Source organism: Flavobacterium sp. NLM (genome assembly GCF_002210235.1).
Taxonomy (GTDB): Bacteria; Bacteroidota; Bacteroidia; order Flavobacteriales; family Flavobacteriaceae; genus Flavobacterium; species Flavobacterium panici.
On sequence record NZ_LIAC01000020.1, the window covers coordinates 1 to 57671 of the forward strand.

General features: G+C 35.2%; 34 protein-coding genes (1 of these 34 running past the window's edge). 4 read left to right on the forward strand and 30 right to left on the reverse strand.

All coding sequences use genetic code 11. The annotated features are described in order from the left end of the window. Positions 1 to 345: transposase (locus APR43_RS21500; RefSeq protein ID WP_133063771.1), on the forward strand; the 345-nt coding region annotated here is incomplete at its 5' end. A gap of 298 nt (positions 346 to 643) precedes the next feature. On the opposite strand, the gene nagB is transcribed toward APR43_RS21500, so the two are convergent. Then, positions 644 to 2557 carry a glucosamine-6-phosphate deaminase gene (nagB, locus tag APR43_RS21505; RefSeq protein WP_053473060.1) on the reverse strand — a complete coding sequence of 638 codons (1914 nt, stop codon included), beginning with the start codon at positions 2555 to 2557 and terminating at the stop codon, positions 644 to 646. A 140-nt stretch (positions 2558 to 2697) separates the two neighbouring features. After that, complete coding sequence (locus APR43_RS21510; protein WP_082356457.1) at positions 2698 to 4797, reverse strand: alpha-L-fucosidase; 2100 nt, start codon at positions 4795 to 4797, stop codon at positions 2698 to 2700. Positions 4798 to 5505: 708 nt separating this feature from the next. Here APR43_RS21510 and hmpA point away from each other — a divergent pair. Continuing rightward, positions 5506 to 6717 carry an NO-inducible flavohemoprotein gene (gene hmpA, locus APR43_RS21520; protein WP_053473058.1) on the forward strand — a complete coding sequence of 404 codons (1212 nt, stop codon included), beginning with the start codon at positions 5506 to 5508 and terminating at the stop codon, positions 6715 to 6717. 574 nt (positions 6718 to 7291) lie between these two features. On the opposite strand, the gene APR43_RS21525 is transcribed toward hmpA, so the two are convergent. The 8 genes from APR43_RS21525 to APR43_RS21560 all read right to left on the reverse strand — a co-directional run bounded on the left by APR43_RS21525 (position 7292) and on the right by APR43_RS21560 (position 20064). Beyond that, a complete protein-coding gene (locus APR43_RS21525) occupies positions 7292 to 8281 on the reverse strand; it encodes a glycoside hydrolase family 43 protein (RefSeq protein ID WP_053473057.1) in 990 nt (329 codons plus the stop codon). Positions 8282 to 8476: 195 nt separating this feature from the next. Further along, positions 8477 to 9655, reverse strand: a complete 1179-nt coding sequence (locus APR43_RS21530) for an aldose epimerase family protein (RefSeq protein ID WP_053473056.1) — start codon at positions 9653 to 9655, stop codon at positions 8477 to 8479. Between the two features lie 55 nt (positions 9656 to 9710). After that, complete coding sequence (locus APR43_RS21535; protein WP_053473055.1) at positions 9711 to 10733, reverse strand: family 43 glycosylhydrolase; 1023 nt, start codon at positions 10731 to 10733, stop codon at positions 9711 to 9713. Between the two features lie 193 nt (positions 10734 to 10926). Then, the gene (locus APR43_RS21540) at positions 10927 to 12738 is read right to left on the reverse strand and encodes a glycoside hydrolase family 2 protein (RefSeq protein WP_053473054.1); all 1812 of its coding nucleotides are present in this window, start codon (positions 12736 to 12738) and stop codon (positions 10927 to 10929) included. 268 nt (positions 12739 to 13006) lie between these two features. Then, entirely contained in the window at positions 13007 to 14047 is a 1041-nt protein-coding gene (locus APR43_RS21545; protein WP_053473053.1) for a glycoside hydrolase family 43 protein, read from the reverse strand. A gap of 216 nt (positions 14048 to 14263) precedes the next feature. Beyond that, positions 14264 to 15436 (reverse strand): cellulase family glycosylhydrolase, encoded by a 1173-nt coding sequence (locus APR43_RS21550; RefSeq protein WP_053473052.1) that lies wholly within the window; start codon positions 15434 to 15436, stop codon positions 14264 to 14266. A gap of 84 nt (positions 15437 to 15520) precedes the next feature. Then, on the reverse strand, positions 15521 to 17044 hold the full coding sequence (locus APR43_RS21555) for a RagB/SusD family nutrient uptake outer membrane protein (RefSeq protein ID WP_053473051.1): 1524 nt from the start codon (positions 17042 to 17044) through the stop codon (positions 15521 to 15523). A gap of 17 nt (positions 17045 to 17061) precedes the next feature. Then, positions 17062 to 20064, reverse strand: coding sequence for a SusC/RagA family TonB-linked outer membrane protein (locus APR43_RS21560; protein ID WP_053473050.1), 3003 nt, complete (start codon positions 20062 to 20064; stop codon positions 17062 to 17064). A 390-nt stretch (positions 20065 to 20454) separates the two neighbouring features. Between APR43_RS21560 and APR43_RS21565 the strand changes: the two genes are divergently transcribed. Next, on the forward strand, positions 20455 to 24405 hold the full coding sequence (locus APR43_RS21565; protein WP_053473049.1) for a two-component regulator propeller domain-containing protein: 3951 nt from the start codon (positions 20455 to 20457) through the stop codon (positions 24403 to 24405). Positions 24406 to 24728: 323 nt separating this feature from the next. Here APR43_RS21565 and APR43_RS21570 read toward each other — a convergent pair whose 3' ends face one another. From APR43_RS21570 to APR43_RS21665, 20 genes are all read right to left on the reverse strand, one after another. Next, the gene (locus APR43_RS21570; RefSeq protein ID WP_053473048.1) at positions 24729 to 25340 is read right to left on the reverse strand and encodes an LpxA family transferase; all 612 of its coding nucleotides are present in this window, start codon (positions 25338 to 25340) and stop codon (positions 24729 to 24731) included. Between the two features lie 378 nt (positions 25341 to 25718). After that, positions 25719 to 27629, reverse strand: coding sequence for a sialate O-acetylesterase (locus tag APR43_RS21575; protein WP_053473047.1), 1911 nt, complete (start codon positions 27627 to 27629; stop codon positions 25719 to 25721). A 273-nt stretch (positions 27630 to 27902) separates the two neighbouring features. Then, positions 27903 to 29531, reverse strand: a complete 1629-nt coding sequence (locus APR43_RS21580) for a DUF5597 domain-containing protein (RefSeq protein WP_053473046.1) — start codon at positions 29529 to 29531, stop codon at positions 27903 to 27905. An 82-nt stretch (positions 29532 to 29613) separates the two neighbouring features. Then, positions 29614 to 31812 (reverse strand): endo-1,4-beta-xylanase, encoded by a 2199-nt coding sequence (locus APR43_RS21585; protein WP_053473045.1) that lies wholly within the window; start codon positions 31810 to 31812, stop codon positions 29614 to 29616. A 12-nt stretch (positions 31813 to 31824) separates the two neighbouring features. Continuing rightward, positions 31825 to 33192 carry a glycan-binding surface protein gene (locus APR43_RS21590; RefSeq protein WP_053473044.1) on the reverse strand — a complete coding sequence of 456 codons (1368 nt, stop codon included), beginning with the start codon at positions 33190 to 33192 and terminating at the stop codon, positions 31825 to 31827. A gap of 34 nt (positions 33193 to 33226) precedes the next feature. Continuing rightward, positions 33227 to 34858 (reverse strand): RagB/SusD family nutrient uptake outer membrane protein, encoded by a 1632-nt coding sequence (locus APR43_RS21595; RefSeq protein ID WP_053473043.1) that lies wholly within the window; start codon positions 34856 to 34858, stop codon positions 33227 to 33229. A gap of 12 nt (positions 34859 to 34870) precedes the next feature. Next, positions 34871 to 38038: a SusC/RagA family TonB-linked outer membrane protein gene (locus APR43_RS21600; RefSeq protein ID WP_088636436.1), complete on the reverse strand. Its 3168-nt coding sequence runs from the start codon at positions 38036 to 38038 to the stop codon at positions 34871 to 34873. 533 nt (positions 38039 to 38571) lie between these two features. Beyond that, positions 38572 to 39228: a fructose-6-phosphate aldolase gene (gene fsa / locus APR43_RS21605; RefSeq protein WP_053473042.1), complete on the reverse strand. Its 657-nt coding sequence runs from the start codon at positions 39226 to 39228 to the stop codon at positions 38572 to 38574. A 703-nt stretch (positions 39229 to 39931) separates the two neighbouring features. Continuing rightward, entirely contained in the window at positions 39932 to 41257 is a 1326-nt protein-coding gene (gene xylA / locus APR43_RS21610) for a xylose isomerase (RefSeq protein WP_053473041.1), read from the reverse strand. 8 nt (positions 41258 to 41265) lie between these two features. Further along, positions 41266 to 42747 (reverse strand): xylulokinase, encoded by a 1482-nt coding sequence (locus APR43_RS21615; protein ID WP_053473040.1) that lies wholly within the window; start codon positions 42745 to 42747, stop codon positions 41266 to 41268. A 2-nt stretch (positions 42748 to 42749) separates the two neighbouring features. Beyond that, entirely contained in the window at positions 42750 to 43757 is a 1008-nt protein-coding gene (locus APR43_RS21620; RefSeq protein WP_053473039.1) for a GntR family transcriptional regulator, read from the reverse strand. A 258-nt stretch (positions 43758 to 44015) separates the two neighbouring features. Continuing rightward, positions 44016 to 45050 carry a glycoside hydrolase family 43 protein gene (locus tag APR43_RS21625; RefSeq protein ID WP_053473038.1) on the reverse strand — a complete coding sequence of 345 codons (1035 nt, stop codon included), beginning with the start codon at positions 45048 to 45050 and terminating at the stop codon, positions 44016 to 44018. A 23-nt stretch (positions 45051 to 45073) separates the two neighbouring features. Next, complete coding sequence (locus APR43_RS21630; protein WP_053473037.1) at positions 45074 to 46507, reverse strand: MFS transporter; 1434 nt, start codon at positions 46505 to 46507, stop codon at positions 45074 to 45076. Positions 46508 to 46767: 260 nt separating this feature from the next. After that, a complete protein-coding gene (locus APR43_RS21635; RefSeq protein ID WP_053474476.1) occupies positions 46768 to 47877 on the reverse strand; it encodes an endo-1,4-beta-xylanase in 1110 nt (369 codons plus the stop codon). A gap of 169 nt (positions 47878 to 48046) precedes the next feature. Then, positions 48047 to 50917 (reverse strand): glycosyl hydrolase 115 family protein, encoded by a 2871-nt coding sequence (locus APR43_RS21640; RefSeq protein WP_053474475.1) that lies wholly within the window; start codon positions 50915 to 50917, stop codon positions 48047 to 48049. Positions 50918 to 51100: 183 nt separating this feature from the next. Further along, positions 51101 to 52264, reverse strand: a complete 1164-nt coding sequence (gene uxuA / locus APR43_RS21645) for a mannonate dehydratase (protein WP_082356495.1) — start codon at positions 52262 to 52264, stop codon at positions 51101 to 51103. A gap of 113 nt (positions 52265 to 52377) precedes the next feature. After that, a complete protein-coding gene (locus APR43_RS21650) occupies positions 52378 to 53115 on the reverse strand; it encodes an SDR family NAD(P)-dependent oxidoreductase (RefSeq protein ID WP_053474477.1) in 738 nt (245 codons plus the stop codon). 183 nt (positions 53116 to 53298) lie between these two features. Then, entirely contained in the window at positions 53299 to 55452 is a 2154-nt protein-coding gene (locus tag APR43_RS21655) for an alpha-glucuronidase family glycosyl hydrolase (RefSeq protein ID WP_053474473.1), read from the reverse strand. A gap of 280 nt (positions 55453 to 55732) precedes the next feature. After that, positions 55733 to 56761, reverse strand: a complete 1029-nt coding sequence (locus APR43_RS21660) for a LacI family DNA-binding transcriptional regulator (protein ID WP_053474472.1) — start codon at positions 56759 to 56761, stop codon at positions 55733 to 55735. Positions 56762 to 56895: 134 nt separating this feature from the next. Continuing rightward, positions 56896 to 57333: a PepSY-like domain-containing protein gene (locus APR43_RS21665; RefSeq protein WP_053474471.1), complete on the reverse strand. Its 438-nt coding sequence runs from the start codon at positions 57331 to 57333 to the stop codon at positions 56896 to 56898. 304 nt (positions 57334 to 57637) lie between these two features. Here APR43_RS21665 and APR43_RS21670 point away from each other — a divergent pair, with 304 nt between their 5' ends. After that, a protein-coding gene (locus APR43_RS21670) for a sensor histidine kinase (protein WP_053474470.1) crosses the window boundary here: on the forward strand, positions 57638 to 57671 show its 5' portion. It continues 2159 nt past the right edge of the window; only the first 34 of its 2193 coding nucleotides appear in the window; its start codon is at positions 57638 to 57640; the stop codon falls past the right edge of the window.

Consider the following 57671-nt stretch of genomic DNA (forward strand, 5'->3'; position numbering starts at 1 on the left):
TGGACATTATTATCAAAAACAGAAGGATTTACAATTATAACCGATCCAAGAAAAATGGCATGCTATAGTGGAGTTGTACCTTTTGATTTTCAATCCGGAACATCATTAAAAAGAAGGCCTGGAGTATCAATGCTTGCTGATAAAAATTTAAAAACTATTCTGCATCTGGCCGCAATGAGTGCAATTAGATTAGATAATGATCTGAGAAGATATTACATTAGAAAAATTGATGAGGGAAAAAATAAAATGAGTGTTTTAAATGCTGTGAGAAACAAAATAATCCATCGGGTTTTTGCAGTAATAAAAAACCAAACCTTTTATGAAAAAGATTTGGTTTTATCATAGAAATCGAAATGACAAGATTGTGTTTGATGTTTATTGAGGATATACTTTGTGGAGCTTCTTTGTGCCCTTCGACTTCGCTCAGGGTGACAAAAAATGACGAACAGCTTTGTGTCCTTCAGCTTCTTTTAATGATAAAGCTAAAAAAAAACTTTGCGAACTTTGCGGTAAAAAAAAAACTTTGTGGTTAAATCTCAAAAACAAGCATAAAAAAAATGCAGCCAACCACGGCTGCATTTCAAAACTTGGTAACTAACCAAATAAACCACATGAAATAGTCTATTTTATTTTAAATATTTTCTTAGAAGAAATATCTCTTAAAGGCTTCAATTGCAGAATAATCTGCTAAACCTAAAGCGTGATATTTTTCTGCAGTTAATCTGTTTCTGTCTTCTGCTCTAATCCAAAATTCTCGGCTGTCATCTCCCTGAAACATTACACCATCTTTTTGAGACTGGTGATAGAAAATCGCGTGACGTTTTTTCAGCACCTGATCCGGACTCATTGGAACCGCCATTTCAATTTGGTACGTTTCCCATTCGTGCCAAGCACCTCGGTACAACCAAACCCAGCAGTCATCCATATAACTTTTGTGTTTCAAACGTTTCAAAGCTTCAAATAAACTATCCAGACAAACTTTGTGCGTTCCGTGCGGATCTGCTAAATCTCCAGCTGCGTAAATTTGATGAGGTTTTATTCTTTCAATGATATCGCACATAATTTCGATATCCGCTTCACCAAGATTATTTTTCTTTACCGTTCCCGTTTCATAAAAAGGAAGATCAAGGAAGTTTACATTAGAATCCGGCAAACCTAAATAACGTGTTGCTGCCAGAGATTCACTTCTTCTAATCAACCCTTTTAATTTTCTAACTTCTAACGAATCGATATCATTACTTTTTTTGTTTTTCAAAAAGTCAATAATCTTTTCCGCTTCACCAGAATTAGCATTTAATGCCTTAGAAATTTCAGCAAACTTTAAAGCTTCCTGATTCGAAACTGCAATATTTCCAGAAGTCTGGTATGCAATATGAACATCATGACCCTGCTCTACCAATCTGTCAAAAGTTCCTCCCATCGAAATAACATCATCATCAGGATGCGGACTAAAAATGATAATTCTTTTTCTTTCCGGAGTGGCACGTTCTGGTCTGTAGGTATCATCAGCATTTGGTTTTCCGCCCGGCCAGCCCGTAATAGTCTGCTGCATTTTGTTGAACATTTTGATATTCAAATTATATGCAGTTCCTTCTTCGCTTAAAACGCTTGACATTCCGTTATCGTTATAATCTTTGTCAGTCAGTTTCAAGAAAGGTTTTTTAGTTAATTCGCTTAACCAAGCCACCGCTTTCAATTTCAATTCGTCTGTCCAGATTACAGATTTTACCAACCAAGGCGTTTTCACTCTCGTTAATTCTGATGAAGCTTCGGTATCTAAAACAAAAGTTGTGTTGTTGTGCTGTTGTAAATACGTCGCCGGAACCCGAGATGAAATTTCACCTTCGATTGTTTTCTTTATAATTTCTGCTTTGCTGATTCCCCATCCAAGAAGTACAATTCTTTTGGCATTTTTTACTGTACCAATTCCCATTGTAATCGCTTTTTTAGGCACATTATCAATTCCTAAAAATGATGATGCCGCATCAACACGCGTTAAGTGATCTAATGTAATGCTTCTCGTTCCTGAATTTACGTGAGATCCCGGCTCGTTGAACCCGATATGTCCCGTTCGTCCAATTCCTAAAAGCTGAAAATCCAACCCGCCGTAAGCTTTAATTTTCATTTCATAATCGATGCAATATTGCTGAAGGTCTTCATTGCTGATACTTCCGTCAGGAATATTTATATTTTGAGGCAAAATATTAACGTGATTAAAAAGATGCTCGTGCATGAAATACCAGTAACTCTGAATATCTTTTTTATCCATTGGATAATATTCATCCAAATTGAAAGTCACTACGTTTTCAAAACTTAAACCTTCTTCTTTGTGAAGACGAACTAATTCCTCGTATACTTTTATAGGTGAAGATCCTGTTGCCAAACCTAAAACACAAGGTTCGTTTAACTCTTCTTTTCTTTGAATTATATTGGCGATTTCCTGAGCAACTAAAATCGAAGCTTCTTTAGACGAATCGAAAATTACATTGTGTATCTTTTCAAAACGCGTTTCTTCGAACTTTCCAGCCTCTTTGAAATTTATACTTTCTTTAATCATTTGCCTGTTGTTGTAATTATTTAGTATAAAATTAAATATTACATAATGTAAATAATCAAAAATTCGACTAATAACCTGTAAGCTTCGCTAAAAAACAAAATTGGAAACTTTAAGCAAAAAGATTACAAATTAAAAAGGAATTATAATGTTTCGATCACGTTTATTTCTGCAATAGAAACTGTTGAACCCTTCCCTACCGCTGACTTGGCAACAAAACGAATATATCTGGCTTTAGCTTTTTTGAAAGTCTTAACCTGCTCAATTGGATTGTGCTTTATATTCGAAAATTCACCTTCAGACTGCAATGTCCAGTTTACATTATCGGTACTTGTGTAGAATTCGTAATTGGAAATTAAATTAAGATTATTACCCACTTGCTGCGGTACATAAGTAAAACCGTTCATGTTTAAAAGGCTTCCCATATCAATGGTTATTTCCTGCGGAAGTTTATTCGCATCGCCTCCAAAACTCCAATCCGTATTTGGATTTCCATCAATAATTCGGTCAGCCGATTTTAAATCTCCGCTTGAAGCCGAAACTATTTTCCAGTTTTCTTTTGATGCACCATATTTTGCCGTTTTTACAGCACTGCTGATATTTTCTGCAGCATCAATAGCAACGGCTTTTATAGTAACCGCTTTATTAACCCGAAATACTCCTTTATATAAAGCACTTTTTTTCGTTGGATTTTTTCCGTCAAGCGAATAATAAACAGGATTTCCATCTTCAGATTTAATGGTTACATTACCATTTTTATCACGCTGAATTTCCGGCATACGCACAAAAGTCGGCGCGTTGTAAGCCTGAATATTTGAAATAACAATATTGGCTTTTGAGTCTGTAATATTGATTCTTAAAGCCGATACTTTAACTCTGTCGATTCTTAAAATTCTTTTGTAACCAATTGTAGTTTCGTTTGCAACCGTTTTCCAGTTTCCATCAACTTTTGCTTCAACATTAAATGCCTTTACACGTTGTCCAAGCGTAATATATTCCTGAAGTAAAATTCGGTTTATAGCTGTAGGTTTCTCAAAATCAAAAGTTATCAAAGCAGTTTTTACATTATCGTCTGTAGCCCAATAGGTATTTTTATTTCCGTCAGAAACATTTTTTGCAGAAAATTCTAAACTATTTCCTCTAACATTATCAGCCGTAATTTTTGTTTTGGATAATAATTCCGTTTTAAAATCGGCTTTAATTGTTGCAACTAATTCCTTTAATCTCGCTTCATCATTTTCGTGAACCAAACCTCTTTTATCAACCGGAAGATTCAATAATAAAGTAGCATTTCTCCCAACTGATTCATAATAAATATCAACCATTTCATCCAGCGGACGTACTTTATCATCTTCAACCGAATGATAAAACCATCCCGGTCTTATTGAAACATCGGCTTCGCCCGGAACCCATTTTTCACCATCTTCATGTCCCGACATAAATTCGGTATAATGCACTTTTCCTGCCAATTCATCTTTCTGACGTAAAAGCGACCAGTTTGTTTTTCCGGCACGACCATCTTCATTTCCAATCCATCGCGCTTCCGAAGGGCCAACTCCCCAAACCAAAGTTTTAGGTGCCGTTTTGTAAATTAATTTATAGGTTTCATCCCAATTATAATATTCAAGTGTATTGATTTTTCGGGTTTCATTGGCTCCGCCATAATAGCCGTCACCGCCGTTTGCACCGTCAAACCACATTTCAAAAACATCTCCGTAATTTGTCAATAATTCTTTCAGCTGATTTCTGAAATACGTTACATATTCTGGTTTGCCATAATCGGCGCGGTTTCTGTCCCAAGGCGAAAGATATAATCCTAATTTTAAATTGTATTCTTTACAGGCTGCGGCCAATTCTTTAACCAAATCGCCTTTTCCATTTTTCCACGGAGAATTTTTCACAGAACGTTCCGTATATGCCGACGGCCATAAACAGAATCCGTCGTGATGTTTCGCAACCAAAATAATTCCTTTCATTCCAGCCGCTTTCACAATGCGCGCCCACTGGCGAACATCTAAATTTGTTGGATTAAACAATTCAGGAGATTCATCGCCGTAACCCCATTCTTTGTTGGTAAATGTATTTAATGAAAAATGCACAAAAGCATAAAATTCCATTTCCTGCCAGTCGATTTGTTTTTGCGTAGGAAGCGGTCCAAAAGGTTTTGGAGCATTTGCCAATTCCTGACTAAAACCGCTGGAAATTATACCAAAAAGACATATGGAAAGAAAGATATTTTTCATTGCTGATTTACTTAAAATAATCTGTAAACATAAATGTACTATAAATTGAAATTTCGCAATGCAGAATTTCGACCAACAACGGATTTGAATTGTTGATTGTTGATTATTAATTGTAAAAAAATAAAAATCAACACAAAGCATATTGTAGAGACGCACAGCAGTCTTGCGCAACGTAACCACAATGTTTGATATTCGAGACGTAGACGCACTGCTGTGCGTCTCTACGGAATAAAACGAGAATATTCAATTCTTTACAAAAATGAATTGCCTCCAGCTTTAGCTGGAGGTTTAAAATATGAAAACATGAAAGGCTTTAGCCAAACTTTGAAGTTTTGGCTAAAGCCCTTTCTTAATAACCTTTTTTACCTCCAGCTAAAGCTGGAGGCAATTCAAAAAAAACAAAAATCAACACAACGTATATCGTAGAGACGCACAGCAGTGCGTCTTGCGCAACGTAACCACAATGTTTGATATTCGAGACGTAGACGCACTGCTGTGCGTCTCTACGGAATAAAATGAGAATATATATTTTGTGAAAAAATAATTTTATCCCAACCTGAAACTTGAAACCTGAAACAAAAAAACTTCTTCCATTATGATTTGAATCATAAAATGGAGCAATACTGTGGGATTAAATTTGCGAATATAAGTTCTAAGGCCTTTTATTTCTTAGAATTTCAATTTTAAATCCTAATCAAATTATTCAAAATGAATCCACAACAAAAAGAGCTTATAAAAGCTACGATTCCAATTTTACGAGCGAGCGGCGAAGACCTTACCAATTATTTTTATGCCAGAATGTTTAAGCATCATCCTGAATTGCGAAATATGTTTAATATGGGAAATCAGGCAAACGGAAGACAAAAATCGGCGCTGGCAAATGCAGTTTTGGCTTACGCCGAAAATATTGAAGATCCGTCAGTTTTAATTGGCGTATTAAAAAGAATTGGAACCAAACACCGAAGCCTAAATATTCAGCCGGAACAATATAAAATCGTAGGAACACATCTTATTGCTTCTATTGGAGAAGTTGTTGGGGAAGCTGCTACACTGCCAATTCTGGAAGCCTGGACAGTTGCCTTTTACGAACTTGCCGATATTATGATTAATCTTGAAAAAGGTTTATACGAAGAAAATGTGGCAAAACCGGGAAGCTGGAATGGCTGGAGAAAATTCGTTATTAAAAAAATTGTTGAAGAATCGGCCGAAATCAAATCATTTTATCTTTATCCAGAAGACGGAAAAGAAATTGCCGATTTCCATCCCGGACAGTTTATCAGCGTTCAGGTTTTTGTACCTGAATTGAATCTTTTACAGCCAAGACAATATAGTTTGTCAAGCACTTTTAATCCTGAATATTACAGAATTTCGGTAAAAAAAGAAAGCGGAATTGCGCCAAATCCAAACGGTTGGGTTTCGAATACAATGCATTCAAAATCTGAAGGTGATATTATTTCTATTTCTTCTCCTGCAGGATTATTTCATTTAGAAAAAGATTCTCAAAATCCTTTAGTACTAATAAGCGGAGGAGTTGGACTTACGCCGATGTTAAGTATGCTGGAAACAAATTTGAATTCGATTCAGAATAAAAAAACAATCTGGATTCACGGCTGCAGAAATGAATCTGTTCACGCTTTTAAAGATCAGATTTCAGCCTTAAAAGAAGAAGCAAATCATTTAGAAACCTTTACTTTTTATGATGCTGTAACGCCGGAAAATGTAATTTCAAATGAAGTAATTCATGGTCGTGTTGACCTTCATAAATGTAAAGATTCTATTTTATTAGAAGAAGCCCGATATTACATCTGCGGGCCAGAAATGTTTATCAAAACGCAATATGAAGCGCTTATTAATTTAAATGTAAGTCAGGAAAATATTTTCTACGAAGAATTTGGACCTCAACTTATTAATTTGAATTAAGATGAACATTGTCCGGTTTTATAATAGGAAATTATTAATTCAAATACTTCAAAATCTGACAACAACGTTTTTTATAACTTTAACTCTTGCCAGTATTAACTGCTCTAATAAATCTATTTTTTTATTTTTTTGGATGCGTTCCTGGCTGGTTGCTGCTTTGATTTCAAACTTGTTTTCATTTTTTATATTTTCCAATAAAAAAGATTCCTAATATAGGTTTCAACTCCTGCAAGGTTTTTAAAACCTTGCAGGCTTAAATTTTACGTCAAATAATTTATTGCTTTAACTTAAAATACAGAATACCTACAAGGTTTTGGAAACCTTGCAGGAAAACAAAAAAGGGCTGTCTCAAAAATCGAGACCAGCCTCTTTTTATTTTATATCTTTTTTGTTCCGTAGGAACATTTCATTGGTAGAAAGTTATATTGTCATCATTGTTTACGTTCCATAGGAACGTTTGAAATCATTTTTTAATAATCTGGCATATCAAACGTTCCTACGGAACGTAAATGTCACTGACCTTTATTTTTTTTCTACCGACGAAACATTCCTACGGAATGATAACTGGATGTTATTAATTAACTTTTAGAAACTGAAAACTTGCAGGATCAGCTACTATTTTTCCATCTTTAAATTCAATTGAAATAATTCCGGCTTTTCTTGGCGAAACGGCACTTTCACTATAATGAGTGTGCAAGACATAATGCATTTTATTGTTTTTATCCCAAAATACATCGCCGTGGCCAATTCCGTTTTGTTTGGTATTTTTTCTGCTAATTATCGGACTGTCCGTCGCTTTTTCCCAAGGCCCAAGCGGACTTTTACTGGTTGCATAACCTACAGCATAATCAATATTTCTGAAATCATTTGCCGAATAAATCATGTAATATAAGCCGTTGTGTTTTAAAACCGTTGGTCCTTCTGTAACCGGCCAGTTTACGTTTTGTGTATTTTCCCAAAGCATAGTTCCAGAAATGCATTCCGTTAAAGTTTCTGGTTTTATGCTTTTAAAATCGTCGTTTATTTCTGCCACGAAAATTCTGTTTCCATTTATTAAACGAACATGATACAAATATTTTTTTCCATCTTCATCAATAAAAATAAACGGATCGATTTGATTTCCCGTTTTGATAATTGGTTCTTTTGAATCGTTTTTAAATGGCCCAAGCGGACTGTCACTTGTAGCAACAGCAATATTTTCATTCGCAGTATAAATCATATAAAATTTATTTTGATACGAAAGAATCTGCGGTGCCCAAAATCCTTTGTCGCCAAAAGCATCTCCTTTTTTAAAAGCCAAACCATTCTGCGCTCCAACCGGACCTTTCCAGTCTTTTAAATCCGAAGATGTATAAACCTGAAATCCTTCTCCATTTGGAATATCTCCGCTTGTAGTTCCGTATAAATAATAGGTTTCATTATTATAAAAAATAGTTGGGTCGGCCAGTAAAATTGAACTGGATTTTACTTCTGTTGGTTTTGGTGTTGATTTGTCGGCATCTTTTTCCTGCGAGCAGGCTGCGAAAACACAAAGTGATGTTATTAAGGATAGTATTTTTTTCATTTTTTATTGGTTTTAGTTGGTGTATTTTAACCGCAAAGAGCTCAAAGAATTACGCAAAGCACGCAAAGAGTTAAAAAAATGAGGAATAACTTTGCGCCCTTCGACTTCGCTCAGGGTGACAAAAGTGACAAAAAAACTTTGTGACCTTTGCGAAACCTTAGCGCTCTTTGCGGTAAAAAAAACTTTGCGGTTAAACTACTTTTTCACAGAAAACTGATAATAAGAAACCGTATGATATTTTTCTCCCACTTTCAAAACAATTGAAGCAAATTTTGGCTGATTTGGTGCATCTGGAAAATGCTGTGTTTCTAATGCAAAAGCTGTTCTGAAGTCATCTTTTGAACCAGATTTAAATGTGTTTTTCGACTGCATGAAATTACCGCTGTAAAACTGTAATCCAGGTTCTTCTGTAAAAATATCCATTGTAATTCCAGATTTATCTCCGGAAATTGTTGCAGCATGATTCAGTCCATTTTTCTTTGTTTCGTTTAAAACATAATTATGATCGTATCCTTTTCCAAATTTCAACTGCTCATCTTTCGCTTCGATTCTTTCGCCAATTGTATGTTTTGAAGTAAAATCAAAAACAGTATTTTTTACTGATTTTAATTCACCACTCGGAATCAAGCCTTCATCAACGGGAGTAAATTCATTAGCATAAATCTGTAATTCATGATTTAAGATTGTACCGCTTCCTTCTCCGTTTAAATTAAAAAAGGCGTGGTTTGTTAAATTAACTAAAGTTGTTTTGTCTGTTGTCGCTTCGTATTCCATTTTTACCGAATTATCATCCGTAATCGTATACGTTACTTTTACGGTTAAATTCCCAGGAAAACCTTGTTCTCCATCTGGAGAAACGTAAGTAAAAACCAAAGTGTTTTCGTTTGCTTTTTCGGCATTCCAAACTACATCCTGAAAACCTTTTATACCACCGTGTAAAGCATTTTTTCCATTATTTAGCGGAACTTGATATTGTTTTCCTTCTAAAGTAAATTTTCCTTTTCCAATTCGGTTTCCAACTCTTCCAATTGTGGCTCCAAAATAAGGTTCTGTTGAGCTTTTAAATCCTTTTGCGCTGTTCATTCCAACAACAACATCGGTTGGTTTTCCATTTTTATCGTTAACCCAAAGTCCGATTAATCTTCCACCGTAATTGGTAAAAGCGGCTTTGATTCCTTTGTTTTCTATCCAGTATAAATTGACTTTTTTACCTTCGATTATTGTATCAAAATTTTTAGTTTCTAAAACGGTTTTAACTGAATCTGTTTTTATTTCGGCAGTTTCAATTGAAGTTGTATTTTCTTTTTTATTGTCTTTGCAATTGAATTGAAAAAGTGCCAGTAAAACAACCGCAGCGATTTGAATATTTTTCATTTTTATGTCATTGCGAGGAAAAAGTAATATTATCCTCTGGTTAGTTTTTATAGTTTTATTTTGATGGAATTGCTAATCTAGTTTGTTCACTTACAGGTTCGCCCAAAACCGGAAATCCGTTTGCATCCCAATCTATTTTCTGCATTCTTGGTGATCTTTTATTTCCGCAGCCTTCTCCAGGATTTGAATTCGCGTGGTACAAAATCCAGTCTTCTTTTCCGTCAGGAGATTTGAAAAATGAATTATGTCCCGGTGCGTAAACCTTATTTTTATCTGATTGTTTAAAAATTGGTTCCGGAGATTTTTTCCATACCGATGGATCTAATAAATTATCGCCTCCGTTAAAGGTCAATAATCCCAAAGAATAGAAATCGGTCCAGCATCCACTTGCTGAAAACACGATGAAAATTTTACCGTTTCTTTCTAAAAACTGCGGGCCTTCGTTTACATTTACCTGCGCAGGATTTACATCATCATGCAATGCGCCGTGTGTTTCCCAGTCATTTGTTGGCGATGAAATCATCACACGGTCGCCCTCAATTTCAAGCGGGTTTTTCATCTTAGCGATGTAGATGTTTTGCTGTCCGTTGGTGTCGCCTTCCCAGCCAGCCCAAATCATGTATAGTTGTTTTTTATGTTCGAAGACATTTCCGTCAATCGCCCATTTATCTGTTTTGGCAGCAATTTTACCTTTAAATTCAAAATTCCCTTTAAATGGATCTGATGCTTTATTTTCTAAAACATACATTCTGTGGTTATTGTTATCACCATTATCTGCGGCGAAATAACAATACCATTTTCCTTTGATAATATGAAATTCTGGTGCCCATATTTCTGCTGAATAATTCGTGTTTTTAGGCGGTGTCCAAATCACTTTGCTTTCAGCATTTTTGATATCGGATAAATCTTTTGTTTTCCACAAAACCAAACGATTTCCAAGTGTATTGGTATAGTAATAATAACCTTTGTAATACGTGCTGTACGGGTCTGCACCTGCTGGCAAAATGGGATTTGTGAATGTTTTTTGCTGGGCAAAACTTATGATTGTGAACAGAAAAAGGATTACGTATTTTTTCATTTTAGTTTTTTTATTATTGGGCGTGGTTTTTAAATATATATTTTCTTCTGCCTCAATCTTGTCATCTCGACGAAGGAGAGATCTCCGCAAGTAGCTCCGCATAGAGAATCGCCAATCTTTGTAGAGTTTCTTGTGGAGATCTCTCCTTCGTCGAGATGACAAACTATGAGAACTATATGTCAAAAATCACTATTTAATGATTCAAAGCATCAATAACTTCAGTATTAATTTGATTTATTGCTTTGAAATCCATTTTGTCTACTTTTCTGTCGTAGGTCATAAAACCGTTTACTTCGCCTTCAACATCGGTTGTCTGCGTATAAACTGCTGCCGAAAATCCTGTTTTTACTAAGCTTTTAAGGATTTGAGCGTACTTTACATATTCGGCAGTAACTTCTGCTTCGTTTTTAAATTTAACGTAACCCCAATTGTCATTTGCTCTCCATAAATGACCTTCTAACGGAAGACCAATTCCACCGTATTCACCTAAAACAGTAACTCTTCTGGCATCATACAAATACAATTCTGGAGCTGGATATTTGTGTAAATCTAAAATATCGCCCGTTTGAAAATGATTTCCTCCGCTTGAAGAATTTATTAAACGACTTGGATCGTGATTTTTAGTCCATTCTGTAATTTCTACCGTTTTGAATTGTCCCCAGGCTTCATTAAAAGGAACCCAAACTACAATACTTGGATACGAATACAAATGATCCATTATCTCCTTCCATTCTTTTTTGTAGATTTCTTGTGATTTTGGAGTACGCTGTAATTCTGTGCCTTCAAAATACTTTTTATCTTGCCAAATCGGTTGTTCATCACCGCTTGGCATATCCTGCCAAACCAAAATTCCTAATTGATCACAATGTGTGTACCAGCGTTCTGGCTCTACTTTCACATGTTTACGAATCATATTAAAACCTAATTCTTTCGTTTTAATAATATCGTATTTTAAAGCTTCGTCAGTTGGTGCAGTATATAATCCTTCTGGCCACCAACCTTGATCTAAAGGCCCAAATTGAAAATAATCTTTATTATTTAACTGCATTCTCATGATTCCGTTTTCATCTCGTTTTGATGAAATTTTTCGCATCGCAAAATAGCTTTTCACTTCATCAACAACTTTATTTTTGCTGATTAAACGGACTTTTGTCTGATACAAAAATGGATTTTCCGGCGACCATAATTTTGGAGAATTTAAAACAATATCATTGCTTTCGCCTACAACAGCTTTTTCTTTTGCAATTTCTTTTCCTCCTTCAAAAACAGAAATTTCAATTAAATCTCCTTTTTCTGCTCCGTTTACGTCGGCTTTAATACTGATTGTATTTTGATCGATGTTTGGTGTTGTTTTTAATTCTGAAATGTTTTTAGCATTTACAGGTTCAATCCAAACCGTCTGCCAGATTCCGGTAACAGGTGTGTACCAAATTCCCTCCGGATTTTTAACTTGTTTTCCTCTTGGCTGTGGGCCGTCGTTTGATGGATCCCAAACTTTTACAACCAGTTTTTGAGTTTTCCCTTTTTGGATAAAATGTGTAATATCAAATGAAAATGGTGTATAACCTCCTGTATGTGAACCTACTTTTATGTCGTTTATAAAAACTTCTGTTTTCCAGTCTACAGCTCCAAAATGCAGCAGAATATTTTTTCCGCTCCAGTTTGATTCAATTGAAAAATTGGTTTCGTACCAAAGTTCATTTTTTGCTCCAACTTCTTTCATCACGCCAGATAAGCTTGATTCAGCCGCAAACGGAACCAAAATTTGCCCGTCATATTTTGAAGGCGCTGTTTTGCCAAATTCCTGAATGGCATAATTCCATAAACCATTCAGATTTTTCCATTGGCCGCGCTCCATAATCGGACGGGGATATTCTGGTAAAGTTTTGTTCGGATCAACCTGCGCTGCCCATTTTGTTTTGATTTTATCGCCTTGCGGTTTCCATTGTGCATGAACCAGACAGCTTAAAAAAAGCGCCACCAGAACTGTAGTTTTCTTATTCATTTTATATCGTTTTATGCAATAATTTCCTCGATTATTGCTATTTCTTCTTTACTAAATAAATTACCAGACCATATCCACATAGTCTGGTAATTTCAAACACTAACTTTACTAACCAATTTTTATAATTGTGAATTATTAATTATGAATTATGAGTTGGTTTAAGTGTGATTATAATTTATTTCCGATAAAATAATCTCTGTTTCGTATTAACTCAAAAAACACTAACAAACGCCTAATTCCAAACTCATAATTCATAACTTATAACTCATCATTTATTTTTAGTGATTCCAAATTTCTTCACTAAACTGTCGTATTCATTTTTAGAGATTGTAACCATGCAGCCGTGGCGTACTTTTTCAGGGAAGCTGTATTTATCCCAATCTGAGAAAAAAGTATAACCTGAGGCTTGAAACCAAGGTCCGTTTAAATTATCTGCAATTGATAATCCGTAGGAAACACCTGGGTATTGTTCGTAATACATGTACCATATTTTATCATCTGGAGAAGGAATTAACATTGGTGCTTCTCTAAAGTTTGGACTGATCGATTGCTGGGGTAAAGAATAAGGTCCTAAAAGGGATTTTGATTTCGCAATTCGGATGGTTTTTCCGGTTGTCCAGTACAAAGTCGGATACGTTTCATCTTTAATTACGGCGTAATAAGAATCGCCGACTTTACGGATGAAAACATCAATCGTTCCCATATCCCAATCGAATAAACGTTTTGGTGTTCCTTCAAAAGTTTTTAAATCTTTTGATAAAACATATAGTGTTCTTTGACTTGCCCAATAACGTTCAGGATCTTCTTTTGTTCCATCAAGATGAGGCGTGTGCCAAGTCATGATAAACTTTTCTGAGTCTTTGTCGTAGTATAATTTTGGCGCTCCAATTCGCTGTAAAGCATTTGAATAATCAGGCGTGCTTTTTAAATCCGGCGTATAATCGGAGTGTTTTTTCCAGGTAATTAAATCATCTGAAACCCAAATATTGATACTTTTTGCATCATCGCCTGTATTGCCTGCGATGTAATATTTTCCGTCCGGGCCTTTGCAGATATCGGGATGTCCTTTGTATTCTTCAAAAACTCGTTTTCCGTTGTTGAGGTTTTCCCAATGCAAACCGTCTAAACTTACAGAATAGTATAATCTGCCGTAATCGTTGTGCGTCATGTGCGCAAAAAGATAGGCTTCGTTTTTGGGTTTTTCATTTCCTTTTACTTGCCCCGGCGGGTCTGGTTGTTGTGCTTTCGCAGAAATTCCAGTCAGAATTACCAGCAGAAAAAAGAGCTGTTTTATTGTGTATTTTTTCATGTTGCTAAAAGATTAAAATGTTTTTTTGCCACGAATTCCACTAATTTTCACTAATTATTTTTTTGCCACAGATTAAAAGGATTAAAATGATTTATTTTTATTGCCCTCGGATTAATCGGATCAAACAGGTTTTCACTGATTTAATTTTTTAAGTTGATTTTAATAAAATTGACCAGTAAAAATCCGTTTAATCTGTGAAATCTGTGGCCAATAATTCTACTTCTTGTTCGCCTCAGATGTCATCTTTTTGATTAAATCTGTTTCGGCTTTTATATATGGTGTTCCGTCTGTGTGTAATACTTCGTGAAACCATACTTTTGGTTCTGCAGTATATGTTTTTGTCCAGCTGTCCCAAGCGTATTTCGTTTGTGTTTTTCCGTCTACAAATCCCCAGTTGATCATTCCAACATTGTATTTTTTTGCGATTGGTAAAAAGCCTTCGAATGTGCTTCCGTTTGGTCTTGCCATATATTCTGTACATAATAAAGGTTTTCCGTAACGCTGTAATTGTTTGATAACTTTTTCGAAATCCTGAGGTGTGTTATAATTATGGAAAGAAACAATATCCGATTGTTCGATCTGCATTTTGTGCATTGGTTTCATTTTGGCTTCGTCACTCCAGTCTCCAACCCAAACTCCAGAAGTTAATGGCTGTGAAGGATTGCTTTCTCTTGCCCAAACGAAAACATTTTTTAAAAGAGGAAGGATTAAATCGACTTTGTTTTTGATTTCTATTTTTTCGTAAGATGGACCTGTCATGTTATCTGGTTCGTTCCAAACATCCCAGCCTAAAATACGTTTATCATCTTTAAAATGAGCAACGGTTTGTTTTACATATTTCTCTAAACGAGGATATTGTGTTTTATCCTGCAATACTTTTTGCCCCGGACTCTGTACCCAGCCTGAGTTGTGCGTGTGCGGCTTTGGAGCACGTTGTTTTCCTAAAGCAGGAAAGGGATCCCAGCATGAATCAAATAGAACAAAAAGGATTTTGATATGATGTTTATCTGCAATTTCTAAAAATTGATCCATGCGTTTGTAAAATCCTTCTGCATCTTGCTGGTGCAATAAATCATGCAGGTAAACACGCATTACATTCATGCCTAAATTTTCTGCCCAGCCTAGTTCCTGATCAATTCTTTTTGGATCAAAAGTATCTTCCTGCCACATCTCTAATTGGTTTATAGCTGTGCTAGGATAATAATTTGAACCTACTAACCAAGGCTGTTCTGCATACCATTTATTGGCTTGATCTTTTGTCCAGATTTCTCTTTTTTCAACTGCAGCAGTTTCGTTTTTATTTTCTTCAGTAGTATTCTTTTTGTTGTTGCAGCTTAGCAATACTAATCCTGCCAACATAAATGTCAGACACAATTTTACTTTTCTCATTATAAATTTTGTTATTATGAACAATCGTTCTTTATGATAAGGGAATCAGACCAATACATCTGATTCCCTTAAAAAAATTAGTTTTTAATATCCTGAGTTTTGTTCCAGATTTGGATTATTATCTACATCACTTTGTGGAATTGGCATTCTATGATTTTTACCCACTTTGAAGTTTTTAAAATCCGGGTCACGAAGCGCAATTTTATCAACAGAAGCCTGAGTATCTAAATCTCCCCAGCGTTTTAAATCTTCCCAACGCACACTTTCTCCGGCTAATTCTAAAACTCTTTCTGTTTTTAAACGCTCTAAGAATTTATCATGATCGTTTCCTATTTCAGGATGAGCAGCTGCTAAAGTGTTCATGTTTACACGAGCTCTTACTAAATCAACATACTGATAAGCTTGTGCCGTATTTCCTGTTTCGTTCAAAACTTCGGCATAGCGCAGTAAAATATCAGCATAACGAACTAATCTGTAATTTACCTGGCTGTAATAATCTTCATTATTTCTGTAATAATCACGGCTTCCTTTTCTAAACCAGGCTTCATTATTGTTCCATTCCCAGTTTCTTCCGTAGGTTTTATCTCCAAAGTCAGCCAATAATTCCGGATAGTATAAAGTCCATCTTAAACGGGTATCAAGATTACCATCTTTATTTTTTTCTTCTTTGAAAGCATTTACAAGCCATAAACGTGCTTGTCCGTCAGACCAGCCAATTCCTCTTGGTGCAAAAAACTGACCACGGTTACTGGAAACGGCTGCATTTGGATCTTCACCAGTTCCTCCTTTTCTTTGATCTCCAAACTGAATTTCAAAAACAGATTCGCTGTTGTTTTCGTTTACATCTGTAAAATTATCTCTGTAATTAGTAACCAGACCATATCTTGCACCTGGCCCTGTAATCAAATATTCTAGTGCCGTTTTGGCTTCTGGCCATTTGTGCTGCTGCATGTATAATTTTGCTAAAAATGCTTTGGCAGCTCCTTTATCAGGTCTTCCGGTTTGATCAGATGGCCATTGCGATGGTAAATCCACAAAAGCTTCGTTTAAATCTTTCTCAATCTGAGCCCAAATTTCAGTTACCTTTTTTTGTTGTGGTAAATCTGCTGGTGTAGATGGATCTAAAACTAACGGAATATCTTCCCAGATTACGGCTGCATAGTAATAATGTAATGCTCTGAAAAATTTAGCCTGAGCAATGATTTTCTTTTTATCATCTTCATTTTGAAATGTGATATTCGGAACATTTGCTAAAACCTGATTACATCTAAAAATGGCTTTGTAGGTATCTCTCCATGTTACCGCATTTCCTTCCCAAAAATTATAATTGATATAATTGAATCGCGTCCAGTCTGCTAATTCTGTCCACGGGCTTACACTATACCCTTCATCAGAAGTCAAATCTAAACGAAAATACATCCATCTTGCCCAAAGACCGTCTTTGTAAAACATAGCGTAAATTGAGTTTACACCAGCCTGAGCATCACTTTCAGTTTTCCAATATTGGTCTACTGTAATATCATTTGGGCTGTTCAGGTCTAATTCACTTTCACAAGCTGTAAAAACAAGACCCAGAAAAGCTGCGGTTATTATTATTATTTTTTTCATTATGCTATTTTTTTAAATTAAAAGCTAAAATCAACACCAAAAGAATACGTTTGAAGATTTGGGAAAGCACCATTATCAACGCCTCTTTCAAAAATATTACTGTTTGTAAATTCAGGATCTAAACCTTTATATTTAGTAATTGTAATAATATTTTGTGCCGATAATGTTAATCTCGCTCTCGAAATACCTGAATTTTTCAAGACACTTTGAGGCAGGTTATAACCAAATCCAATGTACTTAAGTCTGATAAAATCTCCATTTTCTAAGAAACGGTCGCTGTCTCCTCTTGAATTTAAAGTTGACCCTTTTGTTATTCTAGGAAAATCAGTATTTGGGTTTTCAGGTGTCCAAGGCTGGATTCCGGCTCTGTAATTACTATTATCATCGAATCTGTCTACAACACTTCTAAATCCGTTATAAACAGTTGCCCCGTGAGAAGCGATCCAGTTCATAGAAAAATCAAAACCTTTATATTCTGCTCCTGCATTTAAACCCATTTCGAATTCTGGCCAAGGGCTTCCCACAATAGCTTTATCTGTACTTGTAATTTGTCCGTCCCCATTAACATCTTTAAAACGAATATCTCCAGGAACAGCATTTGGCATAATTACTTGTCCATTAGCATTTTTGTAGTTATCAATTTCCTGCTGATTTTGAAACAATCCATCAGTTTGTAAAACATACCACATTCCTACCGGCATACCAGCTCTTGTGATTGTATTTCCAGAAATGTTTTCGTTTTGTCCGTTACCTAATGAAACTAGTTTGTTGTTAACTTTTGTAAAGTTGATAGAAGCATTAAACGAGAATTCATTGATTTTTTTGCTGTAAGCTAATTCTAATTCAAAACCTTTATTTTCAACAGTTGCAGCATTAGAAATTGGATTTCCGCCGTCATTTCCTGTCGTTAATAAAATTGGGAAACCAAATAATACATCTTCTGTACGAGCGATAAAATAATCTGCTGTAAGACGTAAATCATTATTTAAAACACCAAGATCTAATCCAAAGTTGGTTTGTTTTAATTTTTCCCAGCGCAGTTCTGAATTTGATAATTTTACCTGAGTTGCAGAAGGATATAAATTTTGACCTAACACAATCTGTCCGAAATTATTAACGAAACTTTTGTATTCGTACTCTTTAATATTTCCAGAACCTAATTCTCCATAACTCGCTCTTAATTTTAAATCTTTAATGAACTCTGATTTAAAAAATGATTCGTTGCTTATTCTCCATCCAGCTGAAACAGAAGGGAAATTCCCCCATTTATTTGCATCACTAAATCTTGATGATCCGTCGCGTCTTAAAACAGCATTTAATAAATAACGGTTATCATAATTGTATTCAATTCTTCCAAGATAAGATGCAAGAGCTGCTTCATTAATAAAACCACCAACTACCGGAGAATCTCCTTGGTTTAAAACCTCATAATATTGTCCAGTTCCGGAGTTTATTGGCAGGTTTCTTTTTGTACCATAAATTTGATCGTATTTGTCTTTTTGAAAAGTCTGACCAACTAGAACCGTTATATCATGTTTTCCAAATTCTTTTTTGAAAGTCAAAGTATTTTCGAACAATGTTGTTTGTGATCTTCCTTTATTTTGATCTGTCTGAGATGGATCTATCGGTTGATTTAACGTCCAGTTCCCTACTTTTCTCATGAATTTATAAGAGTCAAAACTAGTTTCATATCCAAAATTGAAACGATATTTCAACCATGGAGCAAATTTTAGTTCAGACCAGATATTTCCTCTAATTCTGAAATTTTCGTTGATCGTATTAGCAAAATCAGCAATTGCAAGAGGATTTGTTCCAAAAGTATCTGCAACACCTTGCTTACCGTAACCGTATCCTCCAGGATTAGCTGCGTCGTAAAGCGGAATTGTTGGCGTCATTCTGTACACATCAATAATTGGATTTCCAGACATTTCATCTGTTTTAGAATTACTGATGGCTAAGTTTTCTCCAATACTGAAAATTCCTTTTGTACCGCTTGAATTTACACGGAATGAAATTCTGTCAAAATCAGTTCCGATTACTGCTCCTTCATTTCCAAAATAATTCCCCGACATAAAGAATGTAGAGTTTTCATTCCCGCCAGAAACGCTGGCATTATAATCCTGCATCATTCCTGTTCTAAAAACTGCATCCTGCCAGTCTGTATTAACTGCCATATTCAGGTTTTGTCTTGTCATTCCGGCATTATCATAAGCCATATTATTTAATCTGGCAAACTCTTCAGTTCCTGCCAAATCATAGCGTGGGATAGTTGTAAAACTGCTTTTTGCAGAAACATCAATTTGAAGCGGTCCTTTTTTACCCTTTTTTGTGGTAATAATAATTACACCATTTGCTGCTCTCGAACCGTAGATTGCTGCTGCAGATGCATCTTTTAAAACCTGAATGCTTTCAATATCATTTGGGTTAAAATCTCTGTTTGCAGAAGTTACTAATCCATCAATTACATATAATGGATTTGTATTTTGAAGATTTTTAAGACCACGAATCTCTACGCTGGCTTCCTGTCCCGGACGTCCGCCGCCGCGAACCTTAACTCCGGTAACTAAACCTTGTAATCCATCAGCAACAGTAGTTACCTGTCTTTTTTGGATTTCTGTAGCTTTTACCAGCGAAACGGCTCCGGTAAGGTCTTTTTTCTGTTGTGATCCGTAACCTACAACTACAATTTCATCCAGTTTCATTGCATCTTCTTGTAAAGTAACATTGATAGATGTTTTGTTGTTGATTTCAATTTCTGTTGTTTTATAGCCTTGTGAACTAAAAACCAGTGTTTGGTTTCCCGCGGCAGCTATTTTGTATGTACCGTCAAAATCGGTAACTGCACCATTTTTTGTGTTTTTTATGACAACGTTAGCAAACGGAATTGATTCTCCTGTTGCAGAAACTACTTTTCCCGTTATGGTTATTTGCTGTTGTGCATACGTTTGTTGTAATAATAAACTAAAGAAAAACAAGAGGTAATATCTCTGCTTTAAAATTTGAGTGATCTTTGTTTTCATTGATTTGTCATTTAGATAGTTTTCATTTCTTGGTTGGTTTTACAATTGTTTTTTAAAAATTCTAATCATCTCTGATGCGAGCAAAAAAATAATTAATATTGCTCAGTAATAATAATGTGTTCATTTTAATTCAAAATTATTAATGGTGTATTTTTTCAAACTTAATTTTATTGATGCTGTATTTTTTTAGCCTAAAAATTATCAATATGATTTGTTTGAAAATTCAAAGTAGATGATTTTAATTCAAAATAAAATGATTCATTTGTGTCAATTTCTATCTCAAATGATTCAAATTGTATAAAAAAGATCAGAAATATAGCGGCTTGCAACATTTTGTTGAATATTGACACGATTTGAATAAGTCCTTGTTTTATCCTAAAAAACACAACTATGCGTAAATTCTTTCTTTTATTATTTTTTTCGCTTTTTTCGATACATTTTATTCAGGCACAGGAATATTATTTCAAACATTTTCAGGTTGAAGAAGGACTTTCTAACAACACCGTTTTGACTTCTTTGCAGGATGAAGACGGCTTTATGTGGTTTGGAACAAAAGACGGTTTAAACCGATTTGATGGCTATCGTTTTAAGACTTACAGAAGCAATGCTGACCCAATTCATACTTTAGGAAGCAATTATATTCAGTCATTACATGAATATAAAGGTGTAATTTGGGTAGGAACTGATAAAGGTTTGTATCAATACGATAAAAAAACAGATCAGTTTACGGTTTTAAACGAAGCGATTAACGACCGTATCAACGATATTAATCATGACAAAAACGGAAATATCTGGTTTATCTCCGGAAATATTCTTTATAAATATTCGACAACAAAAAAGGAAACCAAAACTTTTAACCCGAATAAATATTTTATTGCCACTTCGATTTCAAGAGATGCAAACGGGCAGATTTGGGCTTCTTCTTTAAATAAAATTTATCGTTATTCTGAAGAAAATCTTTCGTTTGAAAATATTCCAATTGCGCCTCCTGCAAGTTCTTCTAACTTTAGAATTACCATTATTTATGCTTTAGACAAAAACAATATTGTGATTGGTACGCAGGACGATGGCGTTTTACTTTATAACATTCACAATAAAACAACTTCGAGTTTAGAATTTTCGACAAAAAAACCAGTTTATGTCCGTCAGTTTAAAAAGAGAGGAAATGATGAACTTTGGATTGCCAGCGAATCCGGAGTTTATGTTTACAACCTGAAAACGAAATCCAGCATTAATCTTAAAAAAAATTATAATGATCCGTATGCGATTTCAGATAATGCAGCGTATTCTATAACTATTGATAAAGAAAACGGAATTTGGGTTGGAACGTATTTTGGAGGAATCAATTACCATCAAAAACAATACACACAGTTCAAGAAATATTTTCCGCAGAAAGGACAAAATTCCATTAGCGGAAGCGCCGTTAGGGAAATTCATAAAGATGATAAAGGCGATTTATGGATTGGAACCGAAGATGCAGGTTTAAATCGATTTAATCCAAAAACACAGCAGTTTACATCTTATTTACCAAATGGAAGCAAAAGCAGTGTTTCCTATTATAACATTCATGCTTTAATGCCCAGAAAAGACAAAATTTGGGTAGGAACTTTTGAACATGGTCTGGATGTTTTAGATCGAAATTCGGGTAACGTTGTTCGACACTATAGTGCCAATAATCCAGCATCTGGATTACGCAGTAATTTTATTTTTTCTTTTTATGAAACCAAAAAAGACGAATTGATTGTGATTACTACAATGGGACTTTATTTATACAATGAACAAAACGACAATTTTGAAACCTTAAAAACTTTTCCCGAAACTACGCATTATACGACTTATAAAGAAGACAGCGACGGAAATCTTTGGGCGGGAAGTTATCGCGATGGCTTATTTTATTATAATCCGAAAACCAAAAAGAAAGAGGTTTTTATTTACGATTACAAAAACCCAAACGGTATCAGCAATAATTCCATCAATTATATTTTTGAAGACAGTTTTAAAAATTTATGGTTTGCCACCGAAAACGGCTTGGATTTATTTGATAAAAAAACAAGAACTTTTAAAAAATTCACCACCAAAAATGGATTCCCGAGTAATGTTGTTTATTCGATTTTAGAAGATGAAGCTAAAAATTTATGGCTGACGACTTCTAAAGGTTTGGTAAAATTTGGACCTGATCATAAAAGCATTAAAATTTACACCACCGCAAATGGTTTATTGAGCGACCAGTTTAATTATGCATCGGCTTTTAAGGATACAAACGGCGATATGTATTTCGGGAATTTAAACGGAATGATCAGTTTCAACCCGAAGAATTTTACCAAGAACAAATACACCCCTTCGACTTTTATTACCAATCTTCAAATCAATAATAAGGATATTGATGCCAATGAAAATGATTCGCCTATAAAACAATCTATTGCGCATATTGACGAACTGGAACTTAACAACAGCCAATCGTCATTTAATCTTGAATTTGCTTCGTTAAATTATACCGCGCCGGAACTTACCGAATATTGGTATAAACTGGAAAACGTTAATAATGACTGGGTTTATCTGGAACGAAACAATAAAGTTTTCTTTACGGAACTGGCGCCTGGAGATTATGTTTTTAAAGTAAAATCACTGAATAGTTTTGGTGTTTGGAGTAAAGAAGTGGAATTGAAAATCAGGATTCTGCCACCGTTTTGGGCAAGTTCTTATGCGTATTTTTTCTATTTTCTGCTGATATGCGGTTCGTTTTATTACATCATTCGTTATTCGCAAAATCTAACGCAGATTAAACATAATCGAAAAATAAAACATTTAAACGACGAAAAAGAGAAAGAAATCTATCAGGCTAAAATTGACTTTTTTACCAATGTGGCGCACGAAATCAGAACGCCTTTGACGTTGATAAAAGGACCTTTGGAAAAACTTTTGGTTATGGATCACATATTGCCGGAAGTGCCTCAGAATCTTTCGATAATGAAGAAAAATACGTCGCGTTTATTAAAACTGGTGAATGAATTACTAGATTTTAGAAAGTCTGAAATTGGCGGTTTAAAGCTCACTTTCGTGGAAGCGAATATTTCGTCGATGGTTCGGAATTTACATTTGAGATTTAGTCAATTAATTGAAGAAAGAGGAATTGAATTTGAACTGGAACTGGGCGATAAAGATATTTTTGCTTTTGTAGATAAAGAGGCTTTCAAAAAAATCCTGAGTAATTTGATGAGTAATGCTATTAAATATTCTACAGATAAAGCTTCTATCACGCTTTTTAGAGATGAAAAGAAACTGACTTTAATTGTAAAAAATGACGGAAATCTGATTCCGTTTCATTTAAAAGATAAAATTTTTGAGCCGTTTTTCAGGGTTGATAATATGGATACGACTTCGGGAACTGGAATTGGACTTTCGCTTGCACATTCGTTAACGCAATTGCATAACGGAAACCTGCAGGTAATTCCGGATTCAAAAGTGAATATTTTTGAACTTGTGGTTCCGCTTCGTCAGGAAGAAGAATTTATGTTTTATAATGAAACGGAAAAAGAAGAAACAGAGGCAGAATCTGAAACTGTAGAAATAGAAAATAAACACGAAAAAGCACAGCTTTTAGTCGTTGAAGATAATGAAGATTTATTGAATTTTATTACGGCTGAATTAACTCCGTTTTACACTATTTTAAAAGCGGATAATGGAGAAAATGCGTTAAAAATAATTCATAACGAGAATATTCAGCTTGTTATAAGTGATGTTTCGATGCCAATTATGGACGGAATTACGTTGTGTAAAGAGATTAAAACCAATTTAGAAACCAGTCATATTCCGGTGATTTTGCTTACTGCTAAAAACTCGCTGAAATCGCAAATTGACGGTCTTGAAGTGGGTGCCGATGCGTATATCGCAAAACCATTCTCTATGGATTATTTAAAAGTTCAGGTGAATAATCTAATTGAAAACAGAAAGCAGATTATGAATTATTATGCAAGTTCTCCGCTTTCGCACATTAAAAGTATTGCGCACAACAAAACCGACGAAAAGTTCCTGAAAAAACTCGACGAGGAAATCCTGAAAAACATCACAGATTCTGATCTAAGCGTAGAATCTTTGGCAGAAATCATGAACATGAGCCGCTCGACTTTATATCGAAAAATTAAAGATATTTCGAATTTGAGTCCGAATGAGTTGATTAATATTGTTCGTTTAAAACGTGCTGCGGAATTGCTTTTAAATGAGAATTATAAAATGTACGAGATTGCAGAAATGGTGGGGTATAAATCGCAGACGAGTTTTGGTCGTAATTTTCAAAAGCATTTTACAATGACACCTTCGGAGTATATTGCTATGAATAAATAGTTTTTTGTAGAGATGCACAGCAGTGCGTCGCATGTGCAAAGTTTTTGTTGTCGATATTCGTTGGGGTTACGTTGTGTTAGACGCACTGCTGTGCGTCTCTACAGAATAAAAACTTGATATATTTATTAAAAAAAATCAATTGCCTCCTGCTTTAGCTGGAGGTTAAATTTTGAAAAATATGAAAGGCTTTAGCCGAACTTTGACGTTTGGCTAAAGCCTTTTTGATAACAGATTTCTATTCCTCCAGCTAAAGCTGGAGGCAATTAAAAAAAATATCAACACAAAGTATATCGTAGAGACGCACAGCAGTGCGTCTACGCAAGTTATTCCTCTACCAATTGCTCAATCAACTGCAATCTTTTTACAATACTATTTTTATCTAAAATTGTCCCCGGCGATAAAACAGCATTCGCACCAACTTTAGAATTATCTCCTAACAATGATCCAAATTTATCTGAATAGGTATTGATAATATTGTCTTTATATTTAACTGAAATGTTTTTGTTTTTTCTTTCGTTATAATGATTAGCACAAATAGAACCAGCTTCAAAATTTATGTTTTGTCCAATCAAACTGTTTCCTATATAATTAAAATGTGCTACTGCCGAATTATCAGAAATAAACGATTGCTTTATCTCTGAACCCGGACCTATTTTTACAGATTTCCCAAACAATATTGGCCCACGTAAATAAGCGTGCGCACCAACATAACAATTTTCTGAAATGATGATTGTTCCTTTTAAGGTTACGCCTTCTTCAATTATGGCTGTTTTATGTATCGCAGTTGTTCCTTCTATTTTATAATCCGCTGAAAGAAATTTTAATTTTTCTAAAAGTATTTTGTCCAGTTCATTGACAATATTCCATGGCGCAGTATTAATATAATCTGGAAAATAAAAATCAAAGTTTTCTATAAAATCGATTGGTTTTATCATTATTGTATTGATTTAAAAATGCATCATTTAATTTTATAAAGATAAGATTTCGAAAATTCGAATTTTAGTATTTAATAAAATAAATCTAAGATCTTGAAATGCAAAAAATGACAATAATATCAACATAAAGTATATCTGTAGAGACGAGCAGTGCGTCTATATGCGTAAAGTGATATACGTTGTGGTTACGTTGCGTTAGACGCACTGCTGTGCGTCTCTACGGAATAAAATGGGTAAAAAAATAACAACAATATCAACACAAAGCATATCGTAGAGACGCACTGCAGTGCGTCTTATGCGCAATGTGATATATGTTGGGGTTACGTTGCGTTAGACGCACTGCTGTGCGTCTCTACAGAATAAAATGGGTGCAAAAAATTATTTACTCAAATCTGCTTCAAAAGGCGAAGCCGGCAAATTTTCTTTATTGTATAAATTGGCTTCAGCCGGATTATCTGCCCAAGCATATCTTACTTTTACAGGGTCTGCAATTGAATCATTACTAACGACAACTTTATCACCGTCAATAATTGCTTTTGCCCAGACAAATTTTCCATCATTTCCGGCAATTGCAAATTCTTTTAATTCATTTCCGGTTTTGATTTGCAATCCGGTTCCAATATCTGAAAAACTTAGAATTAACTTGTTTCCTTCTTTTTTTATTGATTTAAAAATCGGTCCCGAAGCGACTAAATTTTTCTCACCATAAACCAATTTTCTTGCCTGTAACGACAATCTTTTCCCGACATCGTATTTATTTAAAGGATGAATATCGTTCCACTCGCCTACATCGATTATTACGGCCATTCCTGTATTTGGAACTTTTAGCGTATTCAATTGCTGCTGTCTTAAAGCTGCCCAATTACTTTCGACTGGTTCCGGTTTTGTTTCCATATAATTGGCAAGCTGAACGAATAAAAAAGGCAGTTTTTCCTGTTTCCATTGCGTGCGCCAATTCGCAATTAAAGTCTCCATTAAAGGAAGATATTCTGCTGGTTTTTTGGTACTCGATTCACCCTGATACCAAAGAACGCCTTTTATAACATAATTTTTAAGAGGCGCAATCATTGCATTATAAAGTCCGACTGGTTTTAATCTGACGAAAGTCTGTGCCGGAAGCGGTAACATTTTTGCACCTAATTTGTATTTCCAAATTCCCTTTAAATCAATAGATTGATCGCCATTGATTAGTTCATAAGGTTTATCAAATACAAAACCGCCTTTACCCGAATTACTGATTACGCGAACGGTAATTTCGTTTTTTCCTTCTTTTAAAATATTGGAATTGAAAGAATAAATTCTAGGCGGATATTGATAGGAAGTTGTGCCAACAAAATGTCCGTTTACAAAAACAGAATCAGCATCGACGATTCTTCCTAAAATAATCTTGGCCTGATTTTCTTTTATTTTTTCTAAAGTAAATTCTTTTTTAAACCAAACAGCACCGTTTACATTTCCGAGTTCGCCGTCTGCCCAATAACCGGGAACGTTCATAGTTTTCCAATCGGAATTATCGATTTCAGATGCCCATTTATTTTTTAATCCGGGATCTGTTTCGTCTAATAATTTGTCCCAGTCTGAACTTACTTTATCGTCGTTTTCGTCAATTTGTTTTTCGAGACTTCCATCTTTAAATTTTAAGTATTCCTGATAATAATCGGGAAATTTTTTAATATTTTCTTCGCTGATCCATGCTTCTGCGGGAGAGCCGCCTAAAGAAGAATTGATTAGTCCTATTGGAATTTGGTATTTTTCATAGATTTCTAAAGCAAAAAAATAAGCAACTCCAGAGAATTTCAAAACGCTGTTTGGGTTTGCTGAAATCCATTCTCCGGAAGCAAAATCGGTATTTTCTCTTTCAAAGAAATATTGGTTGGGAACTAGAAATTGTCTGATATTTGGATTCTCCGCTTTAGCGATATAGTCCTGATATTTGTATTTAAGCCGTTCCATTGACAGCTGCATATTTGATTGACCGGAACAAACCCAAACGTCTCCAAAAAGTATGTTTTTCAGGGTGATTGTGTTGGATGCTTTTAAGGTCATTTCGTATGGCCCGCCTGCTTTTTGTGATGGAAGCTGAATTTGCCATTTTCCGTCTTCGGCTGTAATGGTTTTGTATGTTTTTTTGTTGAAATCGAGTTCGATTTTTTCTTTTGGTGACGCCCAGCCCCAGATATTGACTTTTGTATCGCGTTGCAATATCATTCCGTCGCTTATTAGTCTTGGGAGTTTTATTTGAGCATTGGCATTGAAAACTATAAGTAGTGCTAGTATTATTTTTTTCATTTCGTCTTGTTTATATTTTGCCCACTGATGACACGGATTGTACGGATTTACACTGGTTGTTTTTTTCTGCCACGACCCGAGCGATAGCGAACAGGCGAAGCAATTTCACGAATTTTCACGAATTTTTATTTCTGCTCACTGAAAACACTAATTATTTTAAATCATTTAAATCTGTGTTAATCTGTGGCTAAAAATTTTCACGCAGATTAAGCAGATTTTTCAATCTTTAAAAAAATAATTAGTGGAAATTCGTGAAATTCGTGGCGAAAAAAACTACTCATAAATGTATAGTTTTATTTTTTGAATTTCATAATCGCCTACTGAAATTCTTAGGTGTCTTCCTTGATGGGTTTGGTCTCCGTTGAAATGTCTGATGGTTTTCCATTTTTCGTTTTCAAATTTTCCCTGATCTGTTTTTAGTATTCCTGCGTTTGCGGTTTTATTTTTTAATGGTTTAAAAGTTACTACAATTCCAGAACCTGCGATGTAAAATTCATCGGGTGTGATTTCTATAATTATGGCGCTTGCTGTTGTCCACGTTTCTGCTTTTGCGCCTTCTGACCAATTTAGGGTGTAATCGTGTTTAAAGGTAAATTCGTAGTTTCCTAGGTTAATGATTTGCGTATTGTTTACTTTATCTAATAAAACTCCATTAATTTTCCCTTGTCCTTTATTGGCTTCAATAACTGGCGTTAACTGCTGTACTAAATCGTAAATTTTGCCTAGTGGTTCTTTTTTGGCATCGGTTACAGATTCTATCGAGAAAGGCGAAAAACCAATGGCTTCATAATGTCCAATTGCGTATAAACCTTTAAAAGGGGCAGTTTCATCAAAACGATGTTCGGGAATAAATAATGGATCGCCTTGTCGGGTAAACAAATCATTCCATTGCTTGAATGACGGATTATAAAAATCTGGTGAAAGAAAATCTATGGTGTTTCCGACTGCTTTCCAAACGTCCATCAGGTGCGGCAAAGGCCCTGCGCTTGGATATTCTCCGGGTTTCTTTTCCGGTGCGTTTAAGGCTGCGTTTACAAACATCGGAATTGGGTAAGCATCTTTTCCGGCTTTGGCAATTGTATTGGTGAATTTTGAAAAATACCAAGCCATAAAAATTTCATCGGTTTGGAGACTTTTTCCGAAAATTTCTTCCCAGTTTCCAGTTGTTTTAAATCCGTTTTTCTTCCAGATTGCTGAGAATTCAGGAGCTAATTTTTCTTTGTTTTTCTGTAGATATTGGATGAATTCTTTTGGAACTTCTTTTTTGAAAGCTTCATTGGCTAACGGATGATAATCGCGTGCCGATGGCAGCATCCCGATTTCATTTTCAACCTGAACCATAATTACGGTTTGTTCTTTTTGGTCAAAATCTTTAATATGATCCATTAATTTTTGGAACGCTTTTAAATCGGCTTGCAGATTTTCTTCGCTAAAAGGCGTTAGAATTTCATGGCTTTTATTTTTGTCGTCTTTTATTCTTGGATATTTTTTCTGATTCAGTTTTATCCATTCAGGAGCGTGACTTGACATACTGTTTTTCCATGAACCAAACCAAAGAAATACTAGTTTTAGGTTTTCTTTTCTTGCTCTTAAAATCAATTCATCAACTAACGAAAAATCAAATTTGCCTTCCTCCTTTTCTATTAATTCCCAATAAATTGGCGTTAAAACGGTGTTGAGGTTCATGTCGGTTAACTTTTTCCAAATGGGTTCCATACTTTCCATAGTTGTTGCCGAAGAATTTCCTAATTCTCCGCCGCAAATAATGAAAGGTTTGTCGTTGACAATGAGCTGTATTTTATTTCCTTTTTTTTGAAGATGCGGTATTTTTTCCTGAGCATATCCGAATTGTAAAAAAGCAAAAAACAGTATAACAATTGTATTTTTGGAAAATGTAAACATCTGATTCTTTTAAAATTAAAAACAAATAATCCATAATACAAATCCTTTCAGATTCATATTATGGATTAAGACTACACTTAACTTACTTAACCAACTCTCCTGAAAAGTCTTTACTTACATCTTTTCCTGCAAGACCATCAGCAGTTCCTTTATAGGCGTGTTTACGAACGTAATTTGCATCCCAAAGATTTGGTGCTTCGTCCGGAAGCCAGAATTCATGTTCTTTGGAGTTATCAGAAACTCCCCAAACTGTTATACCGTATTGCTGTGCTGCCGGAATATGTTTTTTATACATATCTACCACATATTGATACATTTCGGCTTGTGATGCTTGCTGCGCAACGGTTGGAGCATTTGTTCCTAATCTCACGTCAAGCTCAGAAATTTTAATCAATTTTCCTGTCGCTGCCAGTTTTTGGAACATTTGGGCAATTTTATCTTTATCTGTATTTAGACCTATGTGCATCTGCGTACCAATTCCGTCAACTTTTCCGCCTTGACTTTCGATATATTCCACATATTGAATCAATCCGTCGCATTTGTCTAATCTTGATTCTAAATTATAATCGTTAATGAAAAGTTTGTCTGTTGCATTTCCGTATTGACGAGCCAGTTTGAATGCCGTTACAGCGTAATCTTTTCCAAGATATTTTATCCATGAGAAAAAATCTGCTGCGGTATCGCCTTCATTTCCTGTTCTTAATGTTCCGTCTTCTTTCATTGGTTCGTTTACTACATCCCAGGCAAAAACACTTGTTTTGTAATGTGTCATCATTTTAGAAACCCAGTCAGCCATAGCATCGCCAATGATTTTTGTTTTTTCTGCATCGGTTTTTTCGATCGTTATTGGCGCTGTTGGGCCTCCTCCAGATGATCCATCCGTTACTAAAACATTATCGATATAATAGGTTCCGGCTGCTCCACCTAAATCAAAGTTTAAACCTGTTTCGGTTCCGTTTCCGGTAAATTTCCATTCTACTAATTTCCAACTTGGCGATGTTGCCTGATCTCCCTGATAATGAGCCGTTGTTCCTGTTGTTGAACATCTTACAGAACCAGTTGCTTCAGAGCGAATCATATAAGAAATGGTATATTCTTTTCCAGATGTTAAGACAGAAGTAAAATCAGCATGAATTTGTGTTTTCCATTGATTTGCCGCATCCGAAGTTGCGTTTACCACTTTCATTGCTCCGTTTCCTACATATGCATCAGACGCGCCTGCTGCACTTAAAGCATCATTAGCCCCATTGTATTTTGACCATCCGCTGATACCTGCATTAAAATTACCATTGGCAACCAAATTTGTAACTGTTGCTGCGGCATCAAGATCTACAACTGCAATTGTGTTTACATCAATTAAATAGGTCACATTTGGCAGATATCCCAAATCGATATTGAATTTAAAATTGGTGCTTCCGCCAACAAAATCTCCGGGAGCTAATTTAATTTTAACCTGCTGCCATGCTGATGTTGTTGCAAAAGCTTCTGTCCAAGATCCGCCGGTGCTAAACCAGTCTTTGTACGGATATTGATTTGTTAAGGAAGCATTGAAAGAAATACGTCCTTTTCCGGTTACATCTGATTTTATGTAGAAAGAAATCTCGTAATTATGACCGCTTACAATGGATACATCCGGAGAAGTTAATTGCAGATTATATGGTGCAGAAGATGTTGCACTTGATTCTAATTTAATCGCTTGCGAACCCGTTGCAAGTCCTTCATTTGCTGCTATAGTAATTCCTTTTCCGGGATTGTTTCTGGCCCAGTTTGTAAAGGTTCCGTTTTTTAAACCCGCAACATCTAATGTATTGGTTCCGCTTGAACCGGGAATTACAGTTGGTGCAATAATGCTGTTTAAATAACTTGCATTTTGGTTGGAATGCCAAACCAAAGTATGACCAAAAACTGTTAATCCAGCTTTTTTTGTTTCGGCAATAAAGGCATCTACTTTAGTAAAATTAATTTCACCTTTTGAGTTTACCATTGCGCCGTGTTTCATTTCATAACCCGGTGTAACCTCATCAAAGTTGTCGTTTACAATTTTGCGGTACGTCGCATCAGTTAAGTATAAATCGGCACCTATTCCGTTTCCTAAAACAAAATCTGTGTACGTTTTAAGGTTATCGTATCGGCTTATTTTTTCTACTAATTCTAATGGAAGTTCTGCTCCTGTAACCTCGCCATGCTCAGGATCTTTTTCCCATTCCATTAAATTATCATCACAGGATGCCAGAAGCATTAAGGATGAAGCAATTACTGGTATTATATATTTATATTTCATTTTGGTGTTTTTTTAGTTAGGAAAATCGTTGTAAACCGGGGTATCTAAGGATACTATTCTCCAGTTGTCTGTGTACACTTTTACTGAAGTTGGTTTTGAAGCAAATTCTACTTCACTTGCAGTTCCTGTAACGTCTTTTAGTTTTACATCAGAATTTTCAAAGAAAAAACCAAAGTTTTGATACGTTGCAGCTTCACGATATGCTAAAACGGTTTCAAAAGTGAACGGTTCTTTAGACCATGCATAAAATTTATTTAGCGGAATTGTAACCGTTGTCCATCCTGTGGTTTGAAAAGCAACTGATTTTCCGTCAACAATCCACGGAACATAATTATAAACAGCTCCTGTCCACTCTCCTCCATTAAAATTATTGACCATGCATATTTTTAAGAATCCAGAATCTTTCCAAACATCTGGAACGTATACATCAAACTGTAATGCTACTTTGTCCAGCGGCGTGCTTGCCGGGATATAAGGTGTTAGTTGTGTTCTCCAGTTATCAACTCCGTTTCCTGCTGTCCAAACTTCTGTACATCTGTTTTTGGCAGCATCAAAAGAAGCAATTCTTGCCGGACGATGCGGTACATATTTTCCTTGTGAAATATTTCCTGTTCCTAAAGCAAGTGATGCTAAATCTTCTGGCTGAATCATACTGGTAGAAGTTCCCCAATATCCGTGTTGTCCTCTTCCGTCAAAATCTAATAAAACACCTTTTTTAAAGTTAAAATAAGCCGGAGAATAAACGCCTCCGTTTGAAGTCTGAACGAATAATGAACCTCCGTTGTCTGAAACGCCATTTGGTACAGTAACGGTAAAAAATTCGCCGTCTTCATCTGAAGTAATTCCTGTTGATACTTCTATATTTCCAGGGAAAATAACTTTGCTTACTTCGGTTAAACCAGTTCCCGAAACGGTAATGGTTTCTCCCGCATTAGGCATTGTGTTTGAAATGTTTGTGATAGCTGGTTTTCCTGAACGAATTTCAAATGAAAATGTAGTTTCATTATTATCGTTTACAAATCGAATGGTGTTTCTTACCGATGGATCTGCTTCTAAAATTGGGGTATCGGCAGAAACATTGATCAGCATTGAATTATCGGAAACAAAAACTACATTAAAATAAGTTTGATATCCGTTGATGTAGACTCTTTTTAAGCCTGTAAAACCAGAACCTTGTATGCGCAAAGCTTGTCCTAAACGGGCAAAAGTCACTTCTCTATCCGGAACGGTTGAATTTACATCTTCCAGAAAAACTTTTGATATGGTTATGGTTCCGCCTTCAGAATCGTTATTGTCACAAGAAGTAAATAGCGTACTAAAGAACATTATTCCCAGCAGTGCGATGGGTGCCCAATACTTTTTATTTAAAATATATTTCATATTAATATTTTTTAGATTGTTGTTTTTCAAAATACTAGAACAAGTCCGTTATTTTTTCTTCTGTAAATTGATACGGAACCGGATTTTCTCTCAACAACGGATTCTGAACCAGTTCTGATTCCGGATAAGGCAGAAGGAAAATTGTTGCATCAATTACGCCAATTGAACGCGGACTGCTGCTTCTTGCCGGATCTATAGAAAGGGTATTTGTTGCCGAATCGTAAAGAATTGGCTCAATTGTTCCGCGGTTTTGTGCCGTTACATAGTTAATAACTTCTTGCTGTTTGTAATAAGCGCGTCGTACTAAATCGTACCAATATTGTCCTTCCATCGCTAATTCAACTCTTCTTTCGTGAATAATATCGGCATAAGTCAAGGTTGTTTTTGGATCAAGACCTGCACGCACACGAAGTTTATTTACGCCATCTAAAGCAAGTGCATCAGCTGTTGAAGCGTTGTTTCCTAAAGCGGCTTCGGCATAATTTAAATAGACTTCTCCTAAACGCAGCATATAAGTATTTAAAGCTGAGTTCATACGACTAATTTTAGAATTGTCTTTTGTAGAACCTACAACTCCTTTTTTTACCGTTAAGAATTCTTTTGCGTGATCAACCGTATAACCTCCGTTTGATTTATTGATTTCCGGATAAAAATCATCATCGCCCATCCATGTTGCTTTACGGCGAAGGTCTTTTGATTCGTATTCTTTTAAAACATCATTCGAAGCTCTTGTCCAGTAACCCCAAGCGGCATCATCTCCTGTAATATCAGAACCTAAAGCAAAATAAGCCTGATGTGTATTAATAACGCCATAATCTCCGTTTGGAACCCATTGCAGGGCAAACATCGATTCTGTATTGTTGTTGTTATCAACCATAAATAAATCAGCGTAGTTTGTCATTAAAGTATATGGGCCTGAAGTAATTACTTTTTCGGCTGCTTTTTTGGCTAAATCTAAATATTGCTGGTTTCTTGTTCCGCTGTTTGGGTTGTCGCTTACTCCCGAATAGGATAGGTAAACACGAGACAACATTCCGAATGCACTGTATTTTGTTAAACGTCCGGCTTGTCCTGCAGTTTCAGGCAGATATTTTGCTGCAAATTCTAAATCGCGAATCGCAAATTCGTACACATCTTTTAATGGATTTTTGTTTACGATTGGGTTTTTAACCAATTCTCTTGGGTCTGTAGAAATAATTACATCTCCCCATAAAGAAGCTAAATACCAATAGGCAGTTCCTCTCATAAAACGTGCTTCGGCAATGTATTTGTTTTTAACGCTTTCGTCTACTTTACTTTCGGAAATACCTATAATAACATTATTCGATTGCTGTACAACATTGTATAAAGACCCCCAAGCCGAAACTAAAGGTCCGGTTAATCCTGTTTCAGATAAATCTGTAAACGGATAAACGTAATCAGAATAAGGTGCGTACAAATTATCTGAACGTCCGTCGCCTAAACCGTAATAGAATTTATCATTAAAATCAAACCAGACTCTGTTGTAAAGCGGGCCTGTTGCCGACTGAAAATCGGATTCTGATTTATAGAAATTCTCTTTTGTGATTTGATCTTCTGGTTCAACATCTAAAAGATCACTACAACTAGTCCAAACAAATGGCAATGCGATCATAAGAACCGTGTAAAATATTTTTTTTGTTTTCATAGTTTGTAAATTTTAGAAATTAACATTCAATCCAAGCGTAGTAATAATTGGCGAAGGATAACGTCCATTATCGATACCACTTAAAAGCGCATCCTGATTAATTGATCCCACTTCTGGATCGTAACCTTTGTATTTTGTGAAGGTTAAAACGTTTTGAGCATTAGAATATATCTTAATGTTTGAAATTCCGTATTTAGAATATAATTTCTTTGGAAGATTATATCCTATCGAAATATTTTTTACTCTTACATAAGAACCATCTTCAACAAATCGATTACTAAAACGGTAGTTTGAAGCTGATGATGCAGATGATGCCGCAATTCTGGTCATGTAAGGATCTCCGCCCACAATCTGCACATTACGATAATCGTTTGGCCCGTTTGGATCGATTAATTCTAATTGCGCATATCCTAAAGAGGATTTCAATAAATTAGTGTTTTCACGAGGATTTTCTAACCAGCGTCTTTGATAGTTTACGATATCATTTCCGTAAGAACCTGTCAGCAAAATGTTGATATCAAATCCCTGGAAAGAGAATGTGTTCCCGATACCGAAAGTGAAATCCGGAGCAGGATTTCCGATATAATCGCGGTCTTTTTCATTGATGGTTCCGTCTTTGTTTACATCTTCAAAAATATAATCTCCAATCCAAACGCCGTTTTCCCCAATCGCCATTCCTTCTGGCAAAGCTGTTGGCTTTACTACTCCATCTTTATCTTTATAATAGAAATCTGTTGCTTTTTCAAATCGGCCAATCACTTTATATCCGTAAAATTGTCCAATTGCTTCTCCAACCGCTGTTCTGGTAACAGTTGTAACATCAGAACCTTGTTGAATGTTTTTATTTAATACCCCAGATTCTGTATTAAGTGCCAAAACTTTGCTTCTGTTCATTGAGAAAACAATATTTGATTTCCATATAAAATCGTTTCTCTCCATGTTGATGGTATTCAAACTAAACTCAAATCCTTTATTTTCAAGAGAACCAATGTTTACTGTTGGCGGTCTTGTAGCTCCTTGTCCAGTTGTTCCTACGTAAGCCGGCAATGGAAGTTCAAGCAATAAGTCGTTTGTTTTTTTGTAATACACATCGGCAACCAGTTCTACTCTGTTATTAAAAAGTCCAAGGTCTAAACCTAAGTTGCTTGAATATGTTGTTTCCCATTTAATGTCTGGGTTTGCGGTATTTCCTGCCAATTGTCCAGTTCCCCAGTTTGTTGCCGAAGATCCGTAAATTGAAGTATAAGCGTAGTTTGGTGCACTTTGATTACCAACTGCTCCCCATCCTAAACGTAATTTTAAATTGTTGATGGTTTTATTTTCTTTTAAGAAATTTTCGTTTGAGATTTTCCAGGCCAAAGCGGCTGAAGGAAACCATCCCCAACGATTTTCTTCTGCAAATTTTGAAGATCCGTCTCGTCTTAAAGTCGCAGTCAGTAAATATTTATCATTGAAAGAATAAAACAATCTTCCGAAGTAAGAGCTGATAGAACTTACACTGCTTGCATTTGAGTTTCTTGCTGTTGTAGCATCTCCGGCATTTAAATCTGTAGCACCGTTTGTGATGTAACCAGAACGGTATCCGTAAAGGTTTTCCCAGCTTGATTCCTGCATTTCCTGACCTAACATGGCATTAATCGTATGCGCACCAAAAGTTTTATTGTAAGTCAGTAAATTGTTCCAGCTCCAGAATGCACTGTTTGATTTTGTTCTTGTTCCTTCGCGAACATCGTTTACTAATGCTCCAAAAGTATACGATGGATTAAAAGTATAATTGTTTGCAAATCCGTAATCTAATGAATATTGCGTTTTGAATTTAAGGTCTTTTGTAAAACCAATTTCAGCATACGTATTAGCTCTAATAGCGTAATTTTTATTGTGGTTGTCTTTTATAGAAGCTAAACCTATTGGGTTATTTTGAACAAATTCTGTAGTGTCAGGGCCGTCAAAACTTCCATCGGCATTACGAACCGCAACGTTTGGCGTTTGTTTTAAAGCCGTTATAATTAAAGCATCATCTGTTACCGTTGTAGTTTGATTGTATTGACTCAGGGCAAAGTTTACTCCCAATTTTAAAAAGCTTTTTACCTGAGAATCTACAACTCCTCTTAAATTGAAACGGTCAAATGAAGAGCCAATTGCTATACCTTCCTGATCTAAATAACCAATTCCTAAAGAGTAAGTTGTACTTTCTGAGCCTCCTGAAGCTGATAAATTGTAACTCTGCATTAAAGCCGTGTTGAACAATTCTTTCTGCCAGTCTGTTCCTTCTCCCAATAAATCAGGGCGAATGAAGGTATTGTCACGCTGTACAATTCCTAAGTCTGAACGTGTGTTTTTTAATGTTCCGTATTCTCTAAGGTTTAATAAATCTAAGTGTTTCGGAATTTCCTGCCATCCTACATAACTGTCAAAGTTTAAAGTAAGATCGCCTTTTTTACCGCGTTTTGTGGTTACGATAATAACTCCGTTTGCTGCTCTCGAACCGTAAATTGCAGTTGCAGAAGCATCTTTTAAAACATCCATCGAAACAATGTCTGACGGATTAATCATAGAAAGCGGATTCGTGTTTACAGAACTTGTTGTGTTGTCGATAATTACACCGTCGATTACAAAAATGGGTTCATTTGATCCGGTTAACGAACTGATACCACGAATACGAATAGAAGAACTTGCTCCCGGCGCACCGTTGTTTGCCTGTACGTTTACACCCGCCGCACGTCCTTGTAAAACCTGCTCGATGGATGTTGTTACAGATTGTGTAACTGCCTGACTGGTTACTGATGAAACAGAACCTGTTAAATCTGATCTTTTCATGGTGCCGTAACCTACAACCACAACTTCTTTTAAGCTGCTTACATCTTCTTCAAGTGTTACATCTATTTTGCTTTTGTTAGCAAACGCAACGTCTTTTGATTTGTAACCAATAAAGCTGAAAGATAAAATTGCATTTGCGGGAACCGGGCTGATGGTATACGTTCCGTCAAAATTTGAAACCGAACTGATTTTAGTTCCTTTTACAAAAATGTTTACTCCCGGTATTGGTCCGTTACTATCAGAAACTGTTCCTGACACAGTGGTTTGTGCATTTACCGCAGCAGAAAATACCAGCATCAGGATTAAGTATCCTAAGTTTTTAAAGTATTTTGATTTGCTTTTAGTAATTAAAAGGTTAGTCATAAATAATTAGTTTAATGAGTTAATAGTATGGTTTAGTTAGTTTTTTTTATGAAATGATTCAGGAACTGTTTTCAGAATAAAAACAACTCATAATCATTATTGAAACAAATATATATAAAAAACAATAATACACAATCGGTTGCGTTAATTTTATTTAAGAATTTTAAAAAAATAGTATATTAAAAAAACATATAGTTTATTTATATTCATAAAAAATTAAATTATATTCATATTTACAAACCTGATCACTCAAAACATTATGAATAAAAAACTGTTTTCTTCAAAATATTAAAAAAAGCATAAAATGAAGAATTTAAGATATTTTCAATATATCTACATCGTTTTAGTAATATAAAATGTACAGAATAATTGAATTTTTAACTTAATATCCTAAAGGAAAGCTGAATACGAGGGCTTCTCTAAAATTATTTGATAAAAAAACAATTCAAAAAGGCAATCGGTTGTTGAAAAGTTACAAAAAAAGCCCTTTTCGAGGTGAAAAGGGCTTAGTCATTGCGTTGTGTATTTAGGGTTTAGAGATTCATTTTTTTAGCATCTTCAACAAACTGTTTCAAACCAATATCAGTAAGCGGATGTTTCAATAATCCTTTAATTGCCGAAAGCGGTCCGGTCATAACATCTGATCCAACTTTGGCACAATTTACAATATGCATAGTGTGTCTTACCGAAGCCGAAAGTACCTGCGTTTGATAATCGTAATTATCATAAATTTCCCTGATTTCAGCAATTAAATGCATTCCGTCTGTCGAAACATCATCCAGTCTTCCTAAAAACGGAGAAACATAAGTCGCTCCGGCTTTCGCAGCCAATAAAGCCTGACCTGCCGAAAATACTAAAGTTACATTAGTTTTAATTCCTTTTGAAGAAAAGTATTTACAAGCTTTTATTCCGTCGCCGATCATCGGTAATTTCACCACAATCTGCGGATGTAAAGCTGCAAGTTCCTCTCCTTCTCTTATCATTCCGTCGAAATCAGTAGAAATTACCTCAGCAGAAACATCGCCGTCAACAATATTACAAATGTCTAAGTAATGTTTTAAGATGTTGTCTTTTCCTGTAATTCCTTCTTTTGCCATCAACGACGGATTTGTGGTTACGCCGTCGAGAACGCCAAGAGATTGTGCTTCTCGAATGTCTTCGAGATTAGCGGTATCAATAAAAAATTTCATAAGTTTTTTTTGGTTTAAGGTTGGTGGTTATTTTGTGGTCTGCAATTGTTTTAATGGAGTATGTGAGGTTTGTCATTTCGACTGAAAGGAGAAATCGCACAAGTAATTCGGCATGCAAAATCGCCAATCTTTGTAGAGTTTCTTGTGCGATTTCTCGTTCCTCGAAATGACAAGATTGTGGGTATTTCTTTGTGTAATTAACTTTGTCAAAGTTTAAAACTTTGACAAAGTTCTGAATGTGTTCCAGTGAGAAAAAAATGTGTATTTCGACCGATTCTGCTCTTCAAAAAACCTTCAATAAAAAAATAACTCACTTAATAATTTTATCGAACTGACTTTATTTTTAAACTTCAATTTTCAAAAAATAGCAACTAAACCTTCAATCTATTTACGTCAAATCTAAATCTCAAAACAAGTCATAATCTTAATACACATTCTCTCTATTTGTATCTAAAAAAACATTAAAACAATCATTAAATAGTTTTAACTTTCTATAGCTATCACATATAATTTTATCAAGTTTCTTTAGAATAGTTTTTCACTAATAAATTTTAAACACATAGATACATAGTTTTTCTTTGTCGATAAAGGTGCTTCACTTGTTTAAACAAACATAGACTATGTGTTAAAATCTAGATTTTTTAAAACAACCTTTAATTAATAAAAACTCAAACCTATGTTTCTATGTGTTTAAATAAAATTATTAAATATATTGGTTAATGATATTTTCAAACAATTCCTGTTTACCACTTTGAAGCGTTAACTCTCCGTTTTGGTTTGCGATATCATATAAATCTTTAAGGTTTAATTTTCCGTTTTCGAAATCTTTTCCTTTTCCAGCATCGAATGAACTGTATCTTTCTGTTCTTAATTTTTCGTAAGGAGAAGAAGTAATGATTTTATCAGCCGTCAATAAAGCTCTTGCAAAAGTATCAGCACCGCCAATGTGAGCTAAGAAAACATCTTCTAAATCAGTAGAATTTCTTCTGATTTTAGCATCAAAATTAACTCCACCACCTTGTAATCCGCCAGCTTTTAAGAAAACCAACATCGCTTCAGTAGTTTCCTGAATGTTATTTGGAAACTGGTCAGTATCCCATCCGTTTTGGTAATCTCCTCTGTTTGCATCGATGCTTCCTAACATTCCTGCTTTTGCTGCAACTTCTAATTCATGTTGAAAAGTATGCTGTGCTAATGTAGCGTGGTTTACCTCAATATTAATTTTGAAATCTTTATCTAAACCATATTCTTTTAAGAATCCAATTGCCGTTGCCGAGTCAAAATCATATTGGTGTTTTGATGGTTCCATTGGTTTTGGCTCAATAAAGAAAGTTCCTTTAAAACCTTGAGCTCTTGCGTAATCTCTAGACATTGCTAAGAATTGTGCCATGTGGTCTAATTCTCTTCCCATATCTGTGTTTAGTAAAGACATATAACCTTCTCTACCACCCCAGAATACGTAGTTTTCTCCGCCTAAAGCGATTGTTGCGTCAAGTGCTAATTTTACTTGTCCTCCAGCTCTTGCTACTACATTAAAATCTGGATTTGTAGCCGCTCCGTTCATGAATCTTGGGTTTGAGAAACAGTTAGAAGTTCCCCAAAGTAATTTAATTCCAGAATCTGCTTTTTTCTGTTTTAAATAATCTGTAATAAAAGCCAAACGTTTTTCTGATTCTGCGAAAGTTGCACCTTCAGCAATTAAATCATAATCGTGGAAACAGAAATAATCAAATCCCATTTTGCTGATAAATTCAAAAGCAGCATCTGCCTTATCTTTTGCAGCCTGATACGGATCTGAAGACTGATCCCATGCAAATTGCTGTGTTCCTGGTCCGAATGGATCGCTACCTTGTCCGCAGAATGTGTGCCAATACGCAATAGCAAATTTAAAGTGCTCACGCATTGTTTTTCCAGCTACAACTTGGTCTGGATTGTAATATTTAAATGCCAACGGATTATCAGATTCCTTTCCTTCAAATTTTATTTGGCCAATACCTTTGTAGTATTCTTTATCTCCTAAAACTATCATTTGTTCTTTTATTTAGTTGTTAATATTAATTCTAATTCTTGTTTCCATTTCTGGTAAGCCTTTTCATAAGGTGCTGCGTTGTGCAGCGGTAAAAACGTCATTACATGATCGTTGTCGCTAACATTCGCTCCAAATTTGCTGTAATCACCATCTTTTAAACCAACAGCTCTTGCTGCTCCAACAGCTCCGGTTGTATTATAAATTTCAATTTCGTGACCAATTAAAGTCGCCACAGTGTTGGAAAAAATCTCCGAACGGAAAAGATTATCATTTCCAGCTCTAATCACATTAATTGTTGCATTATCGTCTTTTAAACATTCCATTCCGTACACAAACGAAAAAGCAATACCTTCAAGAGAAGCTCTAAACAAATGCGCGCTGTTATGAATATTTAAGTTGAGGTTTAAAAAATGAGTTCCAATGTTTTTATTGTTGAACATACGCTCCGCACCATTCCCAAACGGAATCACCACAACGCCTTCTGAACCCACTTCAATATTCGAAGCCTTTTCATTCATTGCTTCATAACTTTCGTTCCCCATATTATTACGAAGCCATCTGTACTGGATTCCTGCTCCGTTAATATTTAAAAGTTTACCAACTCTAGGCGTTTCCAATTCGTAGTTTACGTGAACGAAATTGTTTACTCTCGTACTTTTTCCAGACGACATTTCGCTTACCGCATAAAATACTCCCGAAGTTCCGCCCGTTGCCGCCACTTCTCCCGGATTCAAAACATTCAAAGCCAAAGCATTATTCGGCTGATCTCCGGCTCTGTAAACAATAGGAATTCCTGCAGGAAGACCCGATTCCGCAGAAGCTTGTTCTGTAACAACACCCTGATTCGTAAAATTCTCTACAATTTTAGGCGTTAATGACTGATCGATTCCGTAATAATCCAAAAGCCAGTCGGCTACTTTATTTTCTTTATAATCCCAAAGCATTCCTTCTGACAAACCGTTTTTGGTAGTCGTTACTTCGCCTGTTAATTTCAAAGCGATATAATCTCCCGGAAGCATATATTTATCAATTTTATTGTAAACTTCAGGCTCATTTTCCTTCACCCATTTTAGTTTCGAAGCCGTAAAATTTCCCGGAGAATTCAGTAAATGTTCCATACATTTTTTTTCTCCAATTTCGGCGAAAGCTTTATTTCCAATTTCAACCGCACGGCTGTCGCACCAAATAATCGAATTTCGAAGCGCATTTCCGCTTTTATCCACAATCACTAATCCGTGCATTTGATACGAAATACCAATTCCCTGAATTTTCGATGCATCAATATTAGCTTCACGAATCGCTCTTTTGGTTGCCGTACAAATGTGCTGCCACCAAATTTCAGGATCTTGTTCTGCCCAATCCGGGTGAATCGACAAGATTTCCATTTCGTTTTGCGGTTCATTCAAAACGATTACTTTTTTACCCGTTTCAGCTTCAACCAAGGCTGCCTTGACCGAAGAACTTCCAATATCATATCCGATATAATACATACTTACAATGATTCTCTTATTATTAATTTTGTTGGCACATAACACTTCGTTTCTTCGTCATGCGTAATAAATGCCGCTGCTTTGGTTCCTAATTCCTTAAAATCAGTTGACACAACTGAAATTCCTTTGTATATAAATTTCTTCATTGGCGTTTCGTTATACGACAAAAAACCAACATCTTTTCCGGGTTCAAAATCCTTTTCTTTGCATTGCTCTAAAAAGTATCCTAAAATCCTGTCACTTACACTTATATATGCGATTCCTTTTTCAATATTGAACTTTTTAGGATCTGTTACAATCTCATATTCAAAGCTGAAATCAGCACAGAATTTCTTGAAAAAATCAACCGTTTCCTTCGGGTGATTGGTAAAATCCGGATACACAAATTGTATCTTTTTATACTTTTTAAACAAATCAGCCGCTTCTGTCAAAGACTCATAAAACGCTTTCCCAAAATCCTGAAAAACATAATTATTCGTTTTATCAGCCTGAATATTCCAGTCTATCAAAAGCAGTTTATCTTTTGAAATCGCCGACAAAGCCGGAGCAATTTCCTTGTGATCAAAATTCATCACCACATATTTGTAATACTTACCGATTCCGTTATTAATGATCGTTTTAAAAACATCAATATTATAATGATGAAACTGCACATCAGTAATCACATTATCCGGCAGATTATTCACAAACGAATGATACAAAACCTCTTTATACGCCTTAAAAGTGTCTAAAACCAAAAGCACTTTTCTTGTTTCGCCAGCCACATAATAGCCTTTATTCGGCACAGATTCAATCGTATTCTGGTCTTTTAAAATCGTATACGCTTTAAAAACCGTGTCTCTCGAAAGCTGATATGTTTTGCAGATTACATTTACTGACGGAAGTAAATCTCCCTTTTGTAAAATATTCTCGGCAATAGCATTTGTAATCCCGTCAACCAATTGCTGATACTTCGGAATATCACTATCGTGATTAATTATAAACTCAAATTTTTCTTCTTCTTTTAGCATACCGTTCTGTTCCGTTCTGTTATGCTAAAGTAAATAATTGTATCTTATAAAAAAATACTTTTTGTATTAAAATTGTTAACTTTTAAATCTGTTTCGACTTATACTTTTGGGCGTGTCCCTCCGGGTCGGGCTATCCGTTACAAGTCCTCGCACTTCCTTCGTCAGGCTGTGGGCTTTCCACTGCTATCCCTCACGCAAACCAACCTCACCAGAAATAGCAAAACCAACACAACCGATTGTATTTTTTAAGAAATTTTTTTAATCTATCAATCTTCTTATTCCATACGGATCAATCGTAACAATCGAACCATCTTCCAGATAATCGATTTTAGTTACTTTCATACTTCTTAAATGCGTCACGCCTTTTGATAAACTCGAATCGTGATAAAACAAATACCATTCGTTCTCCACCTCACAAATAGAATGATGCGAAGTCCAGCCCACAACCGGATTCAAAATTCTTCCCTGATACGTAAACGGCCCATACGGATTGTCGCCAATGGCATAACAAATAAAATGTGTATCTCCTGTTGAATACGAGAAATAATATTTTCCGTTGTATTTATGAACCCACGAAGCTTCAAAAAAGCGACGGGCATTATCTCCAGCCAGCAGCATTTCTCCGTTTTCATCCAGAATTTTAATCTCTTTTGGATCTTCTGCAAACTCCAGCATATCATCTCGAAGTAAAGCTACAATTGGCCCTAAAGCAGGTTCGTTTCCAAAAGGTTCTTCATTTTCTTGATCGTATTTATTATTTCTGTATTTCTGCAGCTGTCCGCCCCAGATTCCTCCAAAATAAATATAATGTTTCCCGTCTTCATCCTCAAAAACTGCAGGATCAATACTATAACTTCCTTTTATCGCATCTGGCTCCGACTTGAAAGGTCCTGCGGGAGAATCTCCAACGGCAACTCCAATCTGGAAAATTCCATTAGCACGTTTGGCAGGGAAATACAAATAATACTTTCCGTTTTTCTGTGCCGCATCTGGCGCCCACATTTGCTTTTCTGCCCAGGCAACATCTTTTACATGTAAGGCAACACCATTATCAACGACTTTTGATGAAATGCTTTCCATCGAAAAAACATGATAATCTTCCATTCCAAAATGATCACCATTATCATTAAACGGAATTCCCGCATCAATATCATGTGACGGATAAATATAAATTTTACCATTAAATACATGCGCCGACGGGTCGGCTGTATAAATGTGAGAAACTAAAGGCTTTGAAATCGCCAGTTCATTAATTTCCTCGAAATTAATTTGTTCAATGCTATCTTCAGGCATAGTAATATCTTGGTTTTAAATAATTAAGTTCTTCTTTCTTTTAATTCGCTTTCGATCTCCACTTCCATTTGTTTATTGATTTTATAGAAAACCAATAATCCGGCTCCAATTAAAAATGGAATTGCAGGAAAAATGCTGACCAATAATTTGATTCCGTTAATCGCAGTTTCTGTCTGTACGGCAGAGTTTGGCGCATAATGGAAATATCCTAAAAACAATGTTGTTAAAGCACCGCCAATACTTAATCCGGCTTTTAAACCTACCATCATGGCAGAGAAAATAATAGCTGTCGCACGGCGATTATTTAACCATTCTGAATAATCGGCAACATCGGCAATCATCGCCCAAAGAATAGGAATTGTAATTCCGTAAAAAAATCCGTGTAAGATTTGGGAGAAAAACATGAAGCTGATTGACGTTGATGGAAAGAAATAAAAAGCGATAATAAACAATGTCGAAATGAATAAAAACAATCCGAATATATTTCGCTTTCCGTATTTATCTGCCAGGTTTTTAGACAATGTAATCCCCACAATCATAAAGATAATGCCGCCGGCATTAAACAATCCGAATCCGGCTGAAACGGGATCATTACCAAAATGATTTAATCCGATATTCGATAAAGTATCTAAAATAGGCTGAATAAAAAGTGCTAATTGATCTTTATCTACATAATTTTCAAAATAATATACATACGAACCGCCTTTCATTGCCAATGTAATAAAAACCAAAGTCGTAAGCGAAAGCATGATTACCCACGGTCTGTTTTTTACCAAATCGCCTAAATCTTCTTTTACACTTGATTTTTGCTCTGGTTTGGGAATGATTCTTTCTTTAGTCGTTAAAAATGTGATTAAAAGCATGATGGTTCCAATAATGGCCAAAACCGTCATTACTTTTTCGATACCAATTGCTTTGTCTCCGTTTCCGGCACTTTTTATAATTCCGAGCATAAAAACCTGAACAAAAAACTGCGCAAACATAACCGCCACAAAACGGTACGATGACATACTGTTTCTTTCGGACATATCGCCTGTAATTACACCGCTTAAAGCGGAATACGGCAGATTATTTCCGGCGTAAAAAAGTAATAATAAAGTATAGGTTACAACGGCATAAATTACTTTCCCTTTATAAGAGAAATCGGGAGTTGAAAATGCTAACAGCGCCACTATTCCAAGAGGAATTGCAGTTGCCAAAATCCACGGTCTGAATTTCCCCCATTTTGTACTGGTTCTGTCTGCTAAAACGCCAATAATAGGATTAAAAATAAAAGCTGCAACTAAACCCACAATCAACATGATGATAGAAGAATCTGTTGGCGATAATCCGTAAATATCGGTGTAGAAATAAGCCAGATACGTCATCAAAGTTTGAAAAACTAAATTGGCCGCCAAGTCTCCTAAGCTGTATCCAATTTTTTCTTTGATGGATAATTTTTGTGAAATGTTATTCATTTTGTGGTTTGTGGTTAGTTAGTTCTTATTCCTGCAAGGTTTTCAAAACCTTGTAGGTTTAAATTGTTTTTATAATGCTTTTCAAATATACCTACAAGGTTTTGAAAACCTTGCAGGAAAGCAAATTGTTATTAAAACAATCGGTTGTGTAAAATTATACAAAAAAACATATTACGCAAATTTACTTTACTTTATTTCAAGAATATTTTTAAAAACAACCGATTGTTAATAATATTTTAATTCAAAGCTGATTTAACACGTTATTCTTCCGTTTTCTTCAACTTTAAAATACTATTGTAAGCTTGTTTATGCTTCAAAGCTGCATCAAAAGGAAGCGGATAATTTGTTCTTCCTTTTATCGGCCAGTCATTTAACCATGATTGCCCATCATAAACGCCCCAAAAAGTAACTCGGCTGATTTTGTCTTTATGCTTTAAAAATAGTTTAAAAATCGACGCGTAACGTTCTGCCAATTGCGTTTGAACTGAATCTGGCAATGTTTTAGGATACGGATTCATTTTTGCACTTCCTTCAAAATTCTGATTTACATCGGCCCCTTTTAAATCCCACGGATTTGGCAGCACGGTAATATCCAATTCTGTAAAAGCAACTTTAATTCCCAATGCCGAATATTCTAAAATACTTTTTTCAATTTCTTCAATCGACGGACTCTGCAATCTCCAATGTCCCTGAATACCAACGCCGTCAACCTTTCCTCCTGCTGCTTTTATTTTTTTGATTAAAGCAATTGCTCCTGCTCGTTTTGCGGGTTCTTCAATATTATAATCGTTGTAATATAAATCTACTTTTGGATCTGCTTTTTCTGCGAGTTTAAAAGCATCAACAAGGTATTTTTCGCCAAGTGTTTTCAAAAAAACAGATTGTCGCAAAGTTCCATCGTCATTTAAAGCTTCATTTACAACATCCCACGAATTGATTCTGCCCTTATATTTGGAAACAATCGTTGTGATATGATCTTTCATGAAAGCTTTCATTTCGGTGCTATCCGATATTTTTTCCATCCAAGGCGCTAATTGGCTGTGCCATATTAAAGTATGTCCGTGAATAAACATTTTATTCTTTTCGCCATACACCACAAATTTATCCGATAATGCAAAATCATATTTATCTTTTTGCGGATGCGTGAACATCGATTTCATGATATTTTCCGGCGTGATTGCATTAAATTCTTTTTTAATTAATGAATCTACTTTTGCATCTTTTTCTTCAATTTGATCTGCGCTTAATGCTGTACCGATGTAGAAATCGTTTTTGTAAACATCCTTTAATGAAGCAGTTTCTTTTTGCGATGTACAGCTTACAGTCAGTAAAGTGGTGACGACAAACAAATAAGGTTTAATAAAATTCATATATTTTTGGTTTAATAGTTAATAGTTTTTTCTTTCTCTCAAAGATTATTCTCAATCTTGTCATTCCGAGGAACGAGGAATCGTACTCGGGATTCGACAAAGATTGGCGACATTCTGTGTGGAGTTTCTAGTGCGATTCCTCGTTCCTCGGAATGACAAACAGAGCGGATTATTTCTTCTTAAAACTTTCCGGTGGCCCTAAATACGACTCCAAAACTTTTCCTTCTTCGGTTTCTATTACAATTTTCTGAAGCACTAAAGCCGGATCGATAGCATAAATTTTCAAAATATGATTTCCTGAATTTTCGATTTGATGAGTCGAGCTTATTATTTTGATATTATTCGCAACAGATTTTTCCCAGTTTTTCTCTGAATTATCTTGATTAAAATTGATTATTTGTGGTTTTTCATCATCAAAACCAATTCCGTATTTCAAACCGTCACGAGTCGTAAAATTTATGGTTGGCGAAAAATAAGCATGAACTTTTATTTTTCCTTTACTGAAAAAATGAACATTATATTCTAATCTTGGAGATTGTTCTGAGATTTGAATAGGTTTAATATTAGACGGTTTTAAAGTAACGCCAGATTCTGTTTTACCAAGATTTAGAATTATCGTCCATTTTACTGAATCTGAATTGATCGCTTTAGAATAATTTTGAGCTTCTATGGAAATATAGCCGTTGTTTTCAACAAAACCATGAACTTTACTCAAATCAATATTATTGGTATTTACCTCAACTTTATACTTTTTATCATCTGCTGAAATTGTAAACTGAGCTTTAGTTATTCCTTTTGGAGCTTTTTTCCAGTCGATATTTACTATAATTCTTCTTTCTGAATGAATTGTTCCTTTCATTAAAGAAAATAAAATCCAATTGTTTTTATTTTCAATATTAAGCTGAAAAGATTTTACGCCTCGATTAAATAAATCAATATAAGACGATTTGTTTTCAAGAGAATTAAAAGTCGGCAGAACAATTGTTTTATTATTATTTGAATCATAAACCTCATCACTGCCTTCAACCGTAATTCCTGGATTTGTTGCAGTATCGTAAAAAATAGACTTGGTTTTTGGAATCACATTTTTATCCGGCTGCTGCCAATTATCATAGCCAATATGTGTCTGTGACATTATATGATTCCATTTTCCGTTAGCTAATTGAGTATGATAATAGTTCGTGAGCTCTGTGTCTTTTTCAAATAATTCTTTTACTTTTTCAGCATACACATTTGCAATGGCATTTCCCTGACTTGCATACAGCTGATTTTTAGCCGCAGCGACATACATTTCATTTAAGTTTGCACTTGCCAAAACAGGAAATAAAACCAATTGGTAAAAAGCATCTTTATATTCAGGTTTCAATTTTTGGTTTATTGAATTGGCTTTTTCAACTAATTTTTGATAGTCTTCAACAACTCGATCTGCTTCATTATAATTGGTGATGCTATAGGTTTTTGAATCTAGCAATTCAGGTTTTCTACGAGAATTGTATTTGGTATATAATTTTAGAATTTCAGCAATATCTTCGGAATTTTGATCTCCAAAATTTTCTTTTGCCCAATTCACATAATATTGATCTAAATTTCCGGCATTAAACTTTTCTGGATTCCACGCCATATCTAAGAAAAATTCTATTGGAAATTCCATTGGTTTAATGTCGCCCACATTTACAATCCAAATTTTATCGACACCGTATTGATAAGCCAAATCCATTTGTTCCCAAACTCTTTCGATTTGATTCGTGTTGATCCATTTATAATTTCGCGGTCCGCCAACGTAGTCGTAATGATAGTAAATTCCGTAACCGCCTTTTCTTGGTTTTGAATCAAGTTCAGGCAGTTTGCGAATATTTCCCCAGTTGTCATCGCATAGTAAAAGCGTAATGTCATCGGGAACCGTCATTCCTTTGTCGTAATAATCCTGAACTTCTTTGTAAAGCGCCCACATTTGAGGCGTTTCTTCGGCAGGTTTTTTCGTAACTTCTGCAATGATATTTCTTTGCGTTTTTACGATATTTTCTAATAACCCAATTGCAGTTCCTTCGGTCATTGGCTCGTCGCCGTCGCCGCGCATCCCGACAGTTACAATGGTTTCGTTATTTCCCATTCTTTTAATTCCGTCTTTCCAGAAATTAATCAATGCTTGTGAATTGGTATTAAAATCCCATTTTCCGTTTGCTTTTCCCCATTCGGCATGCGCTCTTGTTAACGGTTCGTGGTGCGAAGTTCCCATTACAATTCCATATTCGTTGGCCAAAACAGCGTTCTGCGGATCTTCTACATAAAACATTCTTCCCCACATTGCCGGCCATAAATAGTTGCCTTTCATTCGCAGAATCAATTCAAAAACTTTATCGTAGAATTTCGAATTGAATCCGCCAAATTTTTCAAATGCCCAGCCGGATAAAGCCGGAGCTTCATCATTAATAAAAATTCCTCTGTATTTTACTTTTGGTTCTCCCTGCGAATGAATTCCGTGCAAAACATGCAATTCTGATTGCTTTTTAACTGGAACATCTGCCCAAAAATACCAAGGTGAAACGCCTATTTGATTGGATAAATCGTAGATTCCGTAAATCGTTCCTCTTTTGTCTGAACCTGCAATTACCAATGCTTTTTTAATTCCTTTAAAAGGATTTTCGATAATTTGTGTTGTAAATTTTTCCCATTTTCCACGAAGTTCGTTTGCATTAATTTTTCCTTCTTTGGCTAATTGATTTATAATTTCACTTTTTCCGAATGTTCCTATAATGACGACAAAATCTTCTGCTTCTGTAATTTTATTGATTTGTTTTGGATGTAAATCTGAAACCTGAAAAATATCATTTTCTAAATGTCCTGCCACTTTTAAAACGCCTGGAAAATCATTTTTGTCGACTAAAATCGAAGCTGTTTTTCCTTTCGAAACCAAAGGGAAGTTTTCGACGGAAGCCTGATTTACTACATATTTCTCTGGATTTATTGCATGCGATTTTGTGCTTAATCCGATGAGGAAAAGCAGTAAAAACTTATATAGCAACTTAAAATTTAAACACATAGAGACATAGTTTTTCTTTGTTTGTATAAAGACGTTTCACTTGTTTAAACAAACATAGCTTTCGCCAGTTTTGTCATTTCGACGTAAGGAGAAATCGCACTCGGGATTCGACAAAGATTGGAGACATTCTGTGCGGAATTTCTCGTGCGATTCCTCGTTCCTCGGAATGACAAACAGTACGTTTTACAAATTCAACTTATAAGCAATTCCCGTTTCTAAACCCCTTAACTCAGCAAGCCCTTTTAACCTTCCTGTCAAAGAATATCCCGGATATGTTTCTGTCGTTTCATCAACGGAATGCAGGAAACCATGATCGGGACGCATTGGCAGACTTATTTTTGTTTTGTTCATTAACAATAATAATTTCTCTACGATAACTTCCATATTAACATCGCCATTTAAATGTTCTGATTCTCTGAAAATTGTTTCGCTTTCGCGGATGGTATTTCGGAGATGTAGAAAGTGAATTCTGTCTCCAAAATCATCTATAATTTTTTCGAGATTGTTTTTCGGGTCGGCACTTAACGAACCTGTGCAATAACACAATCCGTTTGCTATTGATGGAATGGTATTAAAAATCGCCTCTAAATCAGCTTCTGTTGAAACAATTCTCGGAAGTCCTAAAACCGAAAACGGCGGATCGTCTGGATGAATTGCTAATTTTGAACCTGTTTTTTCTGCGACCGGAGCGACTTCTGATAAAAAATAAATCAGGTTTTCTCTTAGTTTTTGATTGTCGATATTCGCATAATTATCTAATAAAGATAAAATCTGTTCTGCCGTAAAATTGATCGTGCTTCCCGGTAATCCTAATAGAACATTTTTAAACAATAATGCTTTTTCCGGTTCCGAAAGTTTATTGCCGAAATTCAAAGCATTTTGTTTTTGAATTTCCGTATAATCATTTTCGGCGTTTGGTCTTTTTAAAAGGAAAACATCAAAATAGGTAAAAGCATCCTGATTGTATAGCAATGCTTTACTCCCGTCTTCGTTAATAAAATTATGATTCGTACGCACCCAATCCAAAATCGGCATGAAATTATAAGTGATGATTTTGATACCGCATTCTGCCAGATTTCGCAAACTGATTTTATAATTTTCTATATATTGTAGATAATTTCCTGAGGCTCTTTTTATTTCTTCATGAACTGGGAGACTTTCCACCACAGTCCATTCCAGTCCGTAATTTCGAATGATTTCCTGTCTTTCTTTTATGTCAGCAATTGTCCAGATATCGCCAACGGGAATTTGGTGCAAAGCGGTTACAATTCCTGTTGCTCCGGCTTGTTTAATATCGATTAAACTTACGTTGTCGTTTGGTCCGAACCATCGCATGGTTTGCTGCATTTTTATCATACTAACTATTTTTTGCCACGAAGGCACTAAGTCACAAAGTTTTTCTCTTTAAAGTTTTTTAAAATAAAACTTTGTGACTTAGCGACTTTGTGGCATTTTCACAATTAAAACCCAATACTGTTTCCGCCATCAACTGGTAAAACGGTTCCTGTTGTATATTTTGATTCGTTTAAAGCAAAATAATAAACGGCATCTGCAATGTCTGAAGGTTCACCTAAATACCCCATTGGTGTTCTTCCCAGTACTTTATTTTTTCTTTCAGGATCGTTGTCCAAAGCTGTTGATGACATTTTGGTTTTGATAAATCCTGGTGCAATACAGTTTATACGAATGCCAAACTGAGCCAATTCTACTGCCATGGCACGTGTCATGGATTCGATTGCGCCTTTGCTTGATGAATAGGCAATTACTTTTGGAATTCCGTATTGTGAAGCCATTGAACTGATGTTGATGATGCTTCCGCCTCCGTTTTCTTTCATGTTTTTTACGACTTCTCTGCTCACGGCAAAAACGCTTAAAAGATTGGTATGGATTATGGATAAAAAATCTTCATCGGTTACATCTGTAAATTCTTTTTTCATATTGATTCCGGCATTGTTTACCAAAATATCGATTGATCCATTTTTCGCGATGTTTTCAATCATGGCTGGAATTCCTTTAAGGTCATTTAAATCGAATATTACCGGAATTGCATTTTCGCCAATTTCCTTGCAGGCTTCTTCTGTTTTTTCTTTTGTTCTTCCGATGATGTAGGTTGTGATTCCGTTATCACATAATTTCTTTGCGGTTGCAAATCCTAAACCTGAATTTCCTCCGGTTACTATTGCTGTTTTTTTATTCATAATTTTTAAAATATATTTTGGTACTTGCTGCTCATTTGGCACACTGATTAAACGGATTCGCTATCGCGAAAACGCTGATTTACACGGATTTTTTTTGTTCTTTTTTATTGGAAAAAATCCGTTTTTTTTCCGTGTCTTCGCGATAGCGAATCCGCGTCATCTGTGTTACATTTACTCAATTTATTATCCATTTCCTGGGGCAAACGGAAATTTTAATGATTTAAAATACTCTAAGGTCTGCGTTGGTTTTTCAACTCCGGCAGGAAGTTCTTTTCCTGAAAATTGCTGAAAATATAATAAGCAGGCGTCTCGCCACCATTTTGCTTCTTTCTGCTGAATTTCTAGCAGCATTTTTACTTCGTTAAAACGTTCATTGCCTACATATTTTTCTGCTTGATTCCAAACATTTTGCATCTCTTTGACTTGATTTACGCCTTCTTGATATTTCAATGCTAAACCATTCCATAGTGTTTCTCCGTTTTTCAGTTTATAATCCCATGAAACGTGGTGGAACCATAATAAATCTTTTTCTGGGCAGGTTTCTAGATTATCAAAAAGTTTTTCTATTTCGGGAGCATATTGCGAAGTGGCATTCGTTCCCGACTTTGATCTGTCAAAACCAATTCCGTTTTTATCTGCTTTATGGTAATAAGTTGGGTTCCATTCTGGACGTGATAAATTAGAAACCCACGGTCCTGGTCCGTAATGATGTCCGGTATCCATAATATGATGTAGACCAAGTGGTGTCATATAATTTACAACGGCTTCACGCGATTCGATCATCATAGCTGCAACTGGTTTTATGAAATTTTCATCGTTTGAAAATGTACATCTTAACCATTCATCTGCAATAGTTTCCGAATCCAAATACGGATTCCATGCGAGTCTTCCGAAACCGTACCAATTGGCTTGTGCAAACGGATGTCCTGTCCAGTTTAAATCATTCCCGATATTGGCAACTCCGGCAATTCCGGTAAGTTTGTTTTGATATAAAGTGCCGTCAATAACTTTCGCAACAGTTGAACCTTTTCCTTTTTGATAGGTATCTGCTTCTAAAACTTCCTGAAATAATTTCGGCAGAAAAACCAAATGCGTGCTAAATCCTAAATATTCCTGTGTGATTTGAAATTCCATCATTAAAGGCGTTTTTGGCATGGCACCAAATAACGGATGAAACGGTTCTCTGGGCTGAAAATCAATCGCCCCGTTTTTTACTTGGACGATTACATTTTCCTTGAATTTTCCATCATACGGTTGAAACTCGGCGTAAGCTTGTTTTGCCCGATCGTTTGCGTCGTGTTCTGAATAGACAAAAGCTCTCCACATAATTATGCCTCCAAACGTGGCAACTGCATCGGCAAGCATATTGGCGCCGTTAACGTGATCTCTTCCATAATTTTGCGGGCCGGGCTGGCCTTCTGAATTGGCTTTCACTAAAAATCCTCCAAAATCTGGAATTCGTTTGTAAATTTCAGCTGCTTTATTTTTCCACCAATTCATCACTTCAGGATCTTTTGGATCGGCAGTTTTTAGGTTTCCTATTTCAATTGGAGCTGAAAATCTTGCAGTTAAATAGACTTTTATTCCGTAAGGTCTGAAAACATTTGCCAGCGCTTCGACTTTTTCTAAATATTGCGACGTTAAGATTAAAGCATTTGCATTTACATTCGTCAAAACTGTTCCGTTGATTCCTATTGAGGCATTTGCTCTCGCGTAATCAATATATCTTTGATCAATAAAATCAGGCAATTTCTGCCAATTCCATAATGAGAAACCTGCATAGCCGCGTTCAACTGTTCGGTCTAGATTATCCCAGTGATTTAGGATTCTGATATTTGTTTTTGGAGAATCAGTAATATTTAAATTTTGGATTGATTTATTAGTCTGCATCAATCTTAAAAAATTAAAAACGCCGTACAAAACTGCTACATCATTTTTTCCCGAAATAATAAGCTGCTTTTTGTTTTTAAAAGAAATTGTTTTAATGATAAAACCCTCGTTGTTTATTTTGTCGAAATCTTCTTTTAAGGCTTTTTGTAAATCCGGATTTAAAGAAATTTGAGAACCAATAATCAGATTGTTTTCTCCTTTTATTTCTAATTTAGTTTCCGGTTTGTTCCCCATCATACTGGCGATTCCGTTTTCTAATTCTTTTACGTAAATCTGAGAAGTTTCGGAATTTCCCAAAGAAACAATTCCCTGAATATTGTTTTTATATTCTGAAGCAATTTTTGAATTAGTTATTCTGTCATATTGAAGCCATAGTTTATAATCCTTTTGCGCTAAAGCGGAAAAGGAAATCGAAAGAAACAGAAAAACAAATTTTACTGAAGTCATTTACTAATTAGTTTATTCTTAAAAACTTTCATTTTACAACATCAACGTTTTGGATTTGAATATTACTATTTGATAAAAATTTAATTCAAAAAATGTATTATTTTAAACAAAACAACAATTGCAATCGGTTGCGTAAAAATATAGGATTGTTGTTTAAGAAAAAAATTTTAGTTCTCTTTTTTTCAAAAAATATATTTCTGTAACAAATAAAAGCAGGATAATTATAAAAACTATCCTGCTTTAACGGGGTTGAATTCAGTGTTAATCCTGAATTTTATATTTATTTTTGAGAAGATTCTCTTGCCAGTACTTCTGTATTTAAAAAGGTGATTTCTTTTGCATCATCATTTTTAGATGATTTCAAATTTCTGATAATAATTTCGGCTGCCGCTTTTCCCATTTTTTCGGCAGGATGTGTAATTGTAGACAAATTAGGGTCTATAATTTGTGAAATTGGGTCATTATTAAAACCGATTACTTTAAATTCTTCGGGTACTTTTATGCCTCTTTTTTTAGCGGTCTGCACAGCACTTACGGCTAAAATATCTCCGGGAGCAAATAGTCCGTCGGGCATTGGTTTTAAATCAAATAAGGCATTGCTGGCTTTTACTCCGTCTTCGTAGGTTACTGAATTTAAATTGATTATCAATTCTTCTTCTACAGTAATATTATGATCTTTTAAGGCTTCTATATAACCTCTTTTTCTTTCGTTATAAAGGTTTCCTAATTCTGAACCGGCTGTTAAATGTGCAATTCTGATACAGCCTTGTTCAATAAGATGTTTTGTGGCTTTGTAACCTGCTGTATAATTATCGATAACAACTCTAAAAGTATTGTAATCTTTAGGAACCCTGTCTACAAATACTAATGGAATATTATTGTTTGAAAACTGATGAAAGTGCGCCGTATCTCTGGTTTCCATTGCAAGTGAACAAATCACACCGCTTACACGATTACTGTACAAGGATTTGGCCATATTTACTTCTTCTTCGTAAGAGTCATGCGACTGCATAATAATTACGGTATAATCCGATTTTTGGGCTGTAATTTCGATTCCGCTGATTAATGATGATAAAAACGGCTGTGTAACGGTTGGAATTAAAACACCAATGGTTCTGGTTTTGTTTCCGCGTAAACCTGCCGCTAAAGTATTGGGAACAAATCCCATTTCTTCGGCAGTTTTTTTCACTTTCTTTATCGTTTTGTCACTTATGGTGTGGTGGTCTTTTAAAGCGCGTGAAATAGTTGATGTTGCCAGGTTTAAACGCTCGGCAATATCGTAAATCGTTACATGTTTATTCTCTTCCATGAAATAAAAAATAGAAATGTAAATATAAACTATTTTCGTTCAAGATGTTCTTAACTATAAATTGGTGTTAAATAAAAAATTCCCGATTAAATCAGCTTATGATTTAATCGGGAATGTAAACCAATAAAAGATCTTTATTTGTCTTTTTCGTCTTTTAGAATTTTACCGTCTTTGGTAAATTCCAAATCGATTTTGTTTGTTAAATCAACATCTAAATCTTTGTGCCCATAGTCGATGTGCGTTATTTTTTCGTTTGGATGGTTCTTAGCCACATAAGCTTTGACGTTATCCGGAATAAAATCTGTTGGAATTGGTTTGTCTCCGCCATCTACTTCACGATACGATCCGTCTTTCCAGAATTCTACTTCTGTTCCGTCTTTTAGTTTTACTTCAAAACCTTTTTCCCCGTGTTCTGCATCTTTTTTGGCGGTTACCACTGTGGTATGGCTAAAATGTTTCTTTAAAAATTCCTGTGCTGGTTTTGGAAGTTCTGTCACTTCGATTTTCTTCTGCGCACTGGCCGAGATTGTTAGAGTTAACAATGCTATGGCTAAAAATATTCTATTTTTCATAATCGTTTATTTAAGTATAGTATTACTAATTTACTGCAAGAAAATCTGGCTTCAAATCTATTTAAGAAATTTTTAGTTTTTTTATACTTATCAATTAACTGATTTACAAGCGTTTTTAATTTTGCTTTTTTAAAACAATTATATCACAACTTTGATTAAAAAATCTATTTTAAGAAACTGGTATTTAATTGTTTTTGTGCTATTTTTACCTCTCTGTCAAAAATTGAACAGATTTCATAAACCCCAAGTTTACAAGGCTTTAAAAATTACTCTGATTCTGTTTTAGAGGACAAACTAAAAACGTATGGCAATCTGGTCTAAAAGACTTTTTTTATTGA

Bases quoted from the DNA above. Each gene is read 5' to 3' on its own strand.
- APR43_RS21595 (WP_053473043.1), bottom strand. From the start codon at position 34,858: ATGAAAACAAAAAAAATATTTTACACGGTTCTTATGATCGCATTGCCA.
- APR43_RS21555 (WP_053473051.1), bottom strand. From the start codon at position 17,044: ATGAAAAAAATAATAATAATAACCGCAGCTTTTCTGGGTCTTGTTTTT.
- nagB (WP_053473060.1), bottom strand. From the start codon at position 2,557: ATGATTAAAGAAAGTATAAATTTCAAAGAGGCTGGAAAGTTCGAAGAA.
- APR43_RS21625 (WP_053473038.1), bottom strand. From the start codon at position 45,050: ATGCCTGAAGATAGCATTGAACAAATTAATTTCGAGGAAATTAATGAA.
- APR43_RS21635 (WP_053474476.1), bottom strand. From the start codon at position 47,877: ATGAATTTTATTAAACCTTATTTGTTTGTCGTCACCACTTTACTGACT.
- APR43_RS21530 (WP_053473056.1), bottom strand. From the start codon at position 9,655: ATGAAAAATATTCAAATCGCTGCGGTTGTTTTACTGGCACTTTTTCAA.
- APR43_RS21575 (WP_053473047.1), bottom strand. From the start codon at position 27,629: ATGAAAAAAATAATACTAGCACTACTTATAGTTTTCAATGCCAATGCT.
- APR43_RS21580 (WP_053473046.1), bottom strand. From the start codon at position 29,531: ATGTTTACATTTTCCAAAAATACAATTGTTATACTGTTTTTTGCTTTT.
- APR43_RS21550 (WP_053473052.1), bottom strand. From the start codon at position 15,436: ATGAGAAAAGTAAAATTGTGTCTGACATTTATGTTGGCAGGATTAGTA.
- APR43_RS21510 (WP_082356457.1), bottom strand. From the start codon at position 4,797: ATGAAAAATATCTTTCTTTCCATATGTCTTTTTGGTATAATTTCCAGC.
- APR43_RS21545 (WP_053473053.1), bottom strand. From the start codon at position 14,047: ATGAAAAAATACACAATAAAACAGCTCTTTTTTCTGCTGGTAATTCTG.
- APR43_RS21525 (WP_053473057.1), bottom strand. From the start codon at position 8,281: ATGAAAAAAATACTATCCTTAATAACATCACTTTGTGTTTTCGCAGCC.
- APR43_RS21655 (WP_053474473.1), bottom strand. From the start codon at position 55,452: ATGACTTCAGTAAAATTTGTTTTTCTGTTTCTTTCGATTTCCTTTTCC.
- APR43_RS21535 (WP_053473055.1), bottom strand. From the start codon at position 10,733: ATGAAAAAATACGTAATCCTTTTTCTGTTCACAATCATAAGTTTTGCC.
- APR43_RS21660 (WP_053474472.1), bottom strand. From the start codon at position 56,761: ATGGAAGAGAATAAACATGTAACGATTTACGATATTGCCGAGCGTTTA.
- xylA (WP_053473041.1), bottom strand. From the start codon at position 41,257: ATGATAGTTTTAGGAGATAAAGAATACTACAAAGGTATTGGCCAAATA.
- APR43_RS21620 (WP_053473039.1), bottom strand. From the start codon at position 43,757: ATGCTAAAAGAAGAAGAAAAATTTGAGTTTATAATTAATCACGATAGT.
- APR43_RS21640 (WP_053474475.1), bottom strand. From the start codon at position 50,917: ATGTGTTTAAATTTTAAGTTGCTATATAAGTTTTTACTGCTTTTCCTC.
- APR43_RS21590 (WP_053473044.1), bottom strand. From the start codon at position 33,192: ATGAAATATATTTTAAATAAAAAGTATTGGGCACCCATCGCACTGCTG.
- fsa (WP_053473042.1), bottom strand. From the start codon at position 39,228: ATGAAATTTTTTATTGATACCGCTAATCTCGAAGACATTCGAGAAGCA.
- APR43_RS21650 (WP_053474477.1), bottom strand. From the start codon at position 53,115: ATGAATAAAAAAACAGCAATAGTAACCGGAGGAAATTCAGGTTTAGGA.
- APR43_RS21600 (WP_088636436.1), bottom strand. From the start codon at position 38,038: ATGACTAACCTTTTAATTACTAAAAGCAAATCAAAATACTTTAAAAAC.
- uxuA (WP_082356495.1), bottom strand. From the start codon at position 52,264: ATGCAGCAAACCATGCGATGGTTCGGACCAAACGACAACGTAAGTTTA.
- APR43_RS21630 (WP_053473037.1), bottom strand. From the start codon at position 46,507: ATGAATAACATTTCACAAAAATTATCCATCAAAGAAAAAATTGGATAC.
- APR43_RS21570 (WP_053473048.1), bottom strand. From the start codon at position 25,340: ATGATAAAACCAATCGATTTTATAGAAAACTTTGATTTTTATTTTCCA.
- hmpA (WP_053473058.1), top strand. From the start codon at position 5,506: ATGAATCCACAACAAAAAGAGCTTATAAAAGCTACGATTCCAATTTTA.
- APR43_RS21560 (WP_053473050.1), bottom strand. From the start codon at position 20,064: ATGAAAACAAAGATCACTCAAATTTTAAAGCAGAGATATTACCTCTTG.
- APR43_RS21615 (WP_053473040.1), bottom strand. From the start codon at position 42,747: ATGTATTATATCGGATATGATATTGGAAGTTCTTCGGTCAAGGCAGCC.
- APR43_RS21665 (WP_053474471.1), bottom strand. From the start codon at position 57,333: ATGAAAAATAGAATATTTTTAGCCATAGCATTGTTAACTCTAACAATC.
- APR43_RS21565 (WP_053473049.1), top strand. From the start codon at position 20,455: ATGCGTAAATTCTTTCTTTTATTATTTTTTTCGCTTTTTTCGATACAT.
- APR43_RS21585 (WP_053473045.1), bottom strand. From the start codon at position 31,812: ATGAAATATAAATATATAATACCAGTAATTGCTTCATCCTTAATGCTT.
- APR43_RS21540 (WP_053473054.1), bottom strand. From the start codon at position 12,738: ATGAATAAGAAAACTACAGTTCTGGTGGCGCTTTTTTTAAGCTGTCTG.